This is a genomic window from Ruegeria sp. CDSA141 (assembly GCF_059612005.1).
The window spans coordinates 398,599-453,052 of the sequence record NZ_JBXWPT010000002.1 but is presented as its reverse complement, the minus strand read 5'-3'; the positions used below and the strand labels follow the sequence as shown (position 1 = coordinate 453,052).

Genomic DNA, 54,454 nt, shown 5'->3' with positions numbered 1-54,454 from the left:
GTTTTCGCGTCCGCAGACGCGGCAGCGGCCATGCGAAACCAAGTTTTGTTGTGGTCGTCCGACACTTCGGGGTTGAACGGATCCAGATGATCCACCTCCCGGACTTCGATCGGGCGTTCACGCAGAAGTTCACTGCGAAATCCTTCAGGCACGCGATCAACGTATGCTTGTCGAAGCTCGGAGCGGGATGGGTATGTCTGGGGGGGATTCACAGTTGGCATCGGATGCTGATGCTCCCAACCTTCATCCTGAACGTGAAAGGATGCCGACATGTTCAGGATCTGTTTGCCATTCTGAATTGCGACGACGCGGCGGGTAGTGAACGAACCTCCGTCACGTGCTCTATCCACCTGATAAATAACGGGCTTATCCGGGTCTCCGGGTCGGATGAAATAGGCGTGCAGGGAATGGCACAACCGGTCATCTACGGTTCTGTATGCAGCGGCCAAGGCCTGCGCAATGACCTGACCGCCGAAAATCCGGGTTGGTGTTTCTCCACCCGATCCCGTGCCGCGGAAAAGATCGACCTCAAGCCGTTCAATATCCAGAAGATCCAGTAAGATGCGTTCCGCTTCGGTCATAGTTTGCTCTCAGGCTGATTACTCGAGACCCGGGTATCAGCCCGAGCAAGATCATTCAATCATGGCGGCGTGCACCAATGCCTTGAGTTCAGCACGGGATGGATAGGAACTGGACGGCGACAACTGAGTAAAGAACACAGCCGTCAGGTCGTTCTCCAGGTCGTTCCAGAAATAGGTCGAGGCCATGCCACCCCAACTGAAATCACCAACTGATCCGGGCACACGCACCCGACCCGGATTCAGAACAATCGATCCGGCAAGGCCAAATCCCATGCCTTCCATGGGTTGTTCCGCAAAGCTCTTTGGACCCATCGAGGCGATATCACCCGGCAAGTGGTTACGCATCATGAAGTCCACTGTTTTTGGACCAAGCAATTGATGGCCATTTCCGGCCCCTCGATTACGTAGCATCTCGACGAATTTGGCATAGTCGTCGATTGTGGACACCAACCCACCGCCACCTGAAAAGGTCGTCGCGTTCTCGAATGGCGAGCCCTCGTGAGAATCGATCAATCGTAGTGTATCGCTTCCTTGGTCGAGTGAGTTCAACGCCATCGCGTCGCCGACCAGCGGCGTGTAAAGGGATGCGAACCGGTCCCCTGCCCCGGCTGGTACTGAAAACCCGGTTTCGCCCATCCCGAGGGGAGCCAAAATTTCCTGCCGGAAGAATTGATCCAAAGCCTGTCCCGAGACGACCTCGACAACGCGTCCAATCACGTCGGTTCCGACAGAGTATTCCCACTGTGTTCCGGGTTGGAATGCCAATGGTAACTCTGCCAGTTCACATACGAGATCTCTCAGAGGCCCTTGATCTGGTTTGAAGATTAGCCCCTTTTCATCCATCGCGTCCGGTAGAATTCCGGGATTGAACGGATAGCTGAGACCACTGGTGTGGGTGAGTAACTGATGTAGAGTTGGGGGTGCTGCGTCTTCGATTTGATCCAGCTTTTCTGCGCCGGGCACCAGAGCCTGTATCTGTTTAAACTCGGGAAGGAAATCGGACAGAGGCGCGTCGAGGTGAAACAGTCCACGTTCCGCCAACATCATCAAAGCAACAGAAGTGACGGGTTTGGTCATCGAGTAAATGCGCGCCAGCGTGTCGCGTTGGAACGGCAGATTGTCCTCAACACTGCGTAGACCGCTCGAGTGGAAAAAAACCTCATCTCCCTTGTGCTTTAGCAAAAAGGACGAGCCTGCATATTTACGCTGCTCTACATAGCTGTCCATCCAGGTACAAAGCCGGCTAAGCCGCGTTTGATCGAACATAACTTGTTTTTGAAGCATTTTTTTGAGTTCCGCCAGTTGTTGACCAATATCGTGCATGCGTGGGGCCTGAAACAACAGCAGATCCCGGGCTGAATTGAACGGTTAAATAAGCAGAGCCAAGAGGCACGTCTTTCATCCAAGTGATACAGTGAAACCGATATAGATTCGCTTGTAAATTGTTGGATGGGGTCATGCCGAACCGGCCTGGAGGGACATCATGACGCAAAACATAGATTTCGTTTACGATTTTTGCAGCCCAAATGCCTTTCTGGCCCACAAGATGCTGCCAGAGTTGGCGGCGCGGCATAGTGCCAAGATCAATTATACCCCAGTCCTTCTGCCTGTTGTATTCAAAGCCACGCACAACCAGAGCCCATTTCAGGCGTTTTCTGAGAACCGTCAGAAAACCGCTTATCTTACACATGACCTGCATAGGTTCGCGCGACGTCGCGGGCTGAGCTTCCATATGAGCCCGCATTTTCCGATAAATACCAAATTCGCGATGCGTGGCGCCCGTTTCGCCAGAGGAAAATCATGGGAAATCAGATATATAAGAGCCGTTTTTGATGCGATTTGGGTGCATGGACAAAAAGCTGACGAGTTGGCCGTTCTCGTCGATATTCTGCAAGAAAACGAACTGCCGGTTCGCAAGCTGCGCGAAGCCATGACGAGTCCTGAAATCAAACAGAACTTGAAGGATCAGACCAAAGCGTTTGTTCGTCGGGGCGTTTTTGGTGTTCCCAGCCTGTTTTACGGATCCGAAATGTTCTTTGGCAAAAACAGCTTGCCGAACCTGGAAATTGAGCTGTCGAGAAACAAGAAGCGAAGTAAAACCAATGCGTTGTGAAAGGTCTTGGTTTCAAACGCAGCCTCCCTCAAAAGGCGTCAGCGAAGATATTGCCTGACGTTACAACGTTGATCCCACCTGAAACCGGGATAACCGAACCGGTGACATAACTGCCGCCGCGCCCGCATAAGAACAGCATACACCCCGCTATATCTTCATCACAGCCAACACGCCCAAGAGGCACTGACTTACCGACCTTTTCGCGCTTGCCCTCGTCCGCTGTCGCAAAGGCTGTCATCCGCGAAACGAACGGTCCCGGAGCCAGCGCATTGACCGTCACGTGGTAAGGCGACAATTCCTTGGCCAGGATTTTGGTTAGATGCAGAACAGCGGCCTTCGAGGCTGAATAGCTATAGGCGCCATCCCCCATGGGAACCTCTCCCATCACAGAGCCGACGTTTACAACTCTCGCCGGATCGTCTGCTGTGCCAGACTCCATCAACATCGGCAGTAGCCTCTGGGTTAGTTCGAATACTCCGGCCACGTTGACCGACATCACCTTTTCCCAGGCGTCATGCGGAAACTGCCCCAAGGGAGCACCCCAGGTCACACCGGAGTTATTCATCAGAATATCAAGAGTTTCAGTGCGTTTCTGAATGTCCGAAACCAGATTGGCGATGCTGGCCTCGCTGCCGATGTCTCCGGCAAATCCTTCGGCACTTCCGGGTGCTTCCAGCGCATTCAACTCGGCGGCGGCCGCGATACATGCGTCCCCGTTTCGGGAGGTGATCAAAACACGTGCACCGGCCCTGACCAATGCTTCAGCGGCCATTCGCCCGATACCCGTGGCGCCGCCAGTTACCAATGCGGTTTTGCCGGGCAACGAGAAAAGGGTATCCGGTGTCATTGTCATGCTCCTCAATCAAGTCTGGTTTCGTCTGCATTCTGACCCGGTTCGAAGGCCTGTTGCCGACACGGCAATCTACCGTTCACTGCATTGGCACGAACCCGGGTTGCACAAAAAATTTTACACAACAATCTACAGTCTCATCGGAGACGGTTTGCAAGTATTACTCAGCGTCGCGCAGGGCCGCCCGAAAATCCTGGAAAGACCCTCGTTGCCGAACCTGAAATCGATCAAAGAGAACCTGAAAACCTGTTTCCCCGCCAATGGAAGACCAAGAGAAAAAGCATGGCCCACGTCCACAGGGATACACGGTGTTTTCGGGTGGGATGTTTGAACTCAGTTTTTTCGACCATCACGAGTTCTGTTTTCTGAGCAACTGACCGGATGCAATCCGGCAGTGTCAGGTAGACAACCCGGCCTTTTCGTGTCTATGAACCATAGTATGGGGATAGTGAAAACATGCATAACGTCTTGGTATTGAATGGCCCAAACCTCAATCTGCTTGGTACACGGCAGCCCGAGGTTTACGGCGACGCAACATTGCACATGATCGAGGACCGCTGCATTCAGCATGGGGCGTCGATAGGGCTGGATGTAACGCATCTGCAATCCAATCACGAAGGTGTGCTACTTGACGCTATTCATGCGGCCCGTGGTGTGCAAAGCGGCTTGATACTGAACGCAGGGGCGTTCACGCATACGTCGATTGCCCTCATGGATGCCATTGCATCTGTAGAGTTACCGGTTGTCGAAGTGCATCTCTCCAACATTCATGCCCGAGAAGCCTTCCGGCACAGGTCCTATGTAGCCTCTGTTGCATTGGGTCAGATCTGTGGTTTCGGTGCCCAAAGCTATATTCTGGCGCTGGACGCGCTCGCGGCTCATCTGAAAGCAGGCAACTCGACATGAAGCTCAAGGAATATCTTCAGTTTGTCAGCTACGCTAAGACCCTGGAAGACCTGTGGGATGCACATTGCCGCCAGATGGGTGAATTCGGGTTTTCCCGCCTGATCTATGGCCATACGCAATACAGGACGGAGACGTCTCTGGGCGATCCCGAAGATTTCGTAATTCTGACAAACCACAAACGGGCCTATGTCGACGGTTTCATCAAGGATGGGCTTTATTTTCATGCCCCGATGTTGAAGTGGGCGTTGGACAATGAAGGCGCTGCCAGCTGGAAAATGCTGCAGGACATGAACTCGGGCGGAACGATGACCGCGAAGGAGCGCGAAGTTTTCGATTTCAACAAGTCCATGGGTGTGGTTTCTGGCTATACCGTCAGCTTCAATTCAGTTTCCATGCGCTCGAAGGGAGCGATTTCTCTGGCTGCTGCCAATGGGCTAAGCCAGGAAGACGTGGATGCGGTCTGGGAAGAACACGGCGACGACATTCTTCTTATGAACAATGTCGCCCACCTGAAAATCCTGACATTGCCGTTCCATCCGCCAAATCGAGCACTGACCAAGCGACAACGCGAAGCGTTGCAGTGGGTCGGAGACGGGAAAACCACTCAGGATATCGCGCTGTTGATGGGACTGACATCTGCAACTGTAGAAAAGCATCTGCGACTCGCGCGAGAGGCTCTCTCGGTCGAAACGACGGCGCAGGCGGTTCTCAAGGCGTCTCTGCACAATCAGATGTTCATTATGGAAGTATAACCGCAATATTTTGACGCTATCCCGCGTCAGTTTACCTTAGGTAAGGAAATCACTACTTTTCAAATCAAACCTAAAAGTTGCAAAGTGAGAGTGTTCCGTGAGTGGTGGCTTTAGCCAGGGAACATTGGGTTGGATCTTTGCAATAACAAAGCTCTCCGATCACTCTGACAAGGGGGCGCCTATTTGTCCGCGTGCCGGTGTCGGAAATTTTGGGGGGCCTCGACCATCCCCATCATGCGGGGCCCTCCAATTCTTCTATAGATCGCTGAAGTATTCTGTTTGCCAATAGCAAAAGAAAAAGGGTCACGCTATGCGTAACCCTTTAATTTTATTGGAAAATGCCGCTTTCGGCACTTTCCCTGTGCCACTTAGCCTTGAGCGGCCTTGGCGACCTCGGCTGCGAAGTCTTCTTTCTCAACCACGATACCTTCGCCAACTTCCAGGCGGATAAAGCCGGTGATGGTCGCGCCGGCTTCCTTGGCCGCTGCTTCGACGGTCAGGTCAGGGTTCACGACAAACTGCTGGTTCAGCAGAGTCGATTCCGCGACGAATTTCTTCATACGGCCTTCGATCATCTTTTCGATCACCTGCTCCGGCTTGCCGGATTCGCGGGCGATGTCCATCTGGACCTGCTTTTCTTTCTCGACAACTGCCGGGTCCATGTCTGCTTCGGACAGGGCCGCCGGGTTCACGGCTGCGATGTGCATTGCAACCTGTTTGCCGATTGCTTCGTCGCCACCGGTCAGAGCAACCAGAACGCCGATTTTTCCCATGCCGTTGGTGGCCGCATTGTGGACGTAGGACACAACGGTGTCGCCCGACAGTTTGGCCATGCGGCGCACCGACATGTTCTCGCCAATCGTGGCGATCTTGTCGGTCAGGGTGTCTGCAACGGTTTTGCCGCCCAGATCAGCTGCCAGCAGCTCTTCTACGTTGTCTACGCCTTCAGCCGCGTAAGCAATCTTGCCGACCATTTCCTGGAATTCCGCGTTTTTCGCGACAAAGTCGGTTTCCGAGTTCACTTCGACAGCAACACCGTTGCCATCGTTGACGTGCACTGCAACCAGACCCTCTGCTGCGGTACGGCCGGATTTCTTGGCCGCTTTGGCCAGACCCTTGGTACGCAGCCAATCAACGGCTTCGTCCATGTTTCCGCCGGTTTCGGTCAGCGCCTTTTTTGCGTCCATCATGCCTGCGCCGGTCGAGTCGCGCAGTTCTTTAACCATTGCTGCTGTGATTGCCATCTCTTGGCTCTCCTCAATTCAAACGGAATTGGGGCAGGTCTACCCTGCCCCATATGTCATTTACGTGACGGGCAGCTTACGCTTCGGCTTTCGCTTCCGGAGCGGCTTCTTCTGCGGGTGCTTCTTCCACAACGGCTTCCTCAACCGGCGCTTCTTCGAATGCACCCAGGTCAACACCTGCTGCGCCCATCTGAGCGGTCATACCGTCCAGAGCCGCGCGTGCGGCCAAATCGCAGTACAGAGAGATTGCGCGGGCTGCGTCGTCGTTACCGGGGATGATGTAGTCGACACCGTCGGGTGAGCAGTTGGTGTCGACAACAGCCACAACCGGGATACCCAGTTTGTTGGCTTCGGCGATGGCCAGTGCTTCTTTCTTGACGTCGATGACGAACAGCAGATCAGGAACGCCGCCCATCTCACGGATACCGCCCAGCGATGCCTGCAGTTTGCCCTGGTCACGTTCCATGCCCAGACGCTCTTTCTTGGTCAGGCCTTCGGCGCCCGATTCCATCGCTTCGTCGATCTGGTTCAGACGGTTGATCGACTGGGAAACGGTTTTCCAGTTGGTCAGCGTGCCACCCAGCCAGCGGTGGTTCATGTAGTACTGAGCCGACTTTTCAGCGGCGTCTGCGATCGGCTGAGCAGCCTGACGCTTGGTACCAACGAACAGAACGCGGCCACCTTTTGCAACGGTGTCACGAACGGCCTGCAGAGCTTGGTCCAGCATTGGAACAGTCTGGGTCAGGTCCATGATGTGGATACCATTGCGTGAGCCGTAGATGAACGGGCCCATGCGGGGATTCCAACGCTGTGTCTGGTGACCAAAGTGAACGCCAGCTTCCAGCAGCTGACGCATGGTGAACTCGGGAAGAGCCATGCTATTTTCCTTTTCCGGTTTACGCCTCGGCGGGGGTGAAAGAAGCGGATGCTCCAACCGGCGGGCCAGATAGGGATGTCTCCCCTACAAAGCCCAAACCCCGCCTGCGGGTTTGAATGGCGCGCGTATACGGCAGGTTTGGACGCAGTGCAAGGGTCAATGCCCTTATTTTTCAAGCCGCGCCAATGCATGAGCGTGGCGCACCGCCGCTTCGCAATGGGCCGCTAGTTCCTTGCGGTTGGCGAAGTCCCTGACCCGGGCCGGCGAATGATAGATCAGTTCAACGGATCCTTGTCTGCGCGCACCCAAAGTCTTGAGCAGGTGCGGCGCGAAATCCATATCGCCCCACCAGCCATAGAAACGGTCAGGCTGACCTTTCGGTGCGTGGAACACCACCGAAACCGGTTGAACATACATGAAATCACGCAATTCTTCTGAAAAGAACGCGGCAAAGAGTGTTGTTTTAAAGGGTAAAACACGCAATCCGTCGGTCGAGGTGCCCTCGGGGAAGAACAACAATTTATGTCCGGCCTTGAGTCGTTCTTCGAAGATCGCCGTCTGCTCGCGCGCCTTTTTGCGATCCCGCTCGATGAATAAGGTCCCGGTGGCCCGTGCCAACCATCCGATACCCGGCCAGTTTGCAACTTCTGCCTTGGACACGAAGTAGACTCTCTTGCGGGCGTTCAAGGCAAAGATATCCAGCCAGGATGTGTGGTTGGCGACAACTGCACCGTGCTCCTTCATCAACGCGCCCGAGCAGTGAAATCCAATTCCAAGGATGCGAAGCGCGTTTCGGCACACGAACTGGCTGATAAAAGGTGTAACGGGGCGGTGAACGCCAAAAAACGGCAACTCGATCAGTCGAATGGCCAACAGAACAAGCAGACCGCCGAACACAAGGATGGCCAAAGGCAATCCCCTCAGTAAAACGAGTATCCAACCGACAAAACCCAGTTCGATTGGGTCCGGCGCTTCCTCACTGTTCCAAAGCGGATCATTCACCGATTCAAGCTCCGCCATAGATGCGCTTCTGCCGCTCGTTCATACGGGTCGTATCCAGGATCAGGCACACATCGGTGGTGTTGAAGTCGTGATCGATGAACGCCCCCTCGCCGACGAAACCGCCGAGCCTCAGATAGGCTTTGATCAGGGCTGGAACCTGCAGCATGGCGCTGCGACGATCCAATGCGTCCGGTGCGACAAGATCCATGGTCTGAAACACGCTCGGCTGAGCCCTCACCCGCAGGTCTGGCGGCGCCAGATGATTGTGATGCAGCATGGACAATGGCTGGGCCAGTTCCTGAACATCCGTGCCATGAAAACTGGCGACACCGAACAGGATTTCGATCTCACGTTCGGCCACATACCTAGAGAGACCATTCCAGAGATGATACATCGCCGTACCGCCCCGGTAGTCCCTGTGCAGGCACGACCGGCCCAGTTCCAAGAGCTTGCGGCCACTTTGCTTGAGAACGGTCAGATCGTATTCGTCTTCGGAATAAAACTGACCCAATTCTGCCGCACGATCGCCCGGTAACAACCTGTAAACGCCGACGACTTCCCCTGTCGCATCATCAAGGGCCAGCAAGTGATCGAAGTAAGGATCAAACCGGTCACGTTCCAACCCAGTCACATGATCGATCAGCTCGCCCCCGCCGCCGAGTTCACGCACGAACACGTCATAGCGTAACCGCTGCGCGGCGTGCAGTTCGTCTTGAGTTTCCGCCAATTTGATCGTGAACGAGGGGCCAGCGTCCGGCATGTCTGACTTATCGATCCTATGTTGTCATCGCGGCTGATACCCCAGTTCTTCAGGGGAAGGCAACAAGTGGGCGTCTGGCCTTTTCTGTTAACTCTTCTTAAACCAGTTTCACGGATCAAAGACCGGCATCAGGGCGATGCGCGTTCCGTCGATTACCACTTTCCCCTGCTCGCGAAAGTTCACGGTGATCTTGCCTGCGACATTGGACTGAACCTGTCCGACACCCCATTCGGGGAAATCCGGGTGGCGAACAAACATGCCCGGTGCAAGAATAGCATTCATGTCTGTCATTTGGGGCTTCCGGTTCCTGCGGCAGATACCGCAGGAGGTACGCATGGGCAACACGAACGTCAACCTGGCTGAATTGATCGGCTCCCGAATCTGCCACGATCTGATCAGCCCGATCGGTGCCATCACCAACGGGCTGGAACTGTTGGACATGGTTGGCGCGGTGCAGGGCCCCGAGATGGAGCTGATCTCGGGCAGCATCGGCAGCGCTGGTGCGCGCATCCGTTTTTTCAGGGTTGCCTTTGGATCAGCAGGAGAACAACCGCTGGGGCGAGCCGAAGTGACTGAACTGCTCAAGGATATGGAACGCACCGGACGGGTACGGGTCATTTGGAATCTGAAGGAACCCGTGCCGCGAAATCAGGTCAAACTGGCCTTTTTGGGAATCATGTGCTGCGAAAGCGCCATGCCACTGGGCGGAACGGTCGAATTCAAAACCTAAGATGAAAAATGGACGATCACCGGGACCGCAGACAAACTGAATGTGGATGCTGAACTGTGGAAACACGTTGCAACCGGTCGGTTCCCCAACAAGATTACACCTGCGCAGGTCCAGTTCGCTCTGCTGCCCGAAACGGCAAATGCAATGGGTCGGCGCGTTTCAGTCGAAACCGCTGCGACCCGCGTTTTGCTGCGCTTTTAGTCCCGGGTCGTTCCGTTCCCGCACACCAGGTATTTGAAACTGGTCAACTGGGCGGCCCCCACCGGGCCGCGGGCATGCATTTTGCCCGTGGCGATTCCGATCTCGGCGCCCATCCCGAATTCACCACCATCGGCGAACTGAGTCGAAGCGTTGTGCATCAGGATCGCGCTATCTAGACGCTCAAAAAAACGGGCCGCAGCAGCGCCGTCCTCGGTCATGATACAATCGGTATGGTTTGATCCGTATCGCTGGATATGCGCAATGGCTGCGTCGATGTCAGCGACAGGCTTGGCCGCGATAACACTGTCCAGAAACTCTTTTCCCCAATCCTCAGCCGTTGCGGAAACTGTACCCTCAACCGCAAGTATGCCGTCGGCGTGAACCTCAACCCCAGCATTCACGAGCGCGGCGATCACGTCACGCCCCAGCGTTTCGGCGATGTCCTGATGGATCAGCAAGCATTCGGCAGCACCGCAGATGCCGGTGCGACGGGTTTTGGCGTTCAGCACCACGTCCAACGTTTTCTGCGGATCAGCCGCCTTGTCGACATAGATGTGCACGATACCTTCAAGATGCGCAAAGACAGGCACACGAGCCTCACGCTGCACAAGGCCCACCAACCCCTTGCCTCCGCGCGGAACGATGACGTCGACATAGTCGGTCAGGGTCAGCAACTCCTGCACCGCAGCGCGGTCACGTGTCGGCACCAGCTGAATCGCATCTTCCGGCAGATCGGCGGCCTTCAGCCCTTCTACCAAGCAGGCATGAATCGCGGTCGAAGAATGAAAGCTCTCGGAGCCGCCCCGAAGGATGACAGCATTTCCGGATTTCAGACACAACGCGCCTGCGTCAGCGGTTACATTCGGGCGGCTTTCGTAGATCACGCCGATCACACCCAGCGGGGTGCGCACGCGCTGGATATTCAATCCTGTCGGTCGGTCCCATTCGGCCAGCACTTCGCCCACCGGATCGGTCTGATCAGCCACCGCACGCAAACCATCGACCATGCCCTGAACACGCGCCTCATCCAGCATAAGGCGATCCATCATCGCCGGGCTCAGGCCCTTCTCAATGCCAAACTCCAGATCCTTTTGGTTGGCTTCGATGATCTCCCCGCGATTGGCCCAAACCGCCTCGGCTGCCGCAATCAGAGCGGCATGCTTTCGTTCGGCGCTTGCAAAAGCCAGTTCACGTGATGCCACCTTGGCACGTTTCCCAAGATCGGCCATCAGAGCTGGAATGCTGTCAAAGTCTTTCATGTCGCGTGCCTCTCAGGTCGTCTTTTTCGATGGTTACAGGGCCAGATCATCCCGGTGGATCAGGGCAGCGCGGCCGGGGTAGCCCAGCGTGGCCTCGATCTCGGAAGACTTTCGCCCCTTGATTGCGCCCGCCTCCTGCGCGGTATAACGGCTGATACCCTGCCCCAGTCGGCGCGCTTTTGGGTCAAGGATCGAAACGGGGTCGCCGCGCCCGAAATCACCAGTCACTTCGACAATACCCGCGGGCAGCAAGCTTTTGCCATTGGCCAGTGCGTTGGCAGCCCCTTCATCGACAGTGATCTCACCACGCGGTTTCATGGCTGAAATCCAACGCTTGCGCGCTGCATGCGGGTCCAACGTCGCGGTGAACCACGTACAGATTGAACCATTCTCTAGCCTTTTCAGAGGGTTCAAGATTGATCCTTCAGTGATTGCCATCGCACAACCGCCCGCGGTGGCCATTTGGGCAGCCAGCAGCTTTGTCTTCATTCCGCCCTTTGACAAACCAGAACCCGCATCACCCGCCATGGCTTCGATTTCGGGCGTGATCCGGTCTATGGTTTCGAACCGGGTAGCTGAAGCATCTTCATTCGGGTTGCCGGAATAGAAGCCATCCACATCTGACAGAAGGATCAGCTGATCCGCGCCGACCGTTACCGCGATTTGCGCGGCCAGACGGTCATTGTCACCATACCGGATCTCATCCGTTGCCACTGTATCATTTTCATTGACGATCGGTACGACTCCAAGGCCAAGCAATGTTTCCAGAGTCGCGCGCGAGTTCAGGTATCTGCGGCGATTCTCGCTGTCCTCCAGCGTCACCAAAACCTGCGCCGTGGTGATTCCATGTGGTGCTAACGCTTCTTCATAGGCGCGTGCCAGACGAATTTGTCCAACGGCAGCGGCAGCCTGCGATTTTTCCAAAGGTAGAGCCGCTGTGGGCAGACCCAGAACACCGCGCCCCAGCGCGATCGACCCCGACGAGACCAGAATAACATCCGTCCCTTGCCGTTTGAGCCAGTCCACGTCCTGCGCCAGCGAATGCAGCCAATTGGATCGGAGTAAACCTGTATCCCGATCGACCAGCAGAGCAGAGCCGATTTTGACGACCAGGCGACGCGCTGAGGTCAGGGCTGCCAAGGCTGCGCCTCCTCAGCGGGTTTCTGGCGAACACGATTGTCATCAATCTGGCCGCGCAACGCGCGCAGAACCTCGGTTACACCTTGATGAGCAACACCGGACATCGTCATCACGGGGCCGCCAACGGCCTCTTCCAGTTCGGCTTTGGCCAGATCACGTTCTTCATCATCCAACGCATCAACCTTGTTCAGGACGGTGATCCGGGGTTTCTCGGCCAGTTCACCACCATAGGCTTCAAGCTCGTGGATAATCGTGCGGTAGTCATCGGCAACCGTTTCCGACGTTCCATCGACAAGATGCAGAAGCACAGCACAGCGCTCAACATGACCAAGGAAGCGATCTCCGATCCCGCGTCCTTCGTGGGCGCCTTCGATCAGGCCAGGGATGTCGGCCACGACGAATTCCGCATTGTCGACGCCCACCACTCCCAGATTAGGGTGTAGCGTGGTAAACGGGTAATCCGCAATCTTGGGCCGCGCGTTGGACGTAGCTGCAAGAAAGGTCGATTTTCCCGCGTTTGGCATACCCAGCAAGCCCACATCGGCGATTAGCTTGAGACGCAGCCAAATCGTACGATCAATGCCTGCCTGCCCCGGATTTGCACGGCGGGGCGCCTGATTGGTGGCGGATTTGAAGTGCAAGTTGCCGAAACCGCCATTGCCGCCCTTGGCCAGCAGAACGCGCTGGCCCACTTCGGTCAGATCGCAGATGACCGTTTCCTCGTCTTCGTCCAGAATCTCGGTGCCGACAGGCACGCGCAAGACAATGTCATCACCGTCCTTGCCGGTACGTTGCTGCCCCCTGCCCGGCTGGCCGTTCTTGGCGAAGAAATGCTGTTGATAGCGGAAGTCGATCAGGGTGTTCAGCCCGTCCACAACTTCGACCCAGACGGAACCGCCCTTACCACCGTCCCCCCCATCAGGGCCGCCGTATTCGATGTACTTTTCGCGCCGAAAGCTGACGCAGCCGCCACCTCCGGCCCCGGACCGGATGTAGACCTTTGCAAGATCGAGAAATTTCATGTGTGTCCCCTACTGCAAAGGCCCCATCGGCCACAAGTCAGAGTTTTTTACTGTACGTCCAGGTGGGCACATTCGCATCACGCGCCACCGAATAGCTTTCTGCATCGCCAAGATACTGGAACCCGCAATGGGTCAGAACCCGGGCAGAGGCCGGATTGTCCTGGAACACGCTGGCAAACATGGTCGCGTTCTCCAGCGGGTTGGCATTCACCAGCGCTTCGACAGCCATAGAGGCAATGCCGGTATTCCAATAGATCGGCGCAACCCAATAGCCGACTTCTGACTGATTCCGATCCAGCCGTTTCAGCGTGATCAGACCAATCAGCTCCGGGCCACCATCCTTGGTGGCATCCATGACCCAGACATCCTCGTTCCGGTCTTCAGCCATTGAGCGCGTGACAAAAGCTTCGGTCGAGCCTGGGGCCAAAGGATGTGCAATACTGGTTGTCATGCGTGCCACACGCTCATCACCGGCATAATGCTCGATCAGCCCCATATCCGACCGACGCAGAGGGCGCAGATCGAACCGCTCGGTTTCTATGACCGGCTGATTTATTATTGCTTCAAGTTTCATGGGTGTGTTCCTCCTCCGAACAACACGAAAAGTACGGACGCAACCGTAAGACCCGCCAACGTCCACATCAGATATTTTTCAACTGGCCGTCCTTCAACCGCGTGGGCAATTCTATCGCCCGCAAAAGTCCAGATCGGATGAAGAACCACCTGACAAAACAACAAACAAAGAGCGATCGTAATCGTCGCTTCAAAACTGGGCGTGCCCGCGGCCACAAACCCGGTGAAACCGGCAATGATCATGGCCCAGGCTTTGGGATTGAGCGGATGAACAATCAATCCCGCCAGAAAGCCGGGGGCCCTCCCCTCGGACTGTTGTCGCGACAACCGCGTGTTGGCAATTTTCCACGCCAACCACATGATATAGGCCGCTGACGCGTATTTAAGTACCGTAAACACCTCAGGTGCCTGATCCGCGAGATGCAGTAACCCAAAACCAATCGGCCAAATGATCAACTGCTTCCCCAGAATTACCCCCCCGACAAAAGGTAATGCTGCCCGAAAGCCATAGCGCGCACCCGTTCCCAACAGGACCATGTTGGCCGGTCCCGGCGTGCCGACCTGGCTGGCGGCAAAAATCAGGAAACTGGTGGTTGCGACTGTCATCTGTTTGATTGATCACGACTGCGTTAGAACGAAAAAGGGACCGGCACTTTGTGCCGGTCCCCCATGAATTTTTCTTAAACCTTCTGGGTTTCGGCTTACTCTGCGGCCTCCGCCACTGGCAGGACCGAAATGAAGGTGCGGTTTTTAAGTCCTTTATGGAACTTAACGGCGCCATCGGTGGTTGCAAAGATGGTGTGATCCTTGCCCATACCTACGCCTTCGCCCGGCCAGAACTTGGTGCCGCGCTGACGCACGATGATGTTACCTGCGATAGCGGCCTGGCCACCATACAGTTTTACGCCAAGGCGACGACCAGCTGAGTCGCGACCGTTACGGGAGGAACCGCCAGCTTTTTTATGTGCCATTCTCTCTCTCCTTAGCCTTTGGCCAGTTCTTTGGCCTGCTCAACCCATTCGGGCTTCACTTTGACCGTTTCGATAGCAGCAATCTGCTCGTCCGACAAGGCGGCCAGAGCTGCAAAGCTTTCGATACCGGCCTCGTTCAGCTTCTTGGCAGCGGCTGGGCCGACGCCAGTCAGCGCGGTCAGATCGTCCGCAGCAGCAGAGGGTGTATCGGCTTTGGCTTCAGCTTTCTTTACAGGCTTTGCCGCCGGAGCAGAGTCGCCTGCCGGAGCGGATCCGGTTGCAGCCTTGATGCCCGACTTGTCAGCGCCCGACGCAAGAATGTCGGTGATCTTGACCAGAGTCAGTTTCTGACGGTGGCCAACGGTACGCTTCGAGCTGTGCTTACGACGGCGCTTGACGAACTTGATGACCTTGTCACCTTTGACCTGTTCGATCACTTCGGCCTGTACGCCTGCGCCTTCAACGAAAGGTGCGCCAACAACCGGAGCGTCACCGCCCAGCATCAGAACATCGTTGAATTGAACTTTTTCTCCTGCGTCGGCAGCCAGTTTTTCAACGCGGAGCATATCGCCCGCCTGAACCTTGTACTGCTTGCCGCCAGTCTTGAGGACCGCAAACATGCGTCTTTCCTTTTCATATCCGCGTTCTGTGGTCCCCTGAACCGGGTGTTGCTGGCTTAAGCCACCTCGAACAGCGAGCCCTTTTCGGGCTGTGTGACTGACCCTGTGACGATGTCGAATGGGTCAAATAATAACGATACCCGGCGCGGAAAACCGGCCGGGATGCGCGCTTATCCATAGAACGTCGTAAAAAGTCAACACCAAAGCGATGTCAAAGATCAGACGCTCTGAGCGTCTGGGCAACCGCCCGCCCCATCCGGAACGAGATGTCGTTGAACATGCGGTCAAAACCGTCGAACAACGCTTCATTCAGGGCGCGACCCGTTTCGGTTCTGGAAAACGCGATATTCTCGCGCATCTGGGTCTCGTCCAAAGGCCGGTAGGCCATCAGCAGAAAAGAATACAGCCACGCCTCGGTTTCGGCGGCGCGGCTCTTTTTCTGGGAAAGAAGCTCGGCCAGCAATTCCTGATCGTCGCCTTGCGCGTCAACATCGAGACCCCGAAAGAAGTTGTAGTCTGAACTCAGAGCCCCCTGAACGTTCTTGTCGATAAGGTCATTTGCCTGAATGTACTCATCGACCAACTCAAAGCGAGTCGTGTTTCGTTTGACGGAATCGTATGCTTCACGGGCCATGTCCTCTATGGCCTGGTCTGACATCGCCTGCCGGGCCGAGTTTTCCAGCGCCACAATCGTCTGACCGAGATCGCTTTCGAAAAACAAGATCGCCTGATCAAGCTGCGCATCAGACAAACCTGCTTCAAACGCATCCGTCAGTTGTTTTTGCATCCAATCCGGATCGTAAATGTCCCTGACCTGCGCTTCAAAGAACGCGCCGCCAGTCTTGTCCAACAACGTTTCGTCAAGTTCCTCGCGGTGCACCTGCCCTTCCTGTACGAGAATTTCCATCACATGCGACAGGTGCATGGCCTGCGCCAACCGGTCAACCTTTTGATCGGCCTGCAAGGGTACACCCCACAGAACAACTACAATCGCCAAAAAAACGCGGCGCATCAAATATCCTGTGCAGGATGCAATTCGGCCATTCGGGCCGCAAGAACTTCGAACCGCATGGCCATGATTTCGTACTGGATCGCGTTCAGCAATTCATACACTTCCTGCATCAAGGGTTGTTCCAATGCTTCGACATAGGTAACGACATCCGCATCAGAAAAATCCTGATAGGTGTAAGCTGCCCCTGCAAGGCTGGACAGTTGGAGAGACTGGCGCATACCGGCTTCGTTCCGCTTCATCAGCGCACGCAATTCATCCGCATCCAGTTGCAGCTCGATGACACCTGATGCGCTGGCTGCCAGAAGGAAGCGCACCTGAATCTCTTGCAAGGCCCGCACCGCGGTGCCGGTCGAATCGATGGCATTGTTCATGCGCTTGAAACTTTCGACCCGTTCCGATCCGTCCTTGATCAGGTCCGAGATGATCATTTGCCCTTCCAACTGTTTGGCTTCATCGTCCTCAAGCATATGCGAGGCGTTTTCGGCCTCTACCAGGCGCTGCCCCAGGTCGGATGCATAAAAGTCAACCGCATGCGTCAGGGCTTCATCACTCAGAGTTTGTTCCAGGATGGAAACTGCGGTCTCGTGCATGGCGCCGACCTCAAAGACTTCGTCTGCCAGACGGGCCCAGTCCGAGCCAAATCCCTCAGGGTCGATCCCCAGCATCTGAGGGGCGGACCTCGAGCTCAGCGCGATGCTTTCCAACGCTACGTCAAACCCGGTTGTCGTCAGAAAAGCCTCAATCCGGTCCCGGTTGGCAGCGGAAAGTTCCAATGGGATAAGTACAAGCGCAAAAAGCGGGGCCAGAAACCAAAAGGCAAAGCGGCGTACAAACTGTGTCATACTTATCAGACTAGGCGTTTTATGCCTGCTGGCAACGGAAAAACCCGGGTTTCGTAAATTCCCGAATTTTCTGCTTGCACCCCTGCCCGTTCCTCACTAAATCCCCCCCTCACAGACCCCCGCGGAGAGGTGCCGGAGTGGTCGAACGGGGCGGTCTCGAAAACCGTTGTGGGTGCAAGCCCACCCAGGGTTCGAATCCCTGTCTCTCCGCCACACTGCCAATGCTGGCGCTTAGGTCAACCAGAGACTTCCCAAGGATTTACTTCTGCTGCTGCCATTCCCCGCGGATCGCTGCCCAATCCGGTCGCGGTGCCTTTGTGCAGGCATATTCTTGCCGCGTTTCGTCGGGCAATGAGCGTAGCCCGGCTTATACTCTATTCTGCTGAGAATTATTGGGAATTCCCCTTTGTTCCTGAGCTATTTTTAGCGCATCCCGGCGACACATTTTCCAAAGGAGACACACATGTCGCGTACTCTCATTCTTGCCATCGTCATCGCCGCAATTGGTGCTGGCGGGTATTTTTATCTGAAACAACCCGAACCTACACCCGCTGAACGTTTGGAAACCGCGGCAGAAGAAGCCGCCGAAGCGGTGACAGACGCGGCTTCCTCTGCTCAGGACGCTGCCTCTGACGCAGTCGATGCAGCGACCGAGAAAGCCGCTGAAGCAGCATCGTCATTGACGGACCAAGCAACTGAAGCGGCCTCTTCGGTGGCGGATCAGGCAAGCGAAGCGGCGTCATCCGTAGCGGATCAGGCCTCTGATGCCGCCCAGGAGGCTGGCGATCAGGTGGCAGCATTGGCCGGTCAGGGTCAGGAGTTGTTGAATTCATGGGTTCAGGAAGGCAAGCTGGACCCCACAAATTTCGATTATGAAGGCATTATGACATCCCTTCAGGAAAGCACTCTGGCCACTGATCTGAAGGATCAGGCGATCAAGATTGTAAATGATATCAAGGACTCACCTGAAACAATTATTCAGAAGATTCAGGAACTGACCAACTTGTTGACCCAACAGTAAAGTGATTGAGGCCGATCCACGGGTCGGCCTTTCCCAAGGGCGCATCTGCGCTGCCCCTACGTTATGGCGTCGTCGAATTGACGTCCTTCGCGGCTTTTGATTGGCTGTGCCAGACAAACAGCCCGCATCTTACCCGTACTATTGGGGGTCTTCCAGATATGGTGCGGGCTTTGCTTTAGCCATTTCGAGGATGACCCGATGACCGACCTGCCCCAGACTATGTTCGCCGCAATCCTGAAACATGACGGGTACTCCGGCACGGCCACCGGACCGGCCATTGAAAATGCCGCCGACTGGTTGGAAGAAGCAGAAGTTCCAACACCAGAACCCGGCTCCGGTCAGGTGCTGATCCGGTTGCGCGCAGCTTCGGTCAATCCGTCAGATTTGCACTTTATTAAAGGTGAATACGGACAGCCAAGGGTCAAGGGTTCACCCGCCGGATTCGAAGGTTGCGGAGACGTCGTTGCCGTCGGCAAGGGCGCCGAGGTCCTGCAAGGGCAACGCGTCGCGTTTGTCGCCGCCGGAACAGGGGCCTGGGCAGAATTTGTCGTTACACAGATGCAGATGTGCATCCCTCTGCGCCCTGATATCTCGGACGATGATGGGGCTGCTCAGATCGTTAATCCAATGACGGCGATGGCCATGGTGGATATGGCCAAGGCTGACGGCGATGCCTTTGTCGTATCAGCCGCGACCAGCCAATTGGGCAAGCTGATGTGCAGCCTTGGCCGCGATCTGGGGTTGAAGCCGATCGCTTTGGTGCGCCGGGCCGAGACGGTAGAGATGTTGAAAGACCTTGGTGCGGCCGAAGTGCTGGTGACAACCGATGAAGACGTTGTCACAAAGTTTGCGGATCTGAGCGCGCATCTGAAACCGCGCGTGTTTCTGGATGCCGTGACGGACCAGTTGTCTGAACAACTGTTCTGCGCCATGCCCAACCGGGCGCGCTGGATCAGTTATGGCAAGCTGTCAACCGAGGCGCCGACGCTGACTCAGACCGGTCAACTGATCTTTATGAGCAAGCGGATCGAAGGCTTCTGGCTGACGAACTGGATGATGTCGACCCCGCCCGCTGATCAGATGCGCGTCGTGGCCGAGGTTCAGGCCCGGTTTGCCGACGGGCGTTGGAAAACGGATGTTTCAGAACATCTTAGGCTGAAGAATCTTGTGCCAAATCTGGCAGATGCGCTGAAAAAGAGTGACGGCAAGGTGATTGTCACGTCATAGTAGAACAAACCTGCGTTACCGGACGACGGGCGCGAGCGGAACGCGACACCGACAAACCGGTCGAGGGAGGACAGTTTGGATAACGCACAGCTGCTGATCAGCGGACTGGCAAACGGATGTGTCTATGGCCTGATCGCCCTTGGCTTTGTTCTGATCTACAAGGCGACCGAGGCGGTGAATTTCGCCCAAGGTGATTTCATGATGCTGGGGGCCTTTGTGACCATCGGCCTGACCAACACCGAGTACATGGGTCTGCCGTTCTGGCTGGCCTTGCCGCTGTCATTGGGGATCATGGGTGCATTGGGCTATCTTCTGGATCGCCTGATCATCCGACGTCTTTTTGGGGAAAGCCAGACCGCCGTTGTTATCCTGACCATCGCCCTTGGCTTTGTGATCCGCTTTGCGGCCGGGTTGATCTGGGGGCACGAACCGCAAACGCTGCAGAACCCGCTTGCGGGCAGAGAGGTGCGCTTTGGAGGCCTTGTGCTTGGTATGGAAGATGTTGCCGTAATCGTCGTGACCATCCTGCTGACATGGGGCCTTTACGTCTTTTTCAACCGCACCAAACTTGGCCTTGGGATGCAGGGGGCGTCGCAAAACCAGCTGGCAGCTTATTACATGGGCGTGCCTGTCAAGCGGGTCCAGGGATTCATATGGGCGCTGGCCGGAGTCGTTGCGGGGATTGCGGGCATTCTGTTCGCCGCCAAGGGCGCGGTGGATCCGACAACCGGATTGCTGGGCATCAAGGCATTTGCCGCCGCCGTCATCGGCGGGTTCGGAAGCCTGCCCGGTGCGTTGACTGGTGGACTTATCGTCGGGGTGATCGAACCTTTTGCCAGCCGCTATATCGCGGCGGGTTACAGCCAGATCGCGCCATACGCCCTGCTGCTTGCCGTGCTGATCTTTCGACCCAACGGGTTGTTCAGTCAGGTTCGGGTCAAAAAGGTCTGAGCCATGCGGATCGTCTTCAAAACAGGCTACATGCAGGATATCCATCCATGGAAAGACCGCTATCAGCTTGTCCTGTATCTGATCCTTCTGACAGTTGTTGCCGCAGCCCCCTGGTGGCTTGATGAGTTTTATCTGGGTGAGCTGACCAACGTCCTGATTTGGGCTATTGCCGGGTTGGGCCTGATGATCCTGACCGGGCACACGGGGCAAGTCAGTCTGGGCCACGCGGCCTTTCTGGCCTTTGGCTGTTATGCCAACGTCGCCCTGATCGAAGCCGGGGTGCCCTTTCTGGTTGCTTTCCCGCTGGCCGGCGTTCTGACCGGGATAGCAGGCGTGACGGTCGCGATCCCTGCCCTGCGGCTGCACGGAATCTATCTTGCCATCTTCACCATGGCGCTTTCCATCCTGATGGATGACATCATCGTTCTGTCCGAACCCATCACCGGCGGCGTTGCGGGCAAATATGTCGGCGGGGTCGAAATCTTCGGCCATCTGGTGGACCGCTGGGGAACGCCCGATCAGTTTTTCTGGCTGGTCCTGACCGTCGCCGTGCTGGTCACACTGGGATATATCAACCTGCTGCGCGCGCCTTTGGGGCGCAGCTTCATCGCGGTGCGCGACTCTGAGGTTTCGGCCCAGGCGATGGGCATCGATATCGCGCGGACAAAGATGATCTCTTTCGCATTGTCCTGCGCAGTGACGGGCTGGGCCGGGGCACTGATGGGGCTGTTTGCCGGAGCGTTCAACAACGAAACCTTCAGTGTTCTGATCTCGATCCAATTGTTGATGATGATCGTCATCGGTGGGCTGGGGTCGATCCACGGCGCGTTTCTGGGCGCGATCGTGATCGGGTTCCTACCGCAGTTTTTGTCGATCTCAAAAGAATATGCCGGGGCCCTGTTCGGTGGCAATACGGTGGCCATTCCGGGATTGGAGTTCGGCATCTTCGGAATGATCCTGATCGCCTTCATCCTGTTCGAACCCATGGGGATTTACGGCCGCTGGCTTAAGATCCGTACATGGTTCGAATTGTTCCCGTTCTATCGAAAGGACATGTTCAAACGTCAAAAATCCTACCTCAAAACGGAACGTCTGAGATGAGCTTGCTGAAGTTTGAAAACGTCACTCTGAAATTCGGCGGTCTGACGGCGGTGGATGACCTGTCATTTGATGTTCGGGAAGGTGAGGTTTTTGCCATTGTCGGCCCAAACGGTGCGGGCAAGTCAACTGTTTTCAACCTGATTTCCCGGTTCTACGATCCTTTTGAAGGAGCGATCCAGTTTGACGGTCATGATCTGCTTCAGGTCAAACCGTCCGGCGTCGCCGCCTATGGTGTTGCGCGGACCTTTCAGAATATCGAACTGTTCGAACACGCGACCGTTCTGCAAAACCTGCTGGTCGGACGGCACCGCCACCGCAGGACAAACCTGATTTCCGAGATTCTGTTCACCCCGTCCGCAAAGCAACAGGAACTGGAAAACCGCGAGAAAGTCGAACGGATCATCGACTTTCTCGACCTGCAAGCCTATCGCGACAAGATGATATCGGGGCTTCCCTACGGCGTACGCAAAGTGGTTGAAGTTGCCCGCGCTTTGGCAACCGACCCCAAATTGCTGCTGCTGGATGAACCGGCCTCGGGGTTGTCCGTCGAAGAGACAACAGACATGCGTTGGTGGATCGATGATATCCGACGACAGATGGGCATCACCGTTTTGATGGTAGAACATGACATGGGGTTGGTCTCCGGCGTGTCAGACCGGGTTCTGGCCATGGCAGATGGTGCTAAACTGGCGCTTGGAACCCCGGCCGAAGTTCAATCGCACCCGGCGGTGATTAAAGCTTATCTGGGGAAAGCCTCATGAGCCTGCCAATCCTGAAAATCCGAAATGTCGAATGTTTTTATGGCCCGATAATGGCCATTCGCGGTGTTTCGCTGGACGTTCACGAAGGAACGATTGCCTCGATCCTTGGCGCAAATGGTGCAGGCAAAACGACATTGATGAAAACCGTCTCGGGTGTGATGGACCCGGAAAAGGGCACGATTACCTTTGATGGCGACGACATTCAGGGGGCTGAGCCGCATACAGTCGTCCAGCGCGGGATTGTGCATGTGCCCGAAGGGCGTGAGGTATTTCCTCTACTAACCGTCGATGAAAACCTGAGCCTCGGAGCGTATACTCGCTCGGACAAAGCGCAGATCGCCCAGGACCGCGACCTTGTTTTCAGTTATTTCCCTGTTCTGAAAGATCGCCGCACGCAAGAGGCCGGCACCCTGTCAGGTGGGCAACAACAGATGCTGGCGATCGGACGTGGGCTGATGGCCCGCCCCCGCATCATGCTGCTGGATGAACCGTCACTGGGTCTGTCGCCGCTACTGGTACAAGAGATATTCGGCATTCTGAAACGTCTGAACGAAGAACAGCATATGACAATGCTGCTGGTCGAGCAGAACGCCAATGCAGCATTGGAACTGGCGCATCATGGTTACGTGATGGAGGTTGGACGCATCGTCATGGACGGCGCTGCGGATGAGTTACTGAAGTCCGAGGATATCCAGAACTTCTATCTAGGCGTGCGGGAAGAAGGCGCGCGCGAAAACCGCCGGTGGAAACGCAAAAAGACGTGGAGGTAAGCAAGATGGATGCAACGCCCCTCGCCCCGCAGATCAGGATCAACGGCATTGAACTTAATGCAACCCCCGGACAACGCCCGTTGCGTGTGGATGGGTACACAACCATCAGTGCGCTGTTTCAAAGCCGTTGTGCGGAACTGGGGGATCGAACAGCCCATCGTGAAAAGGACTTGGGCATCTGGAAGTCATATTCCTGGGCCGACTACTGGCGGCGCGCCAAGTGGATCGGGCTCGCCCTGCGAAAGCTGGGTTTGGAACGCGGAGACGTTGTTTCAATCCTGTCCGAGGACCGCAAGGAATGGATGTGGTTCGACATGGGCATTCAGTGCGTCGGGGGCATTTCTTCTGGCGTCTACACCACGGATTCCGCCAATCAGTTGCAATATCTGGTCAATGACAGTGGCAGCAAGTTCCTGATCGTCGAGGACGAAGAACATCTGGACAAGTTTCTTGAAGTCGAGAGTCAAGTTCCGGACCTGGTCAAGGTGATCATACTGGAGGGCGAAGGCTTGCATGAACTGACCCATCCACGCTGCATGATAATCGACGATCTTTACGCTTTGGGCCAGCAGGTCGAAACCGAAGATCCGGGACGGTTCGAAGCCGAAATCGCACAGGCCAAACCTCAGGACACAGCTTTGCTGGTTTACACATCCGGCACCACCGGCCAACCCAAGGGTGCGATGCTAAGCCATGAAAACATCCTGGCTGGCATTGAGGCCGGTGCCTGGTCATTGCCAACGCAGGCCAGTGACGAACAGCTGTGTTTTCTGCCGCTCTGTCATATTCTGGAACGCGACGTATCTGTCTATTTTCCGCTGGCCGCCCGCTGCACCGTGAACTTCGCGGAAAGCCCCGAGACGGTTTTTGCAAATCTGCAAGAGGTCTCGCCTTCGACCTTCACGGCAGTACCGAGAGTTTGGGAAAAGATCTATGCGCATGTGCAAATCCTGGCGCAGGATGCAACGTCGCTGGGTCGAATGGCATACGGTCTTGCCCTGAAGGCCGGCGCGCGCCGGGCCGAATACGTGAGTTCGGGAAAACCCGTTCCCCCCGCCATCGCGGCCCGGTTCTGGTTTTGGGATCAGTTGGTTCTGAAGAATTTGCGCCGGATGCTGGGCTTGGACAAGCTGCGCCGGGGTGGCACGGGTGCTGCCCCTATCTCGGCGGATTTGTTGAAATGGTACTGGGCCATCGGAGTGCCGATCGTCGAGGGCTTCGGCATGACCGAAACGTCCGGCCTTGCGACACTCAACACCGTTGAAAGCAACAAGATCGGAACCATCGGAAAGGTCGTCCCGGGGTGCGATATCCGTATCTCGGACGAAGGTGAAATTCAGCTCAAGGGCATGAACATCTTTCAGGGCTATTGGCGCAATAACGCAAAGACGGCGGAAAGCTTTACCGCCGATGGCTGGCTGCGCACCGGCGATATGGGACGTATCGACAAGGACGTGTTCGTTACCATCACCGGCAGGTTGAAAGACATCATCATCACCGCCGGTGGCAAGAACATCACCCCGGCCGAAATCGAGAGCCTGCTGAAGTTCAGCCATTACATCTCGGACGCGGTTATCATTGGTGACAAGCGTAAATACCTCACGGCGTTGATCATGATCGATCAGGAAAACGTCGAGAAATATGCGCAAGACCAGAAGATCCCATTCTCGAACTTTGCCTCGCTTTGTGCCGCGTCCGAAATCAGGGATCTGATCGGTTCCGAAGTCGAAACCGTCAATACGAAGTTTGCAAGAGTTGAACAGATCAAGGATTTTCGCTTGATCGACGTTTTGCTGACCGCCGAAGATGACGAGCTTACCGCCACGATGAAACTGAAACGCGGTCTGGTGGAAAAGAAACACGGACATCTGATTGAAGACATGTACACTTAGGCAAAGAGTTTTCGGGAGGAGAAAGATGAAGAAGTCACTCAAATGGTTGGTCGCAGCCACGGCGTTGACCGCCTCGGCAAGCATCGGCTCGGCTCAGACACAGGGCGTTACGGACGACGAGATAGTCATTGGGTCCGTCAACGACCTGAGCGGCATCTTTGCCGCAGTGGGTGTTCCGGCGACCAAGGGTGCCAACGTGGTATTCGACCGGGTGAACGAAGCCGGTGGCATTCACGGGCGCAAGGTCCGCTATGTGGTCGAGGACAACGGCTATCAGATGCCGCGTGCGATGCAGGGCTACAACAAGCTGCTGAACCGAGACGGGGTGTTCGCGATGCTGCAATCGCTGGGCACGCCGATGAACATGGCGGGGTTCAAGTTGTTGGATCCCAAGGGCATTCCCAATGTTGCGCCTCTGACTGCTGCGCGTCAGATGTTGCAGGAACCGATGCGGAACAAATTCACGTCCTTCTCGACCTATTTCGATCAGGCGCGTATTGGCGTGAAATATCTGGCCGGCGAATTCGGATCAAAGACGGTTTGCACCATGTATCTGCCAACAGATTTCGGTGAGGAAATCCTGGAAGGCAGCAAGGCCGGAGCCGAAGAAGCCGGTATCGCTTTTGGATCTGAAACAACCCACAAGCCGGATGAGACGGATTTTGTCGGATCGCTCAGCAAGCTCAAGGAAGAGGGCTGCGATATCGTCACCATGGCGCTTGGGGTACGGCAGGCGATCACCGTAGTTGGCACGGCCAAGAAGATGGGCCTGACGGACATGAAGTTCCTCGGCACTTCGGCCAGTTTCCTGACTGTTGTGGCACAGGTTCCCGGTGGAGTGACCGATGGATTCTATGCAGCGGCCTCGTGGCAGGATCTTTGGGCGCGTGCGGATCAATCTGCCCCGGCGGCATTTATCGAAGAATACAAGGCCGCCACGGGCGAAGACCCGGTTGGATTCGCCATGTTGGGCTATTCCGCTGCTGAAATGATGGTCAAAGCACTAGAGGCCGCGGGCCCTGACCTGACGCATGACAGCTTTATCGAAGCGATGGAGTCACTGGACTATCAGGATGACCTGGTCGGCAACCATATTTCCTATGGCCCGGACGATCACCAGGGGGCGGATACAGTTTTCGTCAATGTCGTTGAAAACGGCGCGTGGAAACTTGTTTACGAAGAATAGTTTTACAGACAAAGCAAAGCAAAAAAGGGCTCGCATGTGCGAGCCCTTTCTTATTGGGTTTTCCCGGCGAATTAACGCTTGGAGAACTGGAAGGAACGGCGGGCTTTGCGCTTACCGAATTTCTTACGTTCCACAACGCGGCTGTCACGGGTCAGGAAGCCGGCCGCTTTCAGAGCGCCACGCAGGTTGGGATCGTACAGTTGCAGCGCTTTCGAGATGCCGTGCTTGACCGCACCGGCCTGACCGGTCAGGCCACCGCCTTTGACGGTTGCAACGACGTCGAACTCACCTTCAACACCAGCAACCTGGAACGGCTGGCGCAGGATCAGTTGCAGAACGGGACGTGCAAAATACTTGTCCTGGTCTTTGCCATTTACGGTAACCTTGCCGGAGCCGGGTTTGATCCAGACGCGGGCAACAGCGTCTTTACGCTTGCCGGTGGCATACGAACGACCCAGCTCGTCACGTACGGGTTCACGCACGATGACTTCTTCGGCCACAACCTCAACGCCTGCGACGGCGCCCAGCTCTTCGAGAGTATTGATCTGATCAGCCATGGTCATTAGCTCCGGGTGTTTTTCTTGTTCATGGATGCAACATCCAGAACTTCGGGCGCTTGCGCCTCATGGGGATGCTCGGCACCGGCATAAACGCGCAGGTTGGTCATAATCTGACGCGACAGGCGGTTGCCCGGCAGCATGCGTTTGACGGCTTGGGTCACGACGCGCTCAGGGTGTTTGCCTTCGAGGATCTGCTGCTTGGTCCGCGACTTGATGCCACCCGGATGACCCGTGTGCCAGTAGAAGTTTTCTTCGCGCTTCTTGCCGGTCATCTGGATTTTGTCAGCGTTGATCACGATGACGTTGTCGCCCATGTCCATGTTCGGGGTGAACGACGCTTTGTGCTTGCCACGCAGGCGCATGGCGACGATCGAGGCAAGACGACCCAGAACAACGCCCTCGGCGTCGATCAGGATCCATTTCTTGTCGATGTCTGCAGGTGTTGCAGAAAAGGTTTTCATGGCAGGATAGTCCTGTTTGATGTGAAAGACCGCCCCAGCGGAGCGGCCCGAATTCGATGGATGCGTATCTAGACACCCATGATTGCCACGTCAAGCGACCCAATGCTAATTAAATATAATCAAAACAACAACTTGCAAAATAGGTATTATTTTACCCCATATTTCTGAATTGGAATTCTCCCAATTTCAACACTCTGATACACTAGATTAGACTTTATCGCGTCAAGCCACGGAGAGTTGCATGCAGGATTTAATGCACACAATTGAAAGCTACGGTGCCGCCTGGCAGGAAAAATCCTCGGGAAAACGGCTTGAGTTCTTGGCGCATTGTTTTGCGGAAAACGGGCGATATGTGGATCCAACAGCTGATGTTTCGGGGCGTGAGCGGTTGAATGCTCATATTGGAGAGATTCTTGAAAGCTCGAATGGGCGCGTCGAAATCACCAGCAGTCCGGTTTCGCACCACGATGTCGTTCACTTCACGTGGCATATGGTGGCGCCCGACGGCGCAATCATGGTGGCCGGGCATGATTTCATTCGATTGGACGAAGATGGAAAGATCACCCATCTGGCCGGATTCTTTGGCGATCCGCCCCCGCTGACCTGAATGCTAGACGCTGATCTGTTCAGGCGGATTGTCCAGCAAAGCGCGCAACCTCAGCATTGCATCCTCGAACCGTTCCAGCGAAACATGCCCATTCATTGCGATGCGTACTGCGTTTGGCGCCCGTCCATCGCGCAGGGCAAATTCATCCGCCGATCTGAGTTGAATACCTTCCCGTTCTGCCGCACGGCTGAACGCAGCAGAGCGCCAACCTGACGGCAGGTTCAGCCAGACAAAGGGCACGTCCGGAGCCCAGTTCAGATCAAATCCCCCCAGCGCATTGACAGTGATCCGAACGTAGTCGCCCATCCGCTTGCGTACATCCTGGGCAATTTGACGGGTACGCGGATCCGACAGCAGCAACCGCGTGAGCTCGGCCAGCGGCTGGGCAAGGCCAAAATACCCATATTCGGCAGATCGACGCAGATCGACGCTACGATCCTTTGGGGCAATGGCGAAACCCACGCGCAAAGCCGGGGTGAGGATCTTTGAAATTGATGAAACGTGCCATCCGCGTTCCGGAGCAAGCGCACGATAACTGGGTTCTCGCGCCTCTCCCATGCGATAGCAATCGTCTTCTATGATTTGAAGGTCGAAACGCCGCGCGACGTCCACCACCTCTTTCCGGCGTTCCAGCGGCGTGTGAACCCCGGTGGGGTTTTGAACCTCTGGCGAAACACAGATGGCCTGAGCATTGGTTTGTCGCAAAACATGCTCCATGGACGCAGGATCAATGCCCCATTTGTCCATTTTGATTCCGATGACTTCGGCGCGCATCAACTCCCCTGCCCGGCGAAACCCGGCGTAAGAGAGGTCTTCGACCAGCACAATCGGTCTGGGTCCGCGTAGGATGGTCTGAAACACCAGACACAATCCGTTCTGGCCGCCATGGGTCAAAACGATGTCATCATGTGAGAGCGGACCCAGTGGCAAATCTGACAACCAATCCACAACTGATTGCCTCATGGGTTTGTATGCGTCCCGCGTGGGGTAATTCAGAAAAAGCCCGGGGTCAGCTTGCGCAACCTTTTGCAGGCATTCCCGGATAAGCGCGACCTGCCCTGCATCCGGCAGGCGTGGGCTGAACAAACTGACATTGGCGTTGTATTTGTCATCCTTCATATACAGTTGCCTGGCCCAGACATCGTCCAGAATCGGAGATTTTGGCGGGGCTACAAATGTACCACGCCCAACCTCGGCGTGGAGCAAGCCCTCATCGGTCAGGATCGTGTAGGCCCGTGCGACTGTACCAGGTGTGATTTGCAACCGGTAAGCCAGTTCGCGCACCGGGGGAAGCTTAGCACCGACATCCAATGTCTTGTCATCAATAGCTTTCCGTATCGCGTCAGCAACCAATGTATATTTGGGACCCTTGGATTTTGGCAGAGCGTCCGGCCAAATTGTATCCATTACAATTCTTCCTTTGCCTTTGGCACAATTCTGAATGTATCAAACCTATGTACCAAATGGTACTGTTTTGTGTCAATACAATTTGAAAGGATTTCTGAGATGACACGCACAATGCACACCCCCGCCCTTCTGCTGCTGAACGACAGCCCACGGCTGCCTCTGCTCGCTGCTCTGGCCGTGCGGTTTGCGGCGGCGGTCACTCAATGGGAACGCCGTCGCCGCAGTCGTGTCAATCTGGGCTATCTGGATGACCGTTTGCTGCAGGACGTCGGGCTGACCCGCCATCAGGCCGGCCGGGAAACAAAGCGCTTTTTCTGGCAGCCTTGACTGATCCCCAGTCCCAATTATTGGGACCTCTTCCTGGGCCGGGGCCTGTCCCCGGCCTTTTTTATCCGAAATTCGCGGCAGCGGACCCTGCTGGCGGCAGGGAATAGGTCATCGTTGCCCGCGCAACCGGAAGATCGCCGCCATCCGAGTACAAAAGCACATCCCCAACGGCCAGTGTTTTTCCTAGCTTCAACAGACGACAGGTCGCAATCATATCGGCGCCGCCTTCCGGTTTGCGCAGGAAATCAAAGGAGCTGTTCGTTGTAACGGCCAATGACTGACGCCCCTTACGCGCAAGAACCATCGCATAGACACTGACATCGGCCAGCCCGAACATGGACGGGCCTGATACCGTGCCTCCGGGGCGCAGGTGTTGGTCCTGAACCACAAGGCGCATGGTGATCGTGTCTTCGGTCAAGTCTTCGACGACGAAATCCTTGCGCACCTGAGGGAACACCTCTTTGAGGTATTGTGACAGTTCGTCCCGATTCATTTCCAAAGCCATACTTCCCCTCCTGCTCTTGCCGACCTAGAGTTGGCCCAACTTGGGATCGGAGGGCAAGATGACAATTCTGGAACGTAACGACACTGGCGCGGTTGCAAGACTTAAGATGAACGCACCGGACCGGCTGAACGCGCTGAGTTATGAGATGCTGGCTGCATTGCAGGCCGAACTTGATGCACTGCGCGAGGACAGCTCGATCCGGGCCGTGGTCCTGTCGGGGGCAGGAAAGGCGTTTTGTGCCGGGCATGATCTGAAACAGATGACCGCCGGACGCCAATCAGAAGATGGCGGCAAGACATACTTTCAGGACCTCTTTTCCCGCTGCGCCCGGATGATGATGTCCATCCAATCCCTGCCCCAACCTGTTATCGCGCAAGTCCATGGCATTGCGACCGCCGCCGGGTGTCAGTTGGTTGCAACCTGTGACATGGCCGTGGCTGCGGAAGGGACACGGTTTGGCGTCAACGGAGTCAATATCGGCCTTTTCTGTTCCACGCCGATGGTGGCGCTCAGCCGAAATATTCCCAGAAAGCAGGCCTTTGAAATGCTGACCACCGGCGAGTTCATCTCAGCGAAACGCGCCGCCGAGTTGGGTCTGGTAAATCGTGTCGTTCCGGAAACGCTGCTGGAACAAGAAGCCAACGGGCTGGCGGAACTGGTCGCATCCAAGCTTGGCGTGGCCGTGAAGATCGGGAAAGAAGCGTTCTATCAACAGCTGCAAATGCCTTTGGATCAGGCTTATGACTATACCGGAGACGCAATGGCGCAGAATATGTTGTACCGCGATACAGAAGAAGGCATTTCCGCCTTTATTGAAAAGCGCCCCCCGAATTGGACCCAATGACGCAATTGTTTTGAACATTTTTTGCCACTGTTTTCATTTTAGCACTTTCCAAAAGGGCAACTCTGTGGCAAAGCTGGGTCGAGGCTAAGGCCTCAGTACACTTTTGGGTCGCCGTGGGCGGAAGGTCCCTCCAGCTGGTCTCTCTCACCAGCGCTGACATTCCCGCAGCGGCGACCCCAAGACCCTCCCACTGAAACAGTCACAAAAAATACGGCAGTTGCGCCTGTGTGTGCGGTGCCCTATGTGGCTGCACATGACACAAGTTTTGCATATCGTTGGCGGTGGAATGGCCGGGTCCGAAGCGGCCTGGCAAGCCGCTGAAATGGGCGTTGACGTGATCATTCATGAAATGCGCCCCACTGTTGGCACTTTTGCACATCAAACCGGAAACCTGGCGGAAATGGTGTGTTCAAACTCTTTCCGATCAGATGACGATGAACAAAATGCCGTGGGTCTGCTGCACTGGGAAATGCGTGCCGCCAATGGGTTGATCATGACCACAGCCCATGCACATCGCCTGCCAGCCGGTGGTGCGCTCGCCGTGGACCGCGATCCCTTTGCCGAAGATGTCACCGCAAAACTCCGCGCACATCCGCGTGTGACGATTACCGACGAAGAAGTGACCGCCCTTCCCGACGATGGACTGTGGATCTTTGCGACCGGTCCGTTGACCTCACCTGCACTGGGGGAAGCAATCCGGGCCGAGACAGGATCTGACGCGCTGGCATTTTTCGATGCAATCGCGCCGATTGTCTACGCCGACAGCATCGACATGAGCAAAGCTTGGATGCAATCCCGGTACGACAAAGGTGAGACCGAGGAAGAACGCACGGCTTATCTGAACTGCCCGATGGACCGTGATCAATACGAAGCTTTCATAGACGCCCTTCTGGCTGCGGACAAAACCGAGTTTCACGAGGGTGAAACTGCAGGTTATTTTGATGGCTGTCTTCCAATTGAAGTCATGGCCGAACGCGGACGCGAGACCTTACGCCACGGTCCGATGAAGCCGGTAGGACTGACAAATCCTCATGCGCCTGATGTCAAACCTCACGCCGTGGTTCAGCTTCGACGGGACAACGCGTTGGGAACATTGTTCAACATCGTGGGGTTCCAGACCAAGATGAAATACGGAGCCCAGACCGACGTGTTCCGCAGGATCCCCGGTCTGGAAAACGCCAGCTTTGCTCGTCTCGGCGGCATTCACCGCAACACGTTCATCAACTCTCCCACCCTGCTCGATGCACAGATGCGGTTGAAATCCAAGCCCAACATCCGCTTTGCCGGCCAGATTACGGGCGTCGAAGGTTATGTTGAAAGTGCCGCGATGGGATTGCTTGCCGGTCGCACGGCCGCCGCGGAAATACTGGGGCGTGAATTGCCCGAAGTGCCCAAAGACAGTGCAATGGGTGCGTTGATCCATCACATTACCGGAGGGGCCGAAGCCAAGACGTTTCAACCGATGAACGTAAACTTCGGCCTATTCCGCCCCGTAGACGGCCTGAAAGGCGGGCGGCGGGGCCGGAAGGACCGGTACAAAGCCTATACCGATCGCGCCAAGGCAGAATGGCAAACATGGTTGGATCAATGCTGACTGGACGCGCGACATGCTCTCGGCCTAGCATGCCGGGATGAGCGACAAGTTCCTGGACAACACCTACAATCTCGACACGCCCAAAGACACTGAAACGCACTATCAGAACTGGGCTGCGACCTACGAAAAAGAGGTCGCGGAACAGGGATATGCAACCCCGGGACGGGTGGCCGCGGCATTGTGGAAATTCCACCCTCACCCCCAAACGCCAATTCTGGATTTCGGCTGTGGAACCGGGCTTTCCGGTCTCGCCTTGCGGGCGGCGGGATTTGAAGTCATCGACGGTATCGATCCTACCCCCAAAATGCTGGAAGAGGCAGAGGCCAAGGGTGTTTACCGAACCCTGACCGGTTTTGACATCACCAAGCCAGCCCTTCTCAGGCGCGGCGCGTATTCGTTGATCACGGCCATTGGTGTCATCGGCCAGGGCGCGGCGCCACCCGAGACATTCGACCTGTTGATGCACGCCTTGCCCAAAGGTGGGTTGCTTGCGTATTCCTTGAACGATCATGGGCTGGCAGATCACAAATTCACCTGCCGACTGACGGATTGGGTCGACATGGGGGCAGCACGTTTTCTATTTCGTGAATACGGGCCACACTTGCCCGGTATCAACCTTAACTCTGACGTGTATGTATTAGAAAAAGCGTGACTTTCGTAACGCGTTTCGCGCCATCCCCGACCGGTCCACTTCACCTTGGGCACGCCTATTCTGCGATGATCGCCAGCGACATGGCCAGATCCGAAAATGGACAGTTCTTGCTGCGCATCGAAGATATCGATCAGTCCCGCTCGCGTCGGCATTGGGAGGATCAGATCTACGATGACCTCAAATGGTTGGGGCTGACCTGGCCGAAACCGGTTTTGCGTCAATTAGATCGGCTGAGTATCTATGATCGAGCGTTGGATCGGTTGTGGAAAAGGGGTCTTCTGTATCCCTGCGTCTGTAACCGCAAAGATATTGCTGCCGCCGCAAGCGCCCCCCAAGAAGGTGCGCCCTTGCTTGGACCAGATGGGATAATATATCCCGGAACATGTCGAAATGCTAATCAAGCCACAGACTTAAGCCGAATCCCTCATCCACGATACCAGGCGTTGCGACTGGACGTTGCCAAAGCCTGTCGAACAATCCGCGATCCTGCCAAATTCCAATTCTCGGAACTGGGCTCAGGTCCCGATGGCGAAACAGGAACTGTCACATTCTCTCCGGATGAAATGGCAACAAATATCGGCGATGTTGTACTTTCCCGCCGTGACATGGGTACGTCCTACCATTTGTCCGTCGTTCTTGACGACGCAGCTCAAGGGATAACCCGTGTGGTTCGCGGTCGGGATCTGTTCGAAGCCACCCGCATTCATGTTCTGCTTCAGGCGCTGTTGAACCTGCCTACACCCGAGTATTTCCACCACGATCTGATCCGCGATGACGCGGGCAAACGACTGGCCAAACGGGACGACGCACGTGCGATCTCGAAATATCGGGCCGAAGGTGCCAGCCCAGCTGACATCCGCCATATGGTGGGGCTTTGATCTTGCTACGTTACTCCATCGGAGCCATCAGTTCGGTTTCGGTCCCGTCCCGCACCGCGGTATAAAAGCACGTCCGGCGGTTGGTGTGACAGGCAGCACCGGTTTGACGCACCAGAACCAACAGGCAATCGCGGTCACAATCGATGCGGAAGTCCACCAGTTTCTGCACATGACCTGAGGTTTCGCCCTTGATCCAGAAAGACTGACGCGAGCGTGACCAATAGGTCACCCTGCCCGTTTCCAATGTCTTTTCAATGGCCTGCGCATTCATCCATGCCATCATCAGAACTTCACCCGACACCTCATCCTGCGCAATTGCCGGAATCAGTCCCGCCTCGTTATATTTCAGAGTAGATGGATCAAACGCGACGGGGTCAGACATGACAAAAACCTTTTGCATCCGGTTGGCTGGTCACTATGTATGAGGAACACACGGCGAGGGAAAGCCATGAGCGGCGAGAACGACCTGATTAAGCTGTATTCCGGACGCATTCTGGCGCTGGCGGCGGACATCCCGCATCTGGATCGGCTGGAAAACCCGGATGCAACGGTCAAGAAACGCGCACCTCTATGCGGCTCTACAGTGACGGTTGATCTGAACGTTCAGGATGGTCGCGTCAGTTCCTTTGGACAGGACGTGAAGGCCTGTGCGTTGGGTCAGGCGTCCGCTTCGTTGGTTGGCGACGCAATCATTGGCGCGACGCGTGCACAGGTCGAAGCGGCGCGCGATCAGCTTACTGCGATGTTGAAAAAGGATGGCCCCGCTCCGGACGCGCCCTTCGACGGTCTCAAGGTTCTGATGCCGGCGCGGGACTATAAGAACCGCCATGCTTCAATCCTGCTGGCGCTGGACGCCACTGCAGAAGCCATGGCGCAGGCGGAACAGGCACATTGCGCCTGATTGTAGCTATTTGAGACAAACCCGTTTACCTTCCGTACAGATTTAAGGAGGGATGGGTATTGAATAATCTGCTTGAGCATTTTGTGACGCTTTGGGTCGTCATTGACCCGATTGGCACAATTCCGGTTTTTATCGCCGTCACCGCCGGTCTTACTGCTGCGGCCCGGCGGAAAACGGCCCTGTTAGCCGCCCTGATAAGCGCAGGCGTTTTGCTGTTTTTTCTTGTGTTTGGGCAATTGCTGATCGAAGCGCTGGATATCGGTTTGAATTCGTTTCAGGTGGCTGGGGGTATCATACTGTTTCTTTTTGCACTGACGATGATCTTCGGCGAGAGCAAACAGGAAATTGAACAACGTCAGGCCGAAGAGGATCAGGAAGACAAGTATCACAAGCAAAACCCTGCAATCTTCCCTCTTGCCGTTCCGTCTCTGGCCTCACCCGGGGCGATGCTGGCCGTCGTCATCCTGACAGACAACCATCGATATAGTGCAGCAGATCAAGGGATTACCGCGCTGGTCATGCTTTCGGTTCTGGTTGTTGCCTTTGTTCTCATGCTCTTGGCGGAACCGATCATTCGCCTGATTGGCCACTCAGGAGCGGCGATCATCAGCCGTATCATGGGGATGATCCTGGCCTCTGTCGCGGTCAATTCCGTCCTGTCCGCATTGCTTGAGATTTTCAAAACCGGACAGTTGTAAAAAAAACCGCCGCACCTTCCGGGCGAAAGGGCGGCGGCAGGCATTGCGTGTCTCGCGTGGGGTCCGGATTACCGCACGGGGCCGAGGCATGGCCCCTCAAGGGGTTTGGGACAGTCAGGTCACCCTTGACTGAAATGGGGATGACAGCGCGGTTTTTTCGGCACGAGATCGCAGGCAGAAAGGCTTAGAATCCAACCGGAAGGTGCAGGGCGACCATCAGGATCACTACCAGAGACATCACGCCCACTGCATCCTGCAGGATAGTCGATTGCGAGCGGCTGAATACAGTCTTGATCTGGGTCAGCATAGGGTCACCTCCGGTCAGAGTTTTAATCCTTTGTTGACCTTTTGTTCTCATATTTGTCCGAGTCGGTAAAGAACTTTTTGAGAACATTTGTGAACTTTTTGGAACTTTTCGCCTAACCTACTGAAATCAAACGGATCGCCTGATCCTGCTTCATCAGCCACAAAAGCATACGCGCCGCGCGGCCCCGGTCTGAGGTCAGCTCGGGGTCCGCATTCAGCAACGCCCGGGCATCGGATTGGGCTACAGCCATCAATCCGGCCTGACGCTCAAGATCAGCAATGCGGAACTTGGGCAGACCGGACTGTGCGGTTCCGATCAGATCCCCCGCACCACGCATTTCCAGATCGGTTTCAGAGATACGAAATCCGTCTTCAGTCTCACGCAGAACCTCCAATCGCTTACGTGCCCCCTCGCTGAGCGGCGGTTGGTACATCAGCAGACATGTCGATTCCGCGTCACCACGCCCCACGCGACCGCGCAGTTGATGTAGTTGGGCCAGACCAAAGATCTCGGCCCGTTCAATGACCATGATCGTGGCATTGGGCACGTTGACCCCCACTTCAATGACGGTCGTGGCCACAAGAACCTTGGTGGCCCCATTCTGGAATGCAGACATTGCAGCGTCTTTTTCGGCCGCCGGCATCTGCCCATGAACCAGCCCGACCACACCTTCGCCCAATATAGCACGCAAGCGCTTGAATCGTTCTTCAGCAGCCGTCAGATCCGAAACCTCGGATTCATCGACCAAGGGGCAGACCCAATAGCACTGCCGCCCCTCTTCAATCGCGCGACGCAGATGGGATACGACCTCATCCATGCGCTCCGTGCTGACAATCGCTGTCTTGATAGGTTTGCGCCCCGGCGGCTTTTCGTCCAGCACAGAGACGTCCATGTCGCCATATTGGGCCAGCGCCAGACTGCGTGGAATAGGTGTGGCAGTCATCACCAATACGTCCGCACCCTGCCCTTTTTCCGACAATTCCATCCTCTGGCGCACACCAAACCGGTGCTGTTCGTCAACGATAGCCAATCGCAGCGCATTGAATTCAACATCACTCTGAAACACGGCATGGGTGCCGACCAGAATTTGAATGTTGCCATTTTTCAAAGCCTCAAGCTTGGCGCGCCGCTCTGCGCCCTTGTCTCGCCCGGTGAGCAGTTCCAGAACCAATCCGGCTTCTTCTGCCAGCGGGCGTAACCCTTCAAGATGCTGGCGCGCGAGGATCTCGGTCGGGGCCATCATCACGCCCTGCCCTCCGGCCTCGACTGCAATCAGAAGGGCCATGAAAGCCACCAACGTCTTGCCGGCCCCCACGTCACCCTGCAACAATCGGTTCATGCGGGCGTCCGATGCCATATCAGCCGCGATTTCCTCGATCGCGCGGCTTTGCGCGCTGGTCGGACGATAAGGAAGACTGGCCAAAACCTTGGATTGCAACGCGCCTGTCCCTACGCTGACGACACCACGGGATTTCCGATCTCGCTGACGCGCCAGAGCCAGCGTCATCTGATGCGCGAACAACTCGTCATAGGCCAGACGCTGACGTGCGGGCGCAAACGGTGAGACATCATCAGCCCCTTGAGGATTGTGACCAGCACGAATTGCAGAGATCCAATCCGGCCAGTTTTGCTGTGCCATCTGCGCAGGGTCGATCCATTCCGCCAGCTCCGGCGCCCGCGCCAGAGCACTGCGGCTGGCCTTAAACGCCGTCTTCTGGGTCAGCCCCTGTGTCAGATGGTAAACCGGTTCGAACTCTGGGATCTCACTGGCTTGCTCGACGGGCAACATATGATCCGGATGCACCATCTGAGCCATGCCATCAAACAGCTCCAGCTTGCCCGAAACCACACGGCGCGAACCCTGAGGCAGCACTTTCTTCAGATAGTCCCCGCGCGCGTGAAAGAAAACCAACTGAAAATCCGACTGACTGTCTTCGACATGAATGCGGTATGCCCCACCCTTGTTTCGAGGCGGCCTGTGTGGACCGACCGTCACTTCGACGGTCAACGTGGAAGGCAGATCGACGCCCTGAATCGTCTCTCGCCGGCGTCGATCGACAACGGCATAGGGCAGGCCGAACAGAACGTCGCGTGGGCTCTCAATACCGGCCTGTTCCAGGGCTTGCGCGGTTTTGGGGCCAACGCCGTCGAGTGTTTCCAGCTCCGCAAACAGCGGGAACAGCTGCTCCGGCCTCCCGCTCATGCGCCTTCGATCAGCTGCAACCAGCCATCCTCATCCAGGGTTTCGATACCCAGCTCTGCCGCTTTCTTGGCTTTCGAACCCGCACCGGGACCGGCGACCAGAATATCGGTTTTCTTGCTGACGGAACCTGACACCTTCGCACCCAACGCCTCGGCCCGCGCCTTGGCTTCGGCGCGCGTCATCTTTTCCAACGTCCCGGTGAACACAACCGTCTTGCCTGCCACTGGGCTGTCTGATGCCGGTGCATCAGGTGCGATTATTGTCAATTCCTTGCGCAATGTATCGAAGGCGCGTCTTTCTTCCACGTTCGAAAACGCATCGGACAGAGACAGACCAAGTGTTGCACCAATCCCATCGATTCCGATCAATTCCGCCCAGGCGGCATTGGCATCCGGCGGAACACACGCGGCGGTGATTGCCGCATCCCGCGCTTCCTTGACCCGCGCCCGACGACCTTCTGCCAGCGCGGCCGCCCGTTCGGTATCTTCCGCCTCATCTGCTTGCCGTTGCGCCAGAGCTGCCGGGTGCGCGGCGTCCAGGGCTTGTGTCAGGGTCTCCCAATCGCGGTAATACAGCGCCAGATCACGCGCTCCGACTTCACCCACATGTCGGATACCCAAAGCAAACAACAGGCGCGCAAACGGAATGGTTCGCTTTTCGTCGATCGAAGCGAACAGATTTCTGGCTGAGGTTTCCCCCCACCCATCCCGGTTCTTCAGCCGAGCCAAATTGCCCTTGTCACGCTGTTCCAATGTAAAGATATCCGTCGGAGTTTTAATCGGAAGGATCGGATCATCATAGAACATCTCGATCTGTTTCGCGCCAAGGCCTTCAATATCAAACGCTTTGCGCGAGACGAAATGCTTCAGTTTCTCAACGGCCTGCGCGGGGCAAATCAAGCCACCGGTGCAGCGGCGGACTGCGTCGCCTTCTTCGCGGATCGCCTCGCTATGACATTCCGGACAGCGCGTTGGAAAGGCAAAGGTTTGCGAACCAGGTGGACGCTTGGACAAATCAACATCAGACAGCTTCGGAATCACGTCCCCGGCGCGATAAACCTGAACCCAGTCACCGACACGAATATCCTTGCCATCGCGGATCGTGCCGCCCGTGGCATCGCGTCCCGCGATATAGTCTTCGTTGTGCAAAGTGGCGTTGGAAACAACAACACCGCCCACCGTCACTGGATGCAACCGTGCGACCGGGCTAAGCGCGCCTGTGCGACCGACCTGAATGTCGATCGCCTCCAACCGTGTCCAGGCCAGTTCGGCTGGAAACTTGTGTGCAATCGCCCATCGTGGTGTGGTTGAGCGAAACCCCAAACGCGCCTGAAGCGACAGATCATTCACCTTGTAGACAACCCCATCAATGTCATAGCCCAAGGTGGAACGTTGGGCTTCGATATTGCGATAATGCTCCAATATCTCGTGCGTCGTTGCACACAGACGGGTCAGCGGATTCGTCGAAAACCCAAGTGATTTAAGCCGCTCGATCGCCCCCATCTGCGAGTCGGCCAATGGTTCCGAAACCTCTCCCCAGGCATAAGCGAAAAAACGCAACGGGCGCGAGCGCGTGATTTCCGAATCCAGTTGTCGCAAAGACCCCGCCGCCGCGTTGCGCGGATTGGCAAAGGGTTTGCCACCGCGCTCTGCTTGCCGCGCGTTCAACGCCTCGAAATCCGCATGAGACATGTAAACCTCACCCCTGACTTCCAGAACCTCGGGTGCGTTTTGCAGGTGCTGCGGGATATCGGAGACCGTGCGGGCATTGGCCGTTACATTTTCACCGACTTCACCATCTCCACGCGTCGCAGCCTGAACAAGCTGTCCTTTTTCGTAACGCAATGACAGGGACAGGCCATCAATCTTAGGTTCGGCTGTGTAGGCAAGGCTTTCCCCGAAGCCAAGGCCCAGATATTTCCGGATCGATCTGTCGAAATCTGCCACGTCCTCATCATCGAAAGCATTGCCCAGCGACATCATGCGCACGGCGTGCGTCACCTTCGAAAAACCGTCAGCAGGCTTTGCACCCACTTGATCCGTCGGGCTGTCGGAACGCTTGAGATAGGGGAAGCGCGCTTCTATTTCAGCATTGCGACGCTTGAGAGCATCATACTCTGCATCCGACATGTCAGGCGCGTCAGCCGTGTGATACAGCGTATTTGCTTTCGACAACAGTTCGGCCAGACGTGCAAGCTCGGCACGTGCCTCATCTTCTGTCAGCTCGGATATGGAAGTTAAGTTGCTCATGGCCTCGCCCTGTCACGCGTACTTGGACCTCAGTGATAGGGCGAGGCCATGGCCAGGTCCAGACGTGCTGAGCCGTGAGTGCAATGTGCCGCCCTGGACCACCGGCGGCACTGGTGTTTCAAATCAGAGACCGACTGCCATCCGTGTTTCGTCCAGCGAGTTGTTTTGCGGATCTCGCAGCACATAACCGCGGCCCCAAACGGTTTCGATGTAGTTCTCTCCTCCGGTTGCATTGCTTAGCTTTTTGCGCAGCTTGCAGATGAATACGTCAATGATTTTCAGTTCGGGTTCATCCATGCCGCCATAGAGGTGATTCAGAAACATTTCCTTCGTCAGAGTCGTCCCCTTACGCAGGCTGAGCAACTCGAGCATCTGGTATTCCTTGCCGGTCAAATGCACAGTCTTACCATCCACTTCGACGGTTTTGGCATCAAGATTCACTGCTACACGCCCTGTGTGAATGATCGATTGCGAATGCCCTTTGGAACGGCGGATAATGGCATGAATGCGCGCCACAAGTTCTTCGCGATGGAAGGGTTTGGTCAGATAATCATCCGCACCAAATCCAAAGCCTTTGATCTTGCTTTCAGTATCATCAGCACCGGACAGAATCAGAATCGGCGTTTCCACCCTGGCGATCCGCAACTGGCGCAGAACCTCATGCCCGTTCATGTCCGGCAGGTTCAGATCCAGCAAGATCAGGTCGTAATCATAGAGTTTCGCCAGATCGATTCCTTCTTCGCCAAGATCCGTCGCGTAGACGTTCAGGTTCGCATGCGTCAGCATCAGTTCGATGCTTTTGGACGTGGTCGGATCATCCTCGACAAGAAGTATGCGCATTTTTCACTGCTCCAATTCGGGTCAATAATTCCAATTAAAATTAAACCTGACCAAGAATGGTTAATCTGACGTTACCGTTGAATTATTTATTCACGCTCGCCTTTAGGTTGTCGATACTTTTTTAGCGCCGTCGCTTTCAATGCCTCAACGCCGTGCTCTGCGACCAACGACACCCAACCGTTGAACTCTTCGTCGCTGATGCCGTATTTCCTTTTTGCTTCCGACAGGCTGATCAAACCGTAAAGTACTCCACGCACGACAAGAATCTTGCGTGACGCCACCCATCGCCTTGTGTTTGCGGGCGGCAGATCGGCATGCGTCAAAATAGATCCATCCGGCAGAGCAACAGACCTTGGCCCTTCAACTTTGTGCAAATACATCGCTTTACCCTTCTTGCTGCACCAAAGCTGACACCAGCCTACTTAAGGTCGCGTGAAACCGCCCCTTGAGAGTGTGTAGAATTTTCTTATATTCTGCCGGTCTTTCTTAATCCGGACTGGAAACTGCAATGGCCCTCGATACCGAGACCCCTCTGAACTCGCTTGGCTTTGCCAAGCCGCCCTCGGAGACGCGGGTCGTTGTGGCGATGTCGGGGGGCGTCGACAGTTCCGTTGTCGCGGCCTATCTGGCCGATCAGGGCTATGATGTGGTCGGTGTGACGTTGCAGCTTTATGACCACGGCGCGGCTTTGGCCAAGAAAGGTGCCTGTTGCGCAGGAATCGATATTCATGATGCGCGCCGCGTGGCGGAAGAGCGTGGATTTCCACATTACGTTCTGGATTACGAGAACATCTTCAAGGATGCCGTGATCGACGAGTTCGCCGACAGTTATTTAGCAGGTGCAACGCCAGTTCCCTGCATCCGCTGCAACGAGCGGGTGAAATTCAAGGATCTTCTGGAAACCGCCAAGGATCTTGAGGCAGACTGCATGGCCACCGGCCACTACATTCAGCGCAAGATGGGCGCCAACGGTCCGGAACTGCATAGCGCCGAAGACGCCAATCGCGATCAGTCCTATTTCCTGTTCTCGACCACGCCGGAGCAACTGAACTTCCTGCGCTTCCCGCTGGGCCACCTGCCGTCAAAAGATGCAACCCGTGAAATGGCTGCACAATATGGGCTGTCTGTAGCAGACAAGCCTGACAGTCAGGATATTTGCTTCGTGCCCGATGGCAACTATGCCAGCGTCATCGAAAAATTACGCCCCGGAGCCGCGGAACCCGGCGAGATCGTTCACGCGGATGGCCGTGTTCTGGCGCAGCACAACGGTGTAATCCACTATACGATCGGGCAACGTCGCGGTCTTGGCATCGGCGGCCTCAGCGAGCCGCTTTACGTCGTCAAACTGGACGTTGACAAAAAGCAGGTCGTAGTGGGCCCGAAAGAGATGCTGGCAACGCGCGTCGTTCCGGTGCGTGAGATCAACTGGCTGGGCGACGAACCCTTCACGTCACGCGATGAATGGCATCTATCCGTCAAAGTCCGTTCGACCCGCCCGCCGCGCGAGGCAATCCTTCGGCCGCTGTCGGACACAACGGCCGAGGTCGAACTGCTGACCCCCGAGGAAGGCATCTCGCCAGGGCAGGCCTGTGTGTTTTACGCAAGTGAAGACAGCCGCGTATTCGGCGGCGGCTGGATCTGGCGTGGGTATTAAGCTGAAACCGGTTTGACCTCGGATTCGATCTGAATCTGCAATGCATCGTTGAACCGATTGAACGCACCGCACAAGGCGATGCGCCAGGTCAGCTCGACGATCTGAGCATCCGTGAACCATTCCCTCAGATCCGCCACTTCAGCGTCCCGCATACGGCCCGACCGGATCGTCACGGCTTCGGCATAGCGAACGACCGCCTTGTCACAGGCATCGAGTTCCGGATGATCTGCGACGTCTGGCAGACGCGCCGCACCTTCGGGGCTGAGACCCGCCACCGTCAGCAGCGGTGTGTGATGCGAGACGCAATAATCGCAGGCATTCAGTTTCGAAACCGTCACCATAGCCAGCTCCAACGCACGGCGCGGCAGGTTCTCCTGCTCTCGCAGGGTTGTCAGCATTCCCGTGACATGGTTCAGAACCGGAGGGCAATACGCCGCAACGCGGGCCCAGTTGTCAAACGGACCATACGCGCCCAATGCTGCGTGGGACGCGCGCGCGTCGACTGTCATTTCCTGATCCGACAAAGGGGGAATGCGGGTCATGTCGAAAGCTCCTTTTTCGGGTGACGATACCTCGGACCTGCATCACTGCAACAGCCGAATAGAGATCACGTGTGCGAGACAAAGTGCTCTCTCGGTGCGGTCACAGCATGTCGGTGGGAGAGTTGAAGAGAATATAGAGCCCGACGCAGACCATGATATATGGAGCGATCCGATCCAAACGGGCAACGCGAGGTCCAAGGCTTTTGGCGTAGGGTGCCCCCCATGCCGCTACTACGACCAGACCCGCGGCCGCAGTGACAGCGCCAACCAACGCAACAACACGATAAGAAGGCGCCGAGTCCGCCAGCAGAGGGGTCATAACCGCGAAACTGTCTATCGAGAGGCTCAGAAACAGCGTCACCACTGAGGTCACGGCCCCTTTTGACTCTGTGTTTTCAGTTTCCGCGTTGCGAAATTGCCGCCAGATACCGCGCAAGCCAAACACCAATGGGACGAGGCCAAGGTAGCCGATCCAAAACGGAAGACCGCTTTGGTTCAGGCCCACAGCCACGGTCATGGCCAGGGAAAGTACAATTGTCTGAGCGACCGCAAAGCCCACGAGCGCGCGGCGCTGTTCCATCACCAGGATCAAGCCCAACAAGACGGCCAGATTGTCAAGATTGGTGGAAATCACTGCGATCCCGGCCGAAACGGCGAACAGCGCGTGATCAAGCATTTTCTGACTGCATTCTGTTCAGAACAGCCCGCGCCGCGCGCAAACCAGGTGCTTCTCCCCCTCGCCCCAACCGATCCATGGTCAGGTTCATGGCGTGCTGTTGCGCGTCGGGTGCGCCGGCCACCTCACGCAAGGCTTCGGCGATCCTTTCAGGTTGACAATTATCCAGCAGGCATTCCGGCACGGCGCGCGTGTCCGAGACCAGATTGACCAGAGTAACGGTGTCCAGTTTGACCATCCGTTCCGCCACCTTCTGCGTCAGCCAGTTGAGTTTGTACGCAATGACCATCGGCGTATTCTGCGCCGCAAGTTCCAGCGAAACCGTTCCCGATGCAGCAAGTGCAAGATCTGCGACACCAAAGGCTGCACGTTTGTCGGCTGTGGCTTGCTCTGCGCCTACATTGCGAGGGTCCAGCACCACGGGGGCGCCGGGCCATTCTCGCACCAATTCATTTATCAGATCGGTTGTCGAACCTACCGTCGGGATCACCACGTGGTAATTCGGGTGGTCATCGATGAACAACCGCAATGCGCCGCCGAAAGACTCTGCCAGACGTTCGATCTCACCCCGCCGCGAACCGGGCAAAGCCAGGAGGATTGGCGCGTCGGCCAGATCGAAGCGGTTCCGAAAGGCCGCGATCTCGTCTGGTGTGGCAATCGGCTCGCTGGCCACAGGATGACCGACAAAGTCGCAGTCCATCCCTGCCTGTTCCATGTATGGAGGTTCGAAAGGAAGAAGCGCCAGCACATGGTCGATGACCTTTGCCATCTTGTCAGCGCGCCCGGGTCGCCAGGCCCAGACGCTGGGGGCAACATAATGGACGGTTCGGATTTTGCTGTTGGCTTTGACGATCTTCGCGACGCGCAAGCTGAAATCAGGGCTGTCTATTGTGATCAATACATCCGGTTTCGTGTCCAGAACCGCCTGTGCTGTCTCGGAGATACGCCGTTTCAGGTGGAAAAACTTCGGCAGAACTTCAACAAGCCCCATGACCGAAAGCTCGGACATGGGAAACCGGCTGCTCAGACCTTGCGCTTGCATCAACGGGCCGCCGACCCCGTCGAATTCAACATCAGGCACCAGGGTTTTCAACCCCTCCATCAGCGCTCCGCCCAGCCGGTCACCCGAAGGTTCACCTGCGACCAGAAAGACACGCATCAGACCGCCCGCTCGCGGATGTACAGGAACAGACCCAGGCGATTGCATTCAGCGATGACACGATCTTTTTCCAGAACGAGTACACCGCCTTTTTCCAATACGATCCCGGACAATCCTGCCGCAACCGTATCGGTGACGGTATCCGGTCCTATGGCGGGCAAATCAGCGCGCCGATCCTGATCGGGTTTGGGACCTTTGAAAAGAATGCCCCCGCCTGCGTCGGGGCGTTGCGTCAGGGATTGCAGCATCCACGCAGTGCCGAATATCCCCTCGATAGCCAGCGCCTGCCCTTTGGATATGGCGCAGGCCTGCCCCGTATCCGCCGCCCCCATTGCCCGAAGAATACCCGCTGCACGGTCAGCGTCGGCCATGTCGGCGTCCGAGGGATGCGCTTCGGTCAGGCACCCCACCGGCGGCAACAAACCGGGCGCGATTTCATGCGCGGCCCTGAGGTTGAGACCGGCCCCCTCAAGAATTCCGATCATGGCGCGCAAAGCTCCGTCATCCCCGGACAGGATGGCCTTTTGGATGATCGGAACCAGCGGCAGTGTCGCGGCATCGATGCGAGAGGGGTCGATTGGCGGGCGCCGAACAGCGCCGGCCAGACAGATATCAGTCACGCCCCGCGCCTTCAGGTCGGCGATGAAGCTGCCCAACTGTTCCAGAGGAAACACGACATCCGCGCTCAGGGTGTCCGGCAGAAACCCCTCCATCGCGCAGATCAGGGGACGTTCTGCCAACTGGGCAACAACTTCGGTGGGCAGCGCCCCGGTTCCCGCAATCAACGCAAGCATGATCCTACTTTCTCGGGGTCAGGAAGGACCGATCACTATGGCCGGTGACGAAATCAACGATCTGCTGCACATAGTCGCTTTCGTTACCTTCACCGATCCGGCTGGCACGATCCATAAAGGTACCTTCGCCGTCAGATAGTTCCTTGAAGGCCGCGCGCAGCGCCGAGATATCTTCGCGTGATACACCCTTGCGCTTGAGACCGACGAGGTTCAAGCCATCCAGTTCACCCCTCGACGCCTGTACCAGGCCATAAGGAATAACATCCTTGGGCACCATGGTCAGCGCGCCAATAATGGCCCCGCGTCCAACACGCACCCATTGATGCAGCCCCGAAATGCCGCCGATAATCACGTCGTCTTCGACGATACAGTGCCCCGCCGCACCTGAATGGTTGACCATGATCACACGGTTGCCGATCTGAACGTCATGGGCTACGTGAACACCCGCCATAAACAGGCAGTCGTCGCCGATCCGCGTGACACCTCCGCCACCTTCGGTTCCGGTATTGATTGTCACATGCTCGCGAATGCGGTTGCGTTTGCCAATCTCAAGACGGGTGTTTTCGCCACTGAATTTCAGATCCTGAGGGATCTCACCAATCACCGAGAAATTGAACACAACGGTATCTTCGCCAATCGAGGTGTCACCCGTCACGACCACGTGCGATTTCAACTCGACCCGATCCGCCAGTTTCACCTGTGCGCCCACATGGCAGAATGGACCGATGATGCAATCCTGTCCAATCTGCGCACCGTCTTCGATAATTGCGCTGGGATGGACTCCGTTCATGTTGTTTTTTCCATATCCCAGTCGACATAGGCCGAGAATTCCGCCTCGGCGGCCACGTCCCCTTCGACGGTGGCACGGCCGCTGAACTTGAACAGCTTACCGCCTTTTTTCCCGCGTACGGTTTCCACATGCATTTCCAGCACATCACCGGGCACAACCTTGCGGCGGAATTTGCACTTGTCGATGCTCATGAAGTAAATCAACAGCTCGGTATCAATGACGTCCATTCCCACGCCCAGCATCACGCCTGCGGTCTGTGCCATTGCCTCAACAATCGTGACGCCCGGCATGATCGGCGTACCCGGGAAATGCCCCTGAAAATGCGGTTCATTCATGGTGACATTCTTGATTCCACGTGCCGACTGATAGCCCGAAATATCTACCACTTTATCAACCAGCAAAAACGGATAGCGGTGCGGCAGGATCCTTTGGATCAGCTGAATGTCTGCGCTTTTGGTTTCAGTGCTCATTATGCAGAAATCCCGTTTTGGATGTTTCTTTTTTGCGTGGTTAGCAATACACCACCCCAAGGGCAAGCGAACCTATTCGCCCTTCCCTTCTTGCAAATCGCTTCCATCACCAATTACCGCATCTATTCGGATGATTGCGGCCTCGGTGATGTCGGATGTGCTGACAACGACATTGGATCGTTCAATCATCACGCTGGCCCCAATTTCGCGCAACAGATCGACCAGCACCGGGCGCACAATCTCGAAAAATGTTTGTTGGGCTTCTTCACTGCGACGGGCCAGAACGTCCAGCTTTGCCCTTTGCCCTTCGCGATGGGACTGAACCTTAAGATCAAACGCCTCGGCCAAGGGGCGGAACTCGTCGGCCGACATGGAGGCGCGTTGCTCGGTGAGTTCCTTTTCTTCGCGGCTCAGTTCCGCGACAATCCGTTGGTTTTCTTCGGCCAGTAAGGCGCTTTCCTTTTCAATTTCGCGCAAAACACGTTGCCCAAAGGCTGACTTGGCAAACAACTCTTCACTGGACAGGGTAACCACACTGGCTTGCGGCACACCAAGCTGCTGTGCATTTGCCAAAGGCACCGAGACCATCGTCATAAATGCACACAGGGCCCAAAGCGGGCCCCGTGTTCTGCTAAGCAATCTGTTCAGCATCGCGGATCAGAACCGGGCTTGGATCGTGAAATCAAAGTTCTGTTCCTTGTCGAAAGACTCTTTCTTCAGAGGCTGCGAGAAGTTGAACTGCAACGGTCCAAACGGGGTTTCCCACAGAACCGAAATGCCGATCACGTGGCGGATCGATCCATTTGCGCCGACAATAGTTGCACCTGCCGTGTTCACGTTGTCGATGTTGTAGAGGTTGCCAACATCATAGAACAAGCCACCCCGCAAACCCAGTTCCTCGGGCAGACCCAGCGGGAAGTCGGTTTCGAAACGGGCAACCCAATAGTAGTTGCCTCCGATCGCGTCATCCTGACCGTTGGACAGGTCACGTGGTCCGATACCCGCAGGTTCGAAACCACGGAAGGTGTTGGGACCAAGGACAAACCGGTCCACAGTCCGGCTGAAATCGTTGCCGCGCCAATGCAAGGCGCCCAGCTCCATCGTAGCCCGAAGTACCACCTCTTCATTCCAGACACGGGTTTGCGCGATACCGCGCGCCGTGGTCTTGAAGAACTTGTTGTCCCCACCAAGACCAGCGGCATCAACACCAACTTCGAACAAAACCCCGGAATTCGGGTCCAGGCCGCCGAGACGGCTGTCGTAAATGTAGGACAGACCCAAAGAACTGGACGTCCGTTTGCCCTGCGCAATTTCAGAAGCAATCACTGCACCGTTAGTTTCGTTGTCCTGCTGCGTCATCTCGCTGCGGTCCCAGCCATAGCGGACCCGCAGAGCCGACAATTCACCAATCGCGTAGGTCAGCTGCGGTGCAAAGAAAAGACTGCTTGTGTCGTAACTCGCAAACCCGGAATTGGTGCCTGACAAACCCAGACCAAGATCAAATCGCAGCTTGCGGCCCAGCAGGTAGGGCTCGGTAAAGTTGATTGTGTATTCCTCCGAGTCCTGCGCGGTAGAGATCGAGACACCGAGGTTCTGGCCACGGCCCAGGAAGTTGGATTCGTTCAGACCGATTGCAATCCCGAAACCGTCCGTAACCGAGTAGCTGCCTCCAAGGCTCAGCGAGCCTGTGGGTTGTTCTTCAACGTCCACATCCAGAATGACCTGACTGGGCGACGATCCTTCGCGCGGTTCGACTTCCGCGACAGCGAAGAAACCCAGGGCATTGATACGCTCAGCCGCCTGACGGATTTCGCGTGGATTGAACGGGTCACCTTCGACGGTGTCAAACTGACGACGGATCACGCGATCCAGGGTGGTTGTGTTGCCTTCTATATCGATCCGCTCAACAAAGATACGCGGGCCTTTTGTCAGGACAAACTCGATATCCAGAGTCAGGTCACGGTCATTGCGTTTGACACGCGGCTCCACCCGCAGGAAATCCACACCTTGTTTCAGACCCAGACGTTCCTGGCGTGTAATGGAATTTTCAACCAGCGACGGTGTATAGGTTACGCCGGGCTTGATTTTCAGCGAGTCCTGATAAGGTGCTGGATCCACGCCCGGTATTTCGCTGACGGTCGTGATTTTACCGAATGAGAATTTCTGACCTTCGGTTACATTCATCACCAGGAAAAACGCATCCCGTTCGCTGGTAAACTCGACGTTGGCGCTGTTCACACGGAAGTCGACATAGCCTCGTGACAGGTAAAAATCCCGGATGACCTGCTTATCGAACTCGATGCGATCGCCGATAAAAGTGTCGTTCCGGAAGAAAGTCCGCAGAAATGTCGCCTGCTTGGTTTCCAGAACACGGCGCAAACGCCGATCCGAAAATGCGCGGTTGCCCACAAAGCTGACACGTTCCACTTCAATGGTGGTGCCCTCTGCCACCTCAAAGACCAGATCAACCCGGTTGTCACTACGGCGGATAATCCGAGGGATCACGGTCGCGGCGACACGGCCCTGAGCCGAATACACTTCAGCAATTATATCGGCGTCAGCTTCAGCCACCTGCGGGGTAAAAACACGACGCGGCTGGGATTCGATAACGTCCAGCAGCACGTCGTCTTTGACACGGGCGTTACCCTCGATGCTGATCTGGTTGATTGTCGGGTATTCCTGAACTTCGATGACCAGCGTAGAGCCGCGCGGCGTCAGTTCGACTGTCTCAAATACACCACTGTCAAGCAAACGCTGATAGGCATCATTGAGTTGCCCTGAGGTTACACTCTGGCCTGGTTCGATTCCCGTTCGGGCGATGATCGTACCGGTTTCAATCCGGCGATTGCCCTGAACGTCAAACGAATTGATCGTATAGTTTTGCGCCAGTGCTGCATGCGGAAAAGTCATTAAGCTCGCTGCAACAAAAAGGAAAAGAACCGCTAGCGCCTGCCACAAAATATTGTTTGTTGGCACTTGCTGCCCGCAGGATGTGCCCGCCCCTCGCCTGTCAGTCATTTTATGCTCTACCCAGAATTTAAGACTTTAATGCTGAGTAACGGGATTGAATGAGCTTGTCAAAAGGCGAAATCAAAGCCGCCGTTCAGACTGCAAAGCAATTTAATGACGTCGGTTTCAGTAAGAATCACATAGCCGCCAGATAGGCGGCACCTGCCATCGCCAAAGCTGTAACCGCAAAGCTCAGCAGAACGTCCCAATTCAATACGAACAGGAAGCTAAAGCTCTGATACGATTTTCTCAGCGTTTTGGTCATGGCATTTCCCTCAGACGCAAAGAGAATACCGTCCAATTAAGGCGATAATGCGGCTCAATTTTGCACTGAGCGCCACAATCAGCAGAACAGGTCGTTGCTCACTGAGAACAGCATCAGCGTGAGGATAAAAGTGATCCCCACCCCCATGAGTACCCGCAAGGCCCCGTCACTGGGTGGCTTTCCGGCGATGGCCTCATAGGCGTAGAACACAAGATGCCCGCCATCCAGTGCCGGGATCGGAAACAGGTTCAACAATCCGACCGCTGTAGACAGAACCGCGATAAAGAAGATGAAGTTCTGGGCCCCTTGACTGGCCATGGCACCCGAGGTTTCGGCAATTCCGATCGGTCCCGAGATGTTGCAGGTACTAATCGCACCCGTCACCATGTGCCACATGCCCGACAGCGATCCTTCGATAATACGACCCGTTTGTCTGACACCACCCGTCAGTGAAGCCAGAATACCTGCTGGTTCAGTCGCCGGTTCCAGCATCATGCCCCCAATGATCCCAATCCGCCAATGCGTTACAAAACCACCATCCGGTTGCGGTTCATCCGTGCGTCTGGGTGCCAATGCGAATTCCAGCACGGACCCGTCCCGCCAGACCTCCAGCAGCAAAACCCGACCGTCGGACCCTTCGACAAAGTCTTTCAGCTGGTCGAAGGCAAAGATCGGCTCGCCATTCACTGACATGATGACATCGCCTTGTTTCAGTTGGATATCCATGGCCGCGCTGCGAGGGGCCACCTGACGGATCAGTGGCGGAAACATCCAAGGTGCCTGAACATCCAGGGTTTCACCGTCACGGATCACCGAATAGTTCAGAACCGGTTCCACAGGCAGCGCATCAATGAAGTTCTGCCAGGCCCCCTCTTCATCATAATCTGGCGTTGGAGTGCCCGCGATGGCCGTGATCACGTCACCTTCTCTCAGCTCCTGCACGGTGCCCGGCAAGGGTTGCAACGATCCGACTGTCAGCGGCTCTTTTGATACGCCTTGTGACCAGAAGATCAGGCCAAACACCAGAATGGACATCGCAAAATTGAAGGCAGGCCCGGCCGCGACCGTGGCGGCACGCGCCCACAAAGGGGCACCGTGCATGGTGCGGCGCAGCTCTTCCGGGCTCTGGGTTGCGATGCCTTCCATCGCCTTTTCATCCTTGCCGGATGCAGCATTGGCATCGCCCAGGAACTTTACATAGCCCCCAAACGGCAGCAACGCGATCTGCCACTTGGTTCCCCGCTTGTCGATACGGCTCCAGAGAACTGGCCCAAATCCGATCGAGAAGACATCGGCATGGATACCGGACCAGCGTCCAACAATGTAATGTCCGTATTCGTGCACCGCGACGATGACCGACAACGCGATGACAAACGCGACTATCGTCCACAGAAGGTTGCCAAATTGGGGGATTAGGGAAAGTACGTCCAAAATTCTATCCTGCTCGTTCCACCACAGTGTCATCGACCCACTGACGTGCCACATGGTCGGTTTGCTGTACGTTATCAAGGGTCATCGGGGCATCAATAAGGCTGTCTGACGCGTCGAACCTGTCCAGGACTGCGGAAACAGCGTCAGCCATATCCAGAAACCCAATCCGGCGTGCGATAAAATGATCCAGCGCGCGTTCCTTTGCGGCATTGAAAACAGCGCCTGCAAGGCCGCCACGCTCCATCACGTCCCGCGCGAGTTTCAGGGCAGGATAACGCGCTAAATCCGGTTCATTGAAACGCAGTTTCCCCAACTTTGCCAAGTCAAGCCGCTGTATCGGCAAGTCCCGTCTTTCAGGCCAATGCAGCGCGTATCCAATGGCGTGGCGCATATCTGGTGATCCCATATGAGCCATAACGGCGCCATCCCGATAGCCGACCAAGGCATGCACTATGGATTCCGGATGAACCAGCACTTCGATCTGATCCGGATCGACGCCAAAGTATTCTTTTGTTTCTATGACTTCCAGTGCTTTATTGAACATCGATGCGCTGTCAATGGTGATACGCTGCCCCATATCCCAGTTCGGATGGCTCGAGGCTTGTTCAACAGTTGCGTTGGCCAGATCACTCAGGGGCCAATCACGGAACGCGCCGCCGCTGGCCGTAATGATCACGCGCTCAACCGCTTCGATTTCCTCGCCAACCAAAGCCTGAAACACAGCCGAATGCTCGCTGTCTACCGGCAGCAATCGCGCGCCATGCTGTTTGGCCGTTTCCAGAACCAATGACCCGGCGCAGACCAGCGTCTCTTTGTTGGCCAGTGCAAGTGTCGAACCCTGTTTCAAAGCTTCTATACCGGGCGCCAACCCTGCCGAGCCGACAATGGCCGACATAGTCCAATCCGCCGGGCGTGCAGCAGCCTCGACAATAGCGCCGGGGCCCGCAGCCGCCTCAACGTCACTGCCGGCCAAGGCTGAACGCAGGTCGTCAAGCCGGTTTTCATGAGCGGTGACGGCAATATCAGCGCCGAGCCGACGCGCATCATCCGCAAGTTTTTGAATATTGGCGCCCCCCGTCAAAGCCACAACGTCATACTCGGACGGCGCGCGCGAAATCAGATCGATCGTATTCTGCCCGATCGACCCGGTGGCCCCGAAAACAGACACCTTTCGCATTACATTTCACCCGGCGAATAGATCAGCCCTGCGATCAGAACAAACAGCGCGGCGCCCATCATGCCATCAAACCGATCCAGAAAGCCGCCATGACCCGGTATCAGGTTCGAACTGTCTTTGACGCCGAACTTACGTTTGACCGCGCTTTCGATAATATCACCAGCCTGACTGGCCATTGAGGCCAAAACGGAAACAACGACAAAACCGAATCCGAACCCCGCCTGGCTTGCGAACACGACACCGACGCACGCGGCGGCGGCCCATCCACCAGCCGTTCCCGACCATGTCTTTTTTGGGCTTACCCTTGGCCAGAACTTCGGCCCGCCAACCGCCTTGCCAACAAAATAGCCAGCAACATCCGTGGCGACCACGACCGCGATCAGCCAAACCATCCAGCCAAACCCGGAGTTTTCCCGGATCGAAATGAAGCCGAGCCCGGCCCCAACTATCCAGACGACACACAGCCCAAACAGAACCCTGGAACGACTGACCTGCCCGACACCCACAAGCGCAGGCGCAAGCAAGATCGGCAAAGTGTAGATCGGGGGCAGATGATAGCTGAGGACAACCGCCGCGCTTGTCAGAATCCCCAATTGCACAGCCACGCCCCGGGCCTGTGGGTCAATCATCCGAACCAATTCCCAGGTCATCAGCCCACAGGCTGCGGCGATGAAGGTTTCGAACCACCAACCGCCAAGCCAGACTTCGATTGATCCGATTACGACCAGAACAGCAGCAGAAAGGACCCGTGTCGTCAGGTCAGACCATCGGCCTTCACTCATGCCAGAACCGCTCCGAACCGCCGGTCTCTTGAGCCGTAATTCTGGCACAGACGGGCTAGTTCAGCGGCAGAGAAGTCCGGCCAGAGGGTATCGATGAATTCATATTCGGAGTAGGCGGACTGCCACAGAAGAAAATTCGAAATTCGTGCTTCGCCGCTGGTTCGGATCACAAGGTCCGGGTCGGGAAGAACGCGCGTATCCAAATACTTAGGCAGGGTTTCTTCATCGACCTCATCGGGCTTTAACCGCCCCTCAGCCACATCCCGCGCCAGGCGTTTGGTGGCGCGCGCGACTTCGTCGCGCCCACC

60 protein-coding genes, 1 tRNA gene and 1 pseudogene (2 of these 62 running past the window's edge) are annotated in these 54,454 nt (G+C 56.1%); 22 read left to right on the top strand and 40 right to left on the bottom strand.

The genetic code is table 11. The features are described 5' to 3' along the window. Positions 1 to 581, bottom strand: the 5' portion of a protein-coding gene (locus AC2FLP_RS06190; protein ID WP_496682219.1) for an acyl-CoA thioesterase. Its footprint begins 289 nt before the window's first position; the window shows 581 of its 870 coding nt (coding positions 1–581); its start codon is at positions 579 to 581; its stop codon lies off the left edge, out of view. Between the two features lie 51 nt (positions 582 to 632). Further along, entirely contained in the window at positions 633 to 1,847 is a 1,215-nt protein-coding gene (locus AC2FLP_RS06185; RefSeq protein ID WP_496682216.1) for a serine hydrolase domain-containing protein, read from the bottom strand. Between the two features lie 217 nt (positions 1,848 to 2,064). Between AC2FLP_RS06185 and AC2FLP_RS06180 the strand changes: the two genes are divergently transcribed. After that, positions 2,065 to 2,694, top strand: a complete 630-nt coding sequence (locus AC2FLP_RS06180; protein ID WP_496682213.1) for a 2-hydroxychromene-2-carboxylate isomerase — start codon at positions 2,065 to 2,067, stop codon at positions 2,692 to 2,694. 28 nt (positions 2,695 to 2,722) lie between these two features. On the opposite strand, the gene AC2FLP_RS06175 is transcribed toward AC2FLP_RS06180, so the two are convergent. Then, on the bottom strand, positions 2,723 to 3,541 hold the full coding sequence (locus AC2FLP_RS06175; RefSeq protein ID WP_496682210.1) for an SDR family oxidoreductase: 819 nt from the start codon (positions 3,539 to 3,541) through the stop codon (positions 2,723 to 2,725). Between the two features lie 459 nt (positions 3,542 to 4,000). On the opposite strand from AC2FLP_RS06175, the gene aroQ reads away from it, so the two are divergent. Both aroQ and AC2FLP_RS06165 read left to right on the top strand, forming a co-directional pair. Then, on the top strand, positions 4,001 to 4,450 hold the full coding sequence (aroQ, locus tag AC2FLP_RS06170) for a type II 3-dehydroquinate dehydratase (protein ID WP_496682207.1): 450 nt from the start codon (positions 4,001 to 4,003) through the stop codon (positions 4,448 to 4,450). Next, positions 4,447 to 5,202: an autoinducer binding domain-containing protein gene (locus tag AC2FLP_RS06165; protein ID WP_117868967.1), complete on the top strand. Its 756-nt coding sequence runs from the start codon at positions 4,447 to 4,449 to the stop codon at positions 5,200 to 5,202. Before aroQ ends, AC2FLP_RS06165 begins: the two co-directional genes overlap by 4 nt. Positions 5,203 to 5,570: 368 nt before the next feature. Here AC2FLP_RS06165 and tsf read toward each other — a convergent pair whose 3' ends face one another. The 5 genes from tsf to AC2FLP_RS06140 all read right to left on the bottom strand — a co-directional run bounded on the left by tsf (position 5,571) and on the right by AC2FLP_RS06140 (position 9,376). After that, positions 5,571 to 6,446, bottom strand: a complete 876-nt coding sequence (tsf, locus tag AC2FLP_RS06160) for a translation elongation factor Ts (RefSeq protein ID WP_117868968.1) — start codon at positions 6,444 to 6,446, stop codon at positions 5,571 to 5,573. A 76-nt stretch (positions 6,447 to 6,522) separates the two neighbouring features. Continuing rightward, positions 6,523 to 7,323, bottom strand: a complete 801-nt coding sequence (rpsB, locus tag AC2FLP_RS06155) for a 30S ribosomal protein S2 (protein ID WP_496682203.1) — start codon at positions 7,321 to 7,323, stop codon at positions 6,523 to 6,525. 165 nt (positions 7,324 to 7,488) lie between these two features. Continuing rightward, positions 7,489 to 8,343 (bottom strand): lyso-ornithine lipid O-acyltransferase, encoded by an 855-nt coding sequence (olsA, locus tag AC2FLP_RS06150; protein ID WP_496682200.1) that lies wholly within the window; start codon positions 8,341 to 8,343, stop codon positions 7,489 to 7,491. Beyond that, positions 8,330 to 9,085 (bottom strand): L-ornithine N(alpha)-acyltransferase, encoded by a 756-nt coding sequence (olsB, locus tag AC2FLP_RS06145; protein ID WP_117868971.1) that lies wholly within the window; start codon positions 9,083 to 9,085, stop codon positions 8,330 to 8,332. Before olsB ends, olsA begins: the two co-directional genes overlap by 14 nt. Positions 9,086 to 9,193: 108 nt before the next feature. Further along, positions 9,194 to 9,376: a DUF3553 domain-containing protein gene (locus AC2FLP_RS06140; RefSeq protein WP_117868972.1), complete on the bottom strand. Its 183-nt coding sequence runs from the start codon at positions 9,374 to 9,376 to the stop codon at positions 9,194 to 9,196. 43 nt (positions 9,377 to 9,419) lie between these two features. On the opposite strand from AC2FLP_RS06140, the pseudogene AC2FLP_RS06135 reads away from it, so the two are divergent. After that, positions 9,420 to 10,016: pseudogene (locus tag AC2FLP_RS06135) on the top strand (histidine phosphotransferase family protein). On the opposite strand, the gene AC2FLP_RS06130 reads toward AC2FLP_RS06135, so the two are convergent. From AC2FLP_RS06130 to AC2FLP_RS06090, 9 genes are all read right to left on the bottom strand, one after another. Continuing rightward, positions 10,013 to 11,275 (bottom strand): glutamate-5-semialdehyde dehydrogenase, encoded by a 1,263-nt coding sequence (locus AC2FLP_RS06130; protein WP_496682195.1) that lies wholly within the window; start codon positions 11,273 to 11,275, stop codon positions 10,013 to 10,015. The pseudogene AC2FLP_RS06135 and the gene AC2FLP_RS06130 sit on opposite strands and share 4 nt — an antisense overlap. Before the next feature lie 33 nt (positions 11,276 to 11,308). Next, positions 11,309 to 12,415, bottom strand: coding sequence for a glutamate 5-kinase (gene proB / locus AC2FLP_RS06125; protein WP_496682192.1), 1,107 nt, complete (start codon positions 12,413 to 12,415; stop codon positions 11,309 to 11,311). Continuing rightward, positions 12,403 to 13,437: a GTPase ObgE gene (gene obgE / locus AC2FLP_RS06120; RefSeq protein WP_299897080.1), complete on the bottom strand. Its 1,035-nt coding sequence runs from the start codon at positions 13,435 to 13,437 to the stop codon at positions 12,403 to 12,405. The genes proB and obgE overlap by 13 nt, the downstream gene beginning before the upstream one ends. Before the next feature lie 37 nt (positions 13,438 to 13,474). Further along, the gene (locus AC2FLP_RS06115; protein WP_496682189.1) at positions 13,475 to 14,011 is read right to left on the bottom strand and encodes a GNAT family N-acetyltransferase; all 537 of its coding nucleotides are present in this window, start codon (positions 14,009 to 14,011) and stop codon (positions 13,475 to 13,477) included. Continuing rightward, positions 14,008 to 14,616, bottom strand: a complete 609-nt coding sequence (locus AC2FLP_RS06110; RefSeq protein ID WP_496673254.1) for a LysE family translocator — start codon at positions 14,614 to 14,616, stop codon at positions 14,008 to 14,010. Before AC2FLP_RS06110 ends, AC2FLP_RS06115 begins: the two co-directional genes overlap by 4 nt. A 95-nt stretch (positions 14,617 to 14,711) precedes the next feature. Then, positions 14,712 to 14,981 (bottom strand): 50S ribosomal protein L27, encoded by a 270-nt coding sequence (rpmA, locus tag AC2FLP_RS06105; protein WP_039535512.1) that lies wholly within the window; start codon positions 14,979 to 14,981, stop codon positions 14,712 to 14,714. An 11-nt stretch (positions 14,982 to 14,992) separates the two neighbouring features. Continuing rightward, the gene (locus AC2FLP_RS06100) at positions 14,993 to 15,601 is read right to left on the bottom strand and encodes a 50S ribosomal protein L21 (protein ID WP_117868979.1); all 609 of its coding nucleotides are present in this window, start codon (positions 15,599 to 15,601) and stop codon (positions 14,993 to 14,995) included. A gap of 211 nt (positions 15,602 to 15,812) precedes the next feature. Then, entirely contained in the window at positions 15,813 to 16,613 is an 801-nt protein-coding gene (locus AC2FLP_RS06095; protein WP_117868980.1) for a DUF2059 domain-containing protein, read from the bottom strand. After that, a complete protein-coding gene (locus AC2FLP_RS06090) occupies positions 16,613 to 17,455 on the bottom strand; it encodes a DUF2059 domain-containing protein (protein WP_117868981.1) in 843 nt (280 codons plus the stop codon). The genes AC2FLP_RS06095 and AC2FLP_RS06090 overlap by 1 nt, the downstream gene beginning before the upstream one ends. A 123-nt stretch (positions 17,456 to 17,578) precedes the next feature. On the opposite strand from AC2FLP_RS06090, the gene AC2FLP_RS06085 reads away from it, so the two are divergent. The 9 genes from AC2FLP_RS06085 to AC2FLP_RS06045 all read left to right on the top strand — a co-directional run bounded on the left by AC2FLP_RS06085 (position 17,579) and on the right by AC2FLP_RS06045 (position 26,364). Continuing rightward, positions 17,579 to 17,668, top strand: a tRNA-Ser gene (locus AC2FLP_RS06085). A 250-nt stretch (positions 17,669 to 17,918) separates the two neighbouring features. Next, positions 17,919 to 18,476, top strand: coding sequence for a hypothetical protein (locus AC2FLP_RS06080; protein WP_117868982.1), 558 nt, complete (start codon positions 17,919 to 17,921; stop codon positions 18,474 to 18,476). Between the two features lie 198 nt (positions 18,477 to 18,674). Next, the gene (locus tag AC2FLP_RS06075) at positions 18,675 to 19,703 is read left to right on the top strand and encodes an alcohol dehydrogenase catalytic domain-containing protein (RefSeq protein WP_496682181.1); all 1,029 of its coding nucleotides are present in this window, start codon (positions 18,675 to 18,677) and stop codon (positions 19,701 to 19,703) included. A gap of 75 nt (positions 19,704 to 19,778) precedes the next feature. Beyond that, on the top strand, positions 19,779 to 20,654 hold the full coding sequence (locus AC2FLP_RS06070) for a branched-chain amino acid ABC transporter permease (RefSeq protein WP_117868984.1): 876 nt from the start codon (positions 19,779 to 19,781) through the stop codon (positions 20,652 to 20,654). A gap of 3 nt (positions 20,655 to 20,657) precedes the next feature. Next, the gene (locus AC2FLP_RS06065) at positions 20,658 to 21,755 is read left to right on the top strand and encodes a branched-chain amino acid ABC transporter permease (protein ID WP_496682178.1); all 1,098 of its coding nucleotides are present in this window, start codon (positions 20,658 to 20,660) and stop codon (positions 21,753 to 21,755) included. Then, positions 21,752 to 22,516 carry an ABC transporter ATP-binding protein gene (locus AC2FLP_RS06060; protein WP_496682175.1) on the top strand — a complete coding sequence of 255 codons (765 nt, stop codon included), beginning with the start codon at positions 21,752 to 21,754 and terminating at the stop codon, positions 22,514 to 22,516. Before AC2FLP_RS06065 ends, AC2FLP_RS06060 begins: the two co-directional genes overlap by 4 nt. Further along, the gene (locus AC2FLP_RS06055; protein ID WP_496682173.1) at positions 22,513 to 23,286 is read left to right on the top strand and encodes an ABC transporter ATP-binding protein; all 774 of its coding nucleotides are present in this window, start codon (positions 22,513 to 22,515) and stop codon (positions 23,284 to 23,286) included. Before AC2FLP_RS06060 ends, AC2FLP_RS06055 begins: the two co-directional genes overlap by 4 nt. 5 nt (positions 23,287 to 23,291) lie before the next feature. Further along, on the top strand, positions 23,292 to 25,178 hold the full coding sequence (locus tag AC2FLP_RS06050) for an AMP-dependent synthetase/ligase (protein WP_496682171.1): 1,887 nt from the start codon (positions 23,292 to 23,294) through the stop codon (positions 25,176 to 25,178). A gap of 25 nt (positions 25,179 to 25,203) precedes the next feature. Continuing rightward, positions 25,204 to 26,364, top strand: coding sequence for an ABC transporter substrate-binding protein (locus AC2FLP_RS06045; RefSeq protein ID WP_496682168.1), 1,161 nt, complete (start codon positions 25,204 to 25,206; stop codon positions 26,362 to 26,364). 71 nt (positions 26,365 to 26,435) lie between these two features. Here AC2FLP_RS06045 and rpsI read toward each other — a convergent pair whose 3' ends face one another. Then, entirely contained in the window at positions 26,436 to 26,921 is a 486-nt protein-coding gene (gene rpsI / locus AC2FLP_RS06040) for a 30S ribosomal protein S9 (protein ID WP_117872759.1), read from the bottom strand. 5 nt (positions 26,922 to 26,926) lie between these two features. Continuing rightward, complete coding sequence (gene rplM / locus AC2FLP_RS06035; RefSeq protein ID WP_117868990.1) at positions 26,927 to 27,385, bottom strand: 50S ribosomal protein L13; 459 nt, start codon at positions 27,383 to 27,385, stop codon at positions 26,927 to 26,929. 241 nt (positions 27,386 to 27,626) lie between these two features. Between rplM and AC2FLP_RS06030 the strand changes: the two genes are divergently transcribed. Next, positions 27,627 to 27,992, top strand: coding sequence for a nuclear transport factor 2 family protein (locus AC2FLP_RS06030; protein ID WP_117868991.1), 366 nt, complete (start codon positions 27,627 to 27,629; stop codon positions 27,990 to 27,992). Between the two features lie 3 nt (positions 27,993 to 27,995). On the opposite strand, the gene AC2FLP_RS06025 is transcribed toward AC2FLP_RS06030, so the two are convergent. Further along, on the bottom strand, positions 27,996 to 29,399 hold the full coding sequence (locus AC2FLP_RS06025; RefSeq protein WP_299896979.1) for an aminotransferase-like domain-containing protein: 1,404 nt from the start codon (positions 29,397 to 29,399) through the stop codon (positions 27,996 to 27,998). Between the two features lie 99 nt (positions 29,400 to 29,498). Between AC2FLP_RS06025 and AC2FLP_RS06020 the strand changes: the two genes are divergently transcribed. After that, positions 29,499 to 29,726, top strand: a complete 228-nt coding sequence (locus tag AC2FLP_RS06020; protein ID WP_117868993.1) for a DUF1127 domain-containing protein — start codon at positions 29,499 to 29,501, stop codon at positions 29,724 to 29,726. Positions 29,727 to 29,787: 61 nt separating this feature from the next. Here the strand turns inward: AC2FLP_RS06020 and AC2FLP_RS06015 are convergent, their stop codons facing one another. Further along, positions 29,788 to 30,231, bottom strand: coding sequence for a PaaI family thioesterase (locus AC2FLP_RS06015; RefSeq protein ID WP_117868994.1), 444 nt, complete (start codon positions 30,229 to 30,231; stop codon positions 29,788 to 29,790). Positions 30,232 to 30,289: 58 nt separating this feature from the next. Here AC2FLP_RS06015 and AC2FLP_RS06010 point away from each other — a divergent pair, with 58 nt between their 5' ends. The 4 genes from AC2FLP_RS06010 to gluQRS all read left to right on the top strand — a co-directional run bounded on the left by AC2FLP_RS06010 (position 30,290) and on the right by gluQRS (position 34,199). Beyond that, complete coding sequence (locus tag AC2FLP_RS06010; RefSeq protein ID WP_496682162.1) at positions 30,290 to 31,075, top strand: enoyl-CoA hydratase; 786 nt, start codon at positions 30,290 to 30,292, stop codon at positions 31,073 to 31,075. A 253-nt stretch (positions 31,076 to 31,328) separates the two neighbouring features. Beyond that, positions 31,329 to 32,669, top strand: a complete 1,341-nt coding sequence (trmFO, locus tag AC2FLP_RS06005; protein ID WP_496682159.1) for a methylenetetrahydrofolate--tRNA-(uracil(54)-C(5))-methyltransferase (FADH(2)-oxidizing) TrmFO — start codon at positions 31,329 to 31,331, stop codon at positions 32,667 to 32,669. Positions 32,670 to 32,706: 37 nt separating this feature from the next. Continuing rightward, positions 32,707 to 33,321 (top strand): class I SAM-dependent DNA methyltransferase, encoded by a 615-nt coding sequence (locus AC2FLP_RS06000; RefSeq protein WP_496682156.1) that lies wholly within the window; start codon positions 32,707 to 32,709, stop codon positions 33,319 to 33,321. Further along, complete coding sequence (gene gluQRS / locus AC2FLP_RS05995) at positions 33,318 to 34,199, top strand: tRNA glutamyl-Q(34) synthetase GluQRS (protein WP_496682154.1); 882 nt, start codon at positions 33,318 to 33,320, stop codon at positions 34,197 to 34,199. Before AC2FLP_RS06000 ends, gluQRS begins: the two co-directional genes overlap by 4 nt. A gap of 10 nt (positions 34,200 to 34,209) precedes the next feature. On the opposite strand, the gene hisI is transcribed toward gluQRS, so the two are convergent. Continuing rightward, positions 34,210 to 34,599: a phosphoribosyl-AMP cyclohydrolase gene (gene hisI, locus AC2FLP_RS05990; protein ID WP_299896963.1), complete on the bottom strand. Its 390-nt coding sequence runs from the start codon at positions 34,597 to 34,599 to the stop codon at positions 34,210 to 34,212. 48 nt (positions 34,600 to 34,647) lie between these two features. Here hisI and AC2FLP_RS05985 point away from each other — a divergent pair, with 48 nt between their 5' ends. Together AC2FLP_RS05985 and AC2FLP_RS05980 are read left to right on the top strand one after the other, a co-directional pair. Further along, positions 34,648 to 35,100 (top strand): iron-sulfur cluster assembly scaffold protein, encoded by a 453-nt coding sequence (locus AC2FLP_RS05985; protein ID WP_496682151.1) that lies wholly within the window; start codon positions 34,648 to 34,650, stop codon positions 35,098 to 35,100. 59 nt (positions 35,101 to 35,159) lie between these two features. Beyond that, positions 35,160 to 35,798: a MarC family protein gene (locus AC2FLP_RS05980; RefSeq protein ID WP_117869000.1), complete on the top strand. Its 639-nt coding sequence runs from the start codon at positions 35,160 to 35,162 to the stop codon at positions 35,796 to 35,798. A gap of 184 nt (positions 35,799 to 35,982) precedes the next feature. Here the strand turns inward: AC2FLP_RS05980 and AC2FLP_RS05975 are convergent, their stop codons facing one another. The 5 genes from AC2FLP_RS05975 to sciP form a co-directional block, all read right to left on the bottom strand. Further along, positions 35,983 to 36,105: a hypothetical protein gene (locus AC2FLP_RS05975; RefSeq protein ID WP_256367496.1), complete on the bottom strand. Its 123-nt coding sequence runs from the start codon at positions 36,103 to 36,105 to the stop codon at positions 35,983 to 35,985. A gap of 112 nt (positions 36,106 to 36,217) precedes the next feature. Beyond that, positions 36,218 to 38,308 (bottom strand): ATP-dependent DNA helicase RecG, encoded by a 2,091-nt coding sequence (gene recG, locus AC2FLP_RS05970; protein WP_496682147.1) that lies wholly within the window; start codon positions 38,306 to 38,308, stop codon positions 36,218 to 36,220. After that, positions 38,305 to 40,557, bottom strand: a complete 2,253-nt coding sequence (gene ligA / locus AC2FLP_RS05965) for an NAD-dependent DNA ligase LigA (RefSeq protein ID WP_299896953.1) — start codon at positions 40,555 to 40,557, stop codon at positions 38,305 to 38,307. The genes recG and ligA overlap by 4 nt, the downstream gene beginning before the upstream one ends. A 123-nt stretch (positions 40,558 to 40,680) precedes the next feature. After that, on the bottom strand, positions 40,681 to 41,397 hold the full coding sequence (gene ctrA / locus AC2FLP_RS05960) for a response regulator transcription factor CtrA (RefSeq protein ID WP_117869003.1): 717 nt from the start codon (positions 41,395 to 41,397) through the stop codon (positions 40,681 to 40,683). An 86-nt stretch (positions 41,398 to 41,483) separates the two neighbouring features. After that, positions 41,484 to 41,777 (bottom strand): CtrA inhibitor SciP, encoded by a 294-nt coding sequence (gene sciP / locus AC2FLP_RS05955; RefSeq protein WP_496682145.1) that lies wholly within the window; start codon positions 41,775 to 41,777, stop codon positions 41,484 to 41,486. A 128-nt stretch (positions 41,778 to 41,905) separates the two neighbouring features. Here sciP and mnmA point away from each other — a divergent pair, with 128 nt between their 5' ends. Beyond that, positions 41,906 to 43,051 (top strand): tRNA 2-thiouridine(34) synthase MnmA, encoded by a 1,146-nt coding sequence (gene mnmA, locus AC2FLP_RS05950; protein ID WP_117869005.1) that lies wholly within the window; start codon positions 41,906 to 41,908, stop codon positions 43,049 to 43,051. On the opposite strand, the gene AC2FLP_RS05945 is transcribed toward mnmA, so the two are convergent. The 13 genes from AC2FLP_RS05945 to uppS all read right to left on the bottom strand — a co-directional run. Beyond that, on the bottom strand, positions 43,048 to 43,593 hold the full coding sequence (locus tag AC2FLP_RS05945) for a carboxymuconolactone decarboxylase family protein (RefSeq protein WP_299896947.1): 546 nt from the start codon (positions 43,591 to 43,593) through the stop codon (positions 43,048 to 43,050). The two genes, mnmA and AC2FLP_RS05945, sit on opposite strands and share 4 nt — an antisense overlap. A gap of 100 nt (positions 43,594 to 43,693) precedes the next feature. Next, positions 43,694 to 44,269, bottom strand: coding sequence for a hypothetical protein (locus AC2FLP_RS05940; protein ID WP_496673100.1), 576 nt, complete (start codon positions 44,267 to 44,269; stop codon positions 43,694 to 43,696). After that, positions 44,262 to 45,428, bottom strand: a complete 1,167-nt coding sequence (gene lpxB, locus AC2FLP_RS05935) for a lipid-A-disaccharide synthase (RefSeq protein WP_496682142.1) — start codon at positions 45,426 to 45,428, stop codon at positions 44,262 to 44,264. The genes AC2FLP_RS05940 and lpxB overlap by 8 nt, the downstream gene beginning before the upstream one ends. Then, complete coding sequence (locus tag AC2FLP_RS05930) at positions 45,428 to 46,222, bottom strand: LpxI family protein (protein ID WP_299896939.1); 795 nt, start codon at positions 46,220 to 46,222, stop codon at positions 45,428 to 45,430. The genes lpxB and AC2FLP_RS05930 overlap by 1 nt, the downstream gene beginning before the upstream one ends. A 4-nt stretch (positions 46,223 to 46,226) precedes the next feature. Next, the gene (gene lpxA / locus AC2FLP_RS05925) at positions 46,227 to 47,012 is read right to left on the bottom strand and encodes an acyl-ACP--UDP-N-acetylglucosamine O-acyltransferase (protein ID WP_299896936.1); all 786 of its coding nucleotides are present in this window, start codon (positions 47,010 to 47,012) and stop codon (positions 46,227 to 46,229) included. Next, entirely contained in the window at positions 47,009 to 47,482 is a 474-nt protein-coding gene (fabZ, locus tag AC2FLP_RS05920) for a 3-hydroxyacyl-ACP dehydratase FabZ (RefSeq protein ID WP_117869011.1), read from the bottom strand. The genes lpxA and fabZ overlap by 4 nt, the downstream gene beginning before the upstream one ends. Before the next feature lie 72 nt (positions 47,483 to 47,554). Then, positions 47,555 to 48,076 carry an OmpH/Skp family outer membrane protein gene (locus tag AC2FLP_RS05915; RefSeq protein ID WP_496682139.1) on the bottom strand — a complete coding sequence of 174 codons (522 nt, stop codon included), beginning with the start codon at positions 48,074 to 48,076 and terminating at the stop codon, positions 47,555 to 47,557. Positions 48,077 to 48,139: 63 nt separating this feature from the next. Further along, complete coding sequence (gene bamA, locus AC2FLP_RS05910) at positions 48,140 to 50,392, bottom strand: outer membrane protein assembly factor BamA (RefSeq protein ID WP_496673085.1); 2,253 nt, start codon at positions 50,390 to 50,392, stop codon at positions 48,140 to 48,142. 235 nt (positions 50,393 to 50,627) lie between these two features. Then, positions 50,628 to 50,756 (bottom strand): hypothetical protein, encoded by a 129-nt coding sequence (locus AC2FLP_RS05905; protein ID WP_256369664.1) that lies wholly within the window; start codon positions 50,754 to 50,756, stop codon positions 50,628 to 50,630. A gap of 78 nt (positions 50,757 to 50,834) precedes the next feature. Further along, on the bottom strand, positions 50,835 to 52,187 hold the full coding sequence (gene rseP, locus AC2FLP_RS05900; protein ID WP_496682135.1) for an RIP metalloprotease RseP: 1,353 nt from the start codon (positions 52,185 to 52,187) through the stop codon (positions 50,835 to 50,837). A 4-nt stretch (positions 52,188 to 52,191) separates the two neighbouring features. Further along, positions 52,192 to 53,364: a 1-deoxy-D-xylulose-5-phosphate reductoisomerase gene (gene dxr / locus AC2FLP_RS05895; RefSeq protein ID WP_496682132.1), complete on the bottom strand. Its 1,173-nt coding sequence runs from the start codon at positions 53,362 to 53,364 to the stop codon at positions 52,192 to 52,194. After that, positions 53,364 to 54,146 carry a phosphatidate cytidylyltransferase gene (locus AC2FLP_RS05890; RefSeq protein ID WP_496673078.1) on the bottom strand — a complete coding sequence of 261 codons (783 nt, stop codon included), beginning with the start codon at positions 54,144 to 54,146 and terminating at the stop codon, positions 53,364 to 53,366. The genes dxr and AC2FLP_RS05890 overlap by 1 nt, the downstream gene beginning before the upstream one ends. Beyond that, a protein-coding gene (uppS, locus tag AC2FLP_RS05885) for an undecaprenyl pyrophosphate synthase (RefSeq protein WP_117869016.1) crosses the window boundary here: on the bottom strand, positions 54,143 to 54,454 show its 3' portion. Its footprint extends 420 nt past the window's final position; only the last 312 of its 732 coding nucleotides appear in the window; its start codon lies beyond the right edge, outside the window — the gene reads right to left on this strand; it ends in the stop codon at positions 54,143 to 54,145. Before uppS ends, AC2FLP_RS05890 begins: the two co-directional genes overlap by 4 nt.

What these genes read in the sequence shown, in the direction of transcription:
- AC2FLP_RS05915 (WP_496682139.1), bottom strand. Translation starts at nt 48,076, where the DNA reads ATGACGATGGTCTCGGTGCCTTTGGCAAATGCACAGCAGCTTGGTGTG.
- ctrA (WP_117869003.1), bottom strand. Translation starts at nt 41,397, where the DNA reads ATGCGCATACTTCTTGTCGAGGATGATCCGACCACGTCCAAAAGCATC.
- olsA (WP_496682200.1), bottom strand. Translation starts at nt 8,343, where the DNA reads ATGGCGGAGCTTGAATCGGTGAATGATCCGCTTTGGAACAGTGAGGAA.
- AC2FLP_RS05975 (WP_256367496.1), bottom strand. Translation starts at nt 36,105, where the DNA reads ATGCTGACCCAGATCAAGACTGTATTCAGCCGCTCGCAATCGACTATC.
- AC2FLP_RS06060 (WP_496682175.1), top strand. Translation starts at nt 21,752, where the DNA reads ATGAGCTTGCTGAAGTTTGAAAACGTCACTCTGAAATTCGGCGGTCTG.
- mnmA (WP_117869005.1), top strand. Translation starts at nt 41,906, where the DNA reads ATGGCCCTCGATACCGAGACCCCTCTGAACTCGCTTGGCTTTGCCAAG.
- AC2FLP_RS06165 (WP_117868967.1), top strand. Translation starts at nt 4,447, where the DNA reads ATGAAGCTCAAGGAATATCTTCAGTTTGTCAGCTACGCTAAGACCCTG.
- AC2FLP_RS05905 (WP_256369664.1), bottom strand. Translation starts at nt 50,756, where the DNA reads ATGACCAAAACGCTGAGAAAATCGTATCAGAGCTTTAGCTTCCTGTTC.
- AC2FLP_RS06050 (WP_496682171.1), top strand. Translation starts at nt 23,292, where the DNA reads ATGGATGCAACGCCCCTCGCCCCGCAGATCAGGATCAACGGCATTGAA.
- AC2FLP_RS06180 (WP_496682213.1), top strand. Translation starts at nt 2,065, where the DNA reads ATGACGCAAAACATAGATTTCGTTTACGATTTTTGCAGCCCAAATGCC.
- AC2FLP_RS06020 (WP_117868993.1), top strand. Translation starts at nt 29,499, where the DNA reads ATGACACGCACAATGCACACCCCCGCCCTTCTGCTGCTGAACGACAGC.
- hisI (WP_299896963.1), bottom strand. Translation starts at nt 34,599, where the DNA reads ATGCAAAAGGTTTTTGTCATGTCTGACCCCGTCGCGTTTGATCCATCT.
- rplM (WP_117868990.1), bottom strand. Translation starts at nt 27,385, where the DNA reads ATGAAAACCTTTTCTGCAACACCTGCAGACATCGACAAGAAATGGATC.
- lpxB (WP_496682142.1), bottom strand. Translation starts at nt 45,428, where the DNA reads ATGCGTGTCTTTCTGGTCGCAGGTGAACCTTCGGGTGACCGGCTGGGC.
- bamA (WP_496673085.1), bottom strand. Translation starts at nt 50,392, where the DNA reads ATGACTTTTCCGCATGCAGCACTGGCGCAAAACTATACGATCAATTCG.
- AC2FLP_RS06010 (WP_496682162.1), top strand. Translation starts at nt 30,290, where the DNA reads ATGACAATTCTGGAACGTAACGACACTGGCGCGGTTGCAAGACTTAAG.
- AC2FLP_RS06130 (WP_496682195.1), bottom strand. Translation starts at nt 11,275, where the DNA reads ATGAAAGACTTTGACAGCATTCCAGCTCTGATGGCCGATCTTGGGAAA.
- recG (WP_496682147.1), bottom strand. Translation starts at nt 38,308, where the DNA reads ATGAGCGGGAGGCCGGAGCAGCTGTTCCCGCTGTTTGCGGAGCTGGAA.
- dxr (WP_496682132.1), bottom strand. Translation starts at nt 53,364, where the DNA reads ATGCGAAAGGTGTCTGTTTTCGGGGCCACCGGGTCGATCGGGCAGAAT.
- sciP (WP_496682145.1), bottom strand. Translation starts at nt 41,777, where the DNA reads ATGTATTTGCACAAAGTTGAAGGGCCAAGGTCTGTTGCTCTGCCGGAT.
- AC2FLP_RS06175 (WP_496682210.1), bottom strand. Translation starts at nt 3,541, where the DNA reads ATGACACCGGATACCCTTTTCTCGTTGCCCGGCAAAACCGCATTGGTA.
- AC2FLP_RS06045 (WP_496682168.1), top strand. Translation starts at nt 25,204, where the DNA reads ATGAAGAAGTCACTCAAATGGTTGGTCGCAGCCACGGCGTTGACCGCC.
- AC2FLP_RS06140 (WP_117868972.1), bottom strand. Translation starts at nt 9,376, where the DNA reads ATGACAGACATGAATGCTATTCTTGCACCGGGCATGTTTGTTCGCCAC.
- obgE (WP_299897080.1), bottom strand. Translation starts at nt 13,437, where the DNA reads ATGAAATTTCTCGATCTTGCAAAGGTCTACATCCGGTCCGGGGCCGGA.
- AC2FLP_RS06090 (WP_117868981.1), bottom strand. Translation starts at nt 17,455, where the DNA reads ATGACACAGTTTGTACGCCGCTTTGCCTTTTGGTTTCTGGCCCCGCTT.
- lpxA (WP_299896936.1), bottom strand. Translation starts at nt 47,012, where the DNA reads ATGAACGGAGTCCATCCCAGCGCAATTATCGAAGACGGTGCGCAGATT.
- ligA (WP_299896953.1), bottom strand. Translation starts at nt 40,557, where the DNA reads ATGAGCAACTTAACTTCCATATCCGAGCTGACAGAAGATGAGGCACGT.
- AC2FLP_RS06000 (WP_496682156.1), top strand. Translation starts at nt 32,707, where the DNA reads ATGAGCGACAAGTTCCTGGACAACACCTACAATCTCGACACGCCCAAA.
- aroQ (WP_496682207.1), top strand. Translation starts at nt 4,001, where the DNA reads ATGCATAACGTCTTGGTATTGAATGGCCCAAACCTCAATCTGCTTGGT.
- AC2FLP_RS06095 (WP_117868980.1), bottom strand. Translation starts at nt 16,613, where the DNA reads ATGCGCCGCGTTTTTTTGGCGATTGTAGTTGTTCTGTGGGGTGTACCC.
- olsB (WP_117868971.1), bottom strand. Translation starts at nt 9,085, where the DNA reads ATGCCGGACGCTGGCCCCTCGTTCACGATCAAATTGGCGGAAACTCAA.
- tsf (WP_117868968.1), bottom strand. Translation starts at nt 6,446, where the DNA reads ATGGCAATCACAGCAGCAATGGTTAAAGAACTGCGCGACTCGACCGGC.
- AC2FLP_RS06115 (WP_496682189.1), bottom strand. Translation starts at nt 14,011, where the DNA reads ATGAAACTTGAAGCAATAATAAATCAGCCGGTCATAGAAACCGAGCGG.
- AC2FLP_RS06080 (WP_117868982.1), top strand. Translation starts at nt 17,919, where the DNA reads ATGTCGCGTACTCTCATTCTTGCCATCGTCATCGCCGCAATTGGTGCT.
- AC2FLP_RS05890 (WP_496673078.1), bottom strand. Translation starts at nt 54,146, where the DNA reads ATGAGTGAAGGCCGATGGTCTGACCTGACGACACGGGTCCTTTCTGCT.
- AC2FLP_RS06065 (WP_496682178.1), top strand. Translation starts at nt 20,658, where the DNA reads ATGCGGATCGTCTTCAAAACAGGCTACATGCAGGATATCCATCCATGG.
- trmFO (WP_496682159.1), top strand. Translation starts at nt 31,329, where the DNA reads ATGACACAAGTTTTGCATATCGTTGGCGGTGGAATGGCCGGGTCCGAA.
- AC2FLP_RS06110 (WP_496673254.1), bottom strand. Translation starts at nt 14,616, where the DNA reads ATGACAGTCGCAACCACCAGTTTCCTGATTTTTGCCGCCAGCCAGGTC.
- AC2FLP_RS06185 (WP_496682216.1), bottom strand. Translation starts at nt 1,847, where the DNA reads ATGTTCGATCAAACGCGGCTTAGCCGGCTTTGTACCTGGATGGACAGC.
- AC2FLP_RS06075 (WP_496682181.1), top strand. Translation starts at nt 18,675, where the DNA reads ATGACCGACCTGCCCCAGACTATGTTCGCCGCAATCCTGAAACATGAC.
- rpsB (WP_496682203.1), bottom strand. Translation starts at nt 7,323, where the DNA reads ATGGCTCTTCCCGAGTTCACCATGCGTCAGCTGCTGGAAGCTGGCGTT.
- rpsI (WP_117872759.1), bottom strand. Translation starts at nt 26,921, where the DNA reads ATGGCTGATCAGATCAATACTCTCGAAGAGCTGGGCGCCGTCGCAGGC.
- AC2FLP_RS05940 (WP_496673100.1), bottom strand. Translation starts at nt 44,269, where the DNA reads ATGCTTGATCACGCGCTGTTCGCCGTTTCGGCCGGGATCGCAGTGATT.
- AC2FLP_RS06015 (WP_117868994.1), bottom strand. Translation starts at nt 30,231, where the DNA reads ATGGCTTTGGAAATGAATCGGGACGAACTGTCACAATACCTCAAAGAG.
- AC2FLP_RS06100 (WP_117868979.1), bottom strand. Translation starts at nt 15,601, where the DNA reads ATGTTTGCGGTCCTCAAGACTGGCGGCAAGCAGTACAAGGTTCAGGCG.
- AC2FLP_RS05945 (WP_299896947.1), bottom strand. Translation starts at nt 43,593, where the DNA reads ATGACCCGCATTCCCCCTTTGTCGGATCAGGAAATGACAGTCGACGCG.
- AC2FLP_RS05985 (WP_496682151.1), top strand. Translation starts at nt 34,648, where the DNA reads ATGAGCGGCGAGAACGACCTGATTAAGCTGTATTCCGGACGCATTCTG.
- fabZ (WP_117869011.1), bottom strand. Translation starts at nt 47,482, where the DNA reads ATGAGCACTGAAACCAAAAGCGCAGACATTCAGCTGATCCAAAGGATC.
- rpmA (WP_039535512.1), bottom strand. Translation starts at nt 14,981, where the DNA reads ATGGCACATAAAAAAGCTGGCGGTTCCTCCCGTAACGGTCGCGACTCA.
- AC2FLP_RS06030 (WP_117868991.1), top strand. Translation starts at nt 27,627, where the DNA reads ATGCAGGATTTAATGCACACAATTGAAAGCTACGGTGCCGCCTGGCAG.
- AC2FLP_RS06025 (WP_299896979.1), bottom strand. Translation starts at nt 29,399, where the DNA reads ATGGATACAATTTGGCCGGACGCTCTGCCAAAATCCAAGGGTCCCAAA.
- AC2FLP_RS05930 (WP_299896939.1), bottom strand. Translation starts at nt 46,222, where the DNA reads ATGCTTGCGTTGATTGCGGGAACCGGGGCGCTGCCCACCGAAGTTGTT.
- AC2FLP_RS06055 (WP_496682173.1), top strand. Translation starts at nt 22,513, where the DNA reads ATGAGCCTGCCAATCCTGAAAATCCGAAATGTCGAATGTTTTTATGGC.